Origin of the sequence: Erwinia sp. PPS120 (assembly GCF_047918655.1) — a bacterium.
GTDB classification, from domain to species: Bacteria; Pseudomonadota; Gammaproteobacteria; order Enterobacterales; family Enterobacteriaceae; genus Erwinia; species Erwinia tasmaniensis_A.
On the sequence record NZ_JBLREF010000001.1, the window covers coordinates 57,672 to 113,210 of the forward strand.

The 55,539-nt window shown below is 54.6% G+C and carries 58 protein-coding genes and 2 tRNA genes (1 of these 60 cut by a window edge); 35 read left to right on the forward strand and 25 right to left on the reverse strand.

All coding sequences use genetic code 11. The features are described 5' to 3' along the window. The 3 genes in view from kdsC to ACLRGG_RS00270 are tightly spaced (at most 17 nt apart) and all read right to left on the reverse strand, a layout consistent with a single transcriptional unit that may run on beyond the window. Positions 1–396: the 5' portion of a 3-deoxy-manno-octulosonate-8-phosphatase KdsC gene (gene kdsC, locus ACLRGG_RS00260; protein ID WP_416247876.1), read on the reverse strand. 171 nt of this gene lie to the left of the window's left edge; only the first 396 of its 567 coding nucleotides appear in the window; the start codon lies at positions 394–396; the stop codon falls past the left edge of the window. 17 nt (positions 397–413) lie between these two features. Further along, positions 414–1,400 (reverse strand): arabinose-5-phosphate isomerase KdsD, encoded by a 987-nt coding sequence (gene kdsD, locus ACLRGG_RS00265; protein WP_416247877.1) that lies wholly within the window; start codon positions 1,398–1,400, stop codon positions 414–416. A 14-nt stretch (positions 1,401–1,414) separates the two neighbouring features. After that, positions 1,415–2,395, reverse strand: coding sequence for a calcium/sodium antiporter (locus ACLRGG_RS00270; RefSeq protein ID WP_416247878.1), 981 nt, complete (start codon positions 2,393–2,395; stop codon positions 1,415–1,417). A 229-nt stretch (positions 2,396–2,624) separates the two neighbouring features. Between ACLRGG_RS00270 and mlaF the strand changes: the two genes are divergently transcribed. The 7 genes from mlaF (at position 2,625) to murA (ending at position 7,455) form a co-directional block, all read left to right on the forward strand. Further along, on the forward strand, positions 2,625–3,437 hold the full coding sequence (gene mlaF, locus ACLRGG_RS00275; RefSeq protein ID WP_416247879.1) for a phospholipid ABC transporter ATP-binding protein MlaF: 813 nt from the start codon (positions 2,625–2,627) through the stop codon (positions 3,435–3,437). Between the two features lie 7 nt (positions 3,438–3,444). Beyond that, a complete protein-coding gene (gene mlaE / locus ACLRGG_RS00280; RefSeq protein ID WP_345831629.1) occupies positions 3,445–4,227 on the forward strand; it encodes a lipid asymmetry maintenance ABC transporter permease subunit MlaE in 783 nt (260 codons plus the stop codon). A 4-nt stretch (positions 4,228–4,231) separates the two neighbouring features. After that, a complete protein-coding gene (gene mlaD / locus ACLRGG_RS00285) occupies positions 4,232–4,798 on the forward strand; it encodes an outer membrane lipid asymmetry maintenance protein MlaD (protein WP_416247880.1) in 567 nt (188 codons plus the stop codon). Next, entirely contained in the window at positions 4,798–5,436 is a 639-nt protein-coding gene (mlaC, locus tag ACLRGG_RS00290; protein ID WP_416247881.1) for a phospholipid-binding protein MlaC, read from the forward strand. The genes mlaD and mlaC overlap by 1 nt, the downstream gene beginning before the upstream one ends. Then, the gene (gene mlaB, locus ACLRGG_RS00295) at positions 5,436–5,732 is read left to right on the forward strand and encodes a lipid asymmetry maintenance protein MlaB (RefSeq protein ID WP_416247882.1); all 297 of its coding nucleotides are present in this window, start codon (positions 5,436–5,438) and stop codon (positions 5,730–5,732) included. The genes mlaC and mlaB overlap by 1 nt, the downstream gene beginning before the upstream one ends. Positions 5,733–5,857: 125 nt before the next feature. Then, positions 5,858–6,112 carry a BolA family iron metabolism protein IbaG gene (ibaG, locus tag ACLRGG_RS00300; RefSeq protein ID WP_345829152.1) on the forward strand — a complete coding sequence of 85 codons (255 nt, stop codon included), beginning with the start codon at positions 5,858–5,860 and terminating at the stop codon, positions 6,110–6,112. A gap of 77 nt (positions 6,113–6,189) precedes the next feature. Further along, positions 6,190–7,455 carry a UDP-N-acetylglucosamine 1-carboxyvinyltransferase gene (gene murA, locus ACLRGG_RS00305; RefSeq protein WP_416247883.1) on the forward strand — a complete coding sequence of 422 codons (1,266 nt, stop codon included), beginning with the start codon at positions 6,190–6,192 and terminating at the stop codon, positions 7,453–7,455. A gap of 49 nt (positions 7,456–7,504) precedes the next feature. Here murA and ACLRGG_RS00310 read toward each other — a convergent pair whose 3' ends face one another. Together ACLRGG_RS00310 and ispB are read right to left on the reverse strand one after the other, a co-directional pair. Continuing rightward, on the reverse strand, positions 7,505–7,765 hold the full coding sequence (locus ACLRGG_RS00310) for a helix-turn-helix domain-containing protein (RefSeq protein ID WP_416247884.1): 261 nt from the start codon (positions 7,763–7,765) through the stop codon (positions 7,505–7,507). A 319-nt stretch (positions 7,766–8,084) separates the two neighbouring features. Beyond that, the gene (gene ispB / locus ACLRGG_RS00315; protein ID WP_416247885.1) at positions 8,085–9,056 is read right to left on the reverse strand and encodes an octaprenyl diphosphate synthase; all 972 of its coding nucleotides are present in this window, start codon (positions 9,054–9,056) and stop codon (positions 8,085–8,087) included. Positions 9,057–9,311: 255 nt separating this feature from the next. On the opposite strand from ispB, the gene rplU reads away from it, so the two are divergent. The 3 genes from rplU to cgtA all read left to right on the forward strand — a co-directional run bounded on the left by rplU (position 9,312) and on the right by cgtA (position 11,387). After that, positions 9,312–9,623: a 50S ribosomal protein L21 gene (gene rplU / locus ACLRGG_RS00320; RefSeq protein WP_034890465.1), complete on the forward strand. Its 312-nt coding sequence runs from the start codon at positions 9,312–9,314 to the stop codon at positions 9,621–9,623. A gap of 15 nt (positions 9,624–9,638) precedes the next feature. Continuing rightward, the gene (rpmA, locus tag ACLRGG_RS00325) at positions 9,639–9,896 is read left to right on the forward strand and encodes a 50S ribosomal protein L27 (protein ID WP_067705989.1); all 258 of its coding nucleotides are present in this window, start codon (positions 9,639–9,641) and stop codon (positions 9,894–9,896) included. A gap of 327 nt (positions 9,897–10,223) precedes the next feature. Then, positions 10,224–11,387 carry an Obg family GTPase CgtA gene (cgtA, locus tag ACLRGG_RS00330; protein WP_416247886.1) on the forward strand — a complete coding sequence of 388 codons (1,164 nt, stop codon included), beginning with the start codon at positions 10,224–10,226 and terminating at the stop codon, positions 11,385–11,387. Between the two features lie 52 nt (positions 11,388–11,439). On the opposite strand, the gene pmrB is transcribed toward cgtA, so the two are convergent. The 3 genes from pmrB to dacB are packed head-to-tail and all read right to left on the reverse strand — an operon-like array spanning position 11,440 to position 14,593. Then, positions 11,440–12,495 (reverse strand): two-component system sensor histidine kinase PmrB, encoded by a 1,056-nt coding sequence (gene pmrB / locus ACLRGG_RS00335; RefSeq protein WP_416247887.1) that lies wholly within the window; start codon positions 12,493–12,495, stop codon positions 11,440–11,442. Further along, entirely contained in the window at positions 12,492–13,154 is a 663-nt protein-coding gene (gene pmrA, locus ACLRGG_RS00340; protein ID WP_416247888.1) for a two-component system response regulator PmrA, read from the reverse strand. The genes pmrB and pmrA overlap by 4 nt, the downstream gene beginning before the upstream one ends. A gap of 5 nt (positions 13,155–13,159) precedes the next feature. Continuing rightward, the gene (dacB, locus tag ACLRGG_RS00345) at positions 13,160–14,593 is read right to left on the reverse strand and encodes a serine-type D-Ala-D-Ala carboxypeptidase (protein ID WP_416247889.1); all 1,434 of its coding nucleotides are present in this window, start codon (positions 14,591–14,593) and stop codon (positions 13,160–13,162) included. 249 nt (positions 14,594–14,842) lie between these two features. On the opposite strand from dacB, the gene greA reads away from it, so the two are divergent. After that, positions 14,843–15,319, forward strand: coding sequence for a transcription elongation factor GreA (gene greA, locus ACLRGG_RS00350; protein ID WP_416247890.1), 477 nt, complete (start codon positions 14,843–14,845; stop codon positions 15,317–15,319). Between the two features lie 124 nt (positions 15,320–15,443). Here greA and yhbY read toward each other — a convergent pair whose 3' ends face one another. Beyond that, positions 15,444–15,737 carry a ribosome assembly RNA-binding protein YhbY gene (yhbY, locus tag ACLRGG_RS00355; RefSeq protein WP_416247891.1) on the reverse strand — a complete coding sequence of 98 codons (294 nt, stop codon included), beginning with the start codon at positions 15,735–15,737 and terminating at the stop codon, positions 15,444–15,446. A gap of 127 nt (positions 15,738–15,864) precedes the next feature. On the opposite strand from yhbY, the gene rlmE reads away from it, so the two are divergent. The 17 genes from rlmE (at position 15,865) to ACLRGG_RS00440 (ending at position 34,133) form a co-directional block, all read left to right on the forward strand. Beyond that, positions 15,865–16,494: a 23S rRNA (uridine(2552)-2'-O)-methyltransferase RlmE gene (gene rlmE / locus ACLRGG_RS00360; RefSeq protein WP_067706007.1), complete on the forward strand. Its 630-nt coding sequence runs from the start codon at positions 15,865–15,867 to the stop codon at positions 16,492–16,494. 176 nt (positions 16,495–16,670) lie between these two features. After that, positions 16,671–18,581, forward strand: a complete 1,911-nt coding sequence (gene ftsH / locus ACLRGG_RS00365) for an ATP-dependent zinc metalloprotease FtsH (protein WP_067706010.1) — start codon at positions 16,671–16,673, stop codon at positions 18,579–18,581. A gap of 140 nt (positions 18,582–18,721) precedes the next feature. After that, positions 18,722–19,558: a dihydropteroate synthase gene (gene folP / locus ACLRGG_RS00370; RefSeq protein ID WP_416247892.1), complete on the forward strand. Its 837-nt coding sequence runs from the start codon at positions 18,722–18,724 to the stop codon at positions 19,556–19,558. Positions 19,559–19,561: 3 nt separating this feature from the next. Then, positions 19,562–20,896, forward strand: a complete 1,335-nt coding sequence (gene glmM, locus ACLRGG_RS00375; protein WP_416247893.1) for a phosphoglucosamine mutase — start codon at positions 19,562–19,564, stop codon at positions 20,894–20,896. A 273-nt stretch (positions 20,897–21,169) separates the two neighbouring features. Beyond that, positions 21,170–21,502 (forward strand): preprotein translocase subunit SecG, encoded by a 333-nt coding sequence (secG, locus tag ACLRGG_RS00380; protein WP_067706015.1) that lies wholly within the window; start codon positions 21,170–21,172, stop codon positions 21,500–21,502. 57 nt (positions 21,503–21,559) lie between these two features. Then, positions 21,560–21,646 (forward strand) — tRNA-Leu (locus ACLRGG_RS00385). 59 nt (positions 21,647–21,705) lie between these two features. After that, a tRNA-Met gene (locus tag ACLRGG_RS00390) sits at positions 21,706–21,782 on the forward strand. A 215-nt stretch (positions 21,783–21,997) separates the two neighbouring features. After that, positions 21,998–22,450 carry a ribosome maturation factor RimP gene (rimP, locus tag ACLRGG_RS00395; RefSeq protein WP_067706295.1) on the forward strand — a complete coding sequence of 151 codons (453 nt, stop codon included), beginning with the start codon at positions 21,998–22,000 and terminating at the stop codon, positions 22,448–22,450. Positions 22,451–22,474: 24 nt separating this feature from the next. Continuing rightward, positions 22,475–23,962, forward strand: a complete 1,488-nt coding sequence (gene nusA / locus ACLRGG_RS00400) for a transcription termination factor NusA (RefSeq protein WP_067706016.1) — start codon at positions 22,475–22,477, stop codon at positions 23,960–23,962. A 25-nt stretch (positions 23,963–23,987) separates the two neighbouring features. After that, positions 23,988–26,669 (forward strand): translation initiation factor IF-2, encoded by a 2,682-nt coding sequence (gene infB / locus ACLRGG_RS00405; RefSeq protein ID WP_416247894.1) that lies wholly within the window; start codon positions 23,988–23,990, stop codon positions 26,667–26,669. Between the two features lie 202 nt (positions 26,670–26,871). Then, positions 26,872–27,273 carry a 30S ribosome-binding factor RbfA gene (gene rbfA, locus ACLRGG_RS00410; protein WP_345829138.1) on the forward strand — a complete coding sequence of 134 codons (402 nt, stop codon included), beginning with the start codon at positions 26,872–26,874 and terminating at the stop codon, positions 27,271–27,273. Next, on the forward strand, positions 27,273–28,247 hold the full coding sequence (gene truB / locus ACLRGG_RS00415) for a tRNA pseudouridine(55) synthase TruB (protein WP_416247895.1): 975 nt from the start codon (positions 27,273–27,275) through the stop codon (positions 28,245–28,247). Before rbfA ends, truB begins: the two co-directional genes overlap by 1 nt. A 76-nt stretch (positions 28,248–28,323) precedes the next feature. Next, positions 28,324–28,593 (forward strand): 30S ribosomal protein S15, encoded by a 270-nt coding sequence (gene rpsO / locus ACLRGG_RS00420; protein ID WP_024966694.1) that lies wholly within the window; start codon positions 28,324–28,326, stop codon positions 28,591–28,593. 309 nt (positions 28,594–28,902) lie between these two features. Further along, positions 28,903–31,041, forward strand: coding sequence for a polyribonucleotide nucleotidyltransferase (gene pnp / locus ACLRGG_RS00425; RefSeq protein ID WP_416247896.1), 2,139 nt, complete (start codon positions 28,903–28,905; stop codon positions 31,039–31,041). Positions 31,042–31,170: 129 nt separating this feature from the next. Then, the gene (gene nlpI, locus ACLRGG_RS00430) at positions 31,171–32,055 is read left to right on the forward strand and encodes a lipoprotein NlpI (protein ID WP_416247897.1); all 885 of its coding nucleotides are present in this window, start codon (positions 31,171–31,173) and stop codon (positions 32,053–32,055) included. A gap of 103 nt (positions 32,056–32,158) precedes the next feature. Then, complete coding sequence (gene yrbN / locus ACLRGG_RS00435) at positions 32,159–32,215, forward strand: protein YrbN (protein ID WP_152540238.1); 57 nt, start codon at positions 32,159–32,161, stop codon at positions 32,213–32,215. A 16-nt stretch (positions 32,216–32,231) separates the two neighbouring features. Continuing rightward, a complete protein-coding gene (locus tag ACLRGG_RS00440; RefSeq protein ID WP_416247898.1) occupies positions 32,232–34,133 on the forward strand; it encodes a DEAD/DEAH family ATP-dependent RNA helicase in 1,902 nt (633 codons plus the stop codon). 130 nt (positions 34,134–34,263) lie between these two features. Here ACLRGG_RS00440 and ACLRGG_RS00445 read toward each other — a convergent pair whose 3' ends face one another. The 3 genes from ACLRGG_RS00445 to ubiU form a co-directional block, all read right to left on the reverse strand. Further along, entirely contained in the window at positions 34,264–35,271 is a 1,008-nt protein-coding gene (locus ACLRGG_RS00445; RefSeq protein ID WP_416247899.1) for a luciferase-like monooxygenase, read from the reverse strand. 352 nt (positions 35,272–35,623) lie between these two features. After that, positions 35,624–36,502 (reverse strand): U32 family peptidase, encoded by an 879-nt coding sequence (locus ACLRGG_RS00450; protein WP_416247900.1) that lies wholly within the window; start codon positions 36,500–36,502, stop codon positions 35,624–35,626. Positions 36,503–36,510: 8 nt separating this feature from the next. Further along, the gene (gene ubiU, locus ACLRGG_RS00455) at positions 36,511–37,506 is read right to left on the reverse strand and encodes a ubiquinone anaerobic biosynthesis protein UbiU (RefSeq protein ID WP_416247901.1); all 996 of its coding nucleotides are present in this window, start codon (positions 37,504–37,506) and stop codon (positions 36,511–36,513) included. 205 nt (positions 37,507–37,711) lie between these two features. Here ubiU and ubiT point away from each other — a divergent pair, with 205 nt between their 5' ends. Then, positions 37,712–38,239 (forward strand): ubiquinone anaerobic biosynthesis accessory factor UbiT, encoded by a 528-nt coding sequence (gene ubiT / locus ACLRGG_RS00460; RefSeq protein WP_416247902.1) that lies wholly within the window; start codon positions 37,712–37,714, stop codon positions 38,237–38,239. Beyond that, the gene (locus tag ACLRGG_RS00465) at positions 38,233–38,733 is read left to right on the forward strand and encodes a GNAT family N-acetyltransferase (protein WP_416247903.1); all 501 of its coding nucleotides are present in this window, start codon (positions 38,233–38,235) and stop codon (positions 38,731–38,733) included. Before ubiT ends, ACLRGG_RS00465 begins: the two co-directional genes overlap by 7 nt. A 56-nt stretch (positions 38,734–38,789) precedes the next feature. On the opposite strand, the gene ACLRGG_RS00470 is transcribed toward ACLRGG_RS00465, so the two are convergent. After that, positions 38,790–39,095 carry a GIY-YIG nuclease family protein gene (locus ACLRGG_RS00470; protein WP_416247904.1) on the reverse strand — a complete coding sequence of 102 codons (306 nt, stop codon included), beginning with the start codon at positions 39,093–39,095 and terminating at the stop codon, positions 38,790–38,792. A gap of 149 nt (positions 39,096–39,244) precedes the next feature. On the opposite strand from ACLRGG_RS00470, the gene ACLRGG_RS00475 reads away from it, so the two are divergent. Next, on the forward strand, positions 39,245–39,682 hold the full coding sequence (locus tag ACLRGG_RS00475; RefSeq protein WP_416247905.1) for a YhbP family protein: 438 nt from the start codon (positions 39,245–39,247) through the stop codon (positions 39,680–39,682). 117 nt (positions 39,683–39,799) lie between these two features. Here the strand turns inward: ACLRGG_RS00475 and ACLRGG_RS00480 are convergent, their stop codons facing one another. The 3 genes from ACLRGG_RS00480 to nrdD form a co-directional block, all read right to left on the reverse strand. Then, positions 39,800–40,321, reverse strand: coding sequence for a type 1 glutamine amidotransferase domain-containing protein (locus tag ACLRGG_RS00480; protein WP_416247906.1), 522 nt, complete (start codon positions 40,319–40,321; stop codon positions 39,800–39,802). Between the two features lie 61 nt (positions 40,322–40,382). Next, positions 40,383–40,907 (reverse strand): anaerobic ribonucleoside-triphosphate reductase-activating protein, encoded by a 525-nt coding sequence (gene nrdG, locus ACLRGG_RS00485; protein ID WP_416247907.1) that lies wholly within the window; start codon positions 40,905–40,907, stop codon positions 40,383–40,385. Next, positions 40,904–43,042 carry an anaerobic ribonucleoside-triphosphate reductase gene (nrdD, locus tag ACLRGG_RS00490; protein WP_416247908.1) on the reverse strand — a complete coding sequence of 713 codons (2,139 nt, stop codon included), beginning with the start codon at positions 43,040–43,042 and terminating at the stop codon, positions 40,904–40,906. Before nrdD ends, nrdG begins: the two co-directional genes overlap by 4 nt. A 324-nt stretch (positions 43,043–43,366) precedes the next feature. Between nrdD and ACLRGG_RS00495 the strand changes: the two genes are divergently transcribed. Continuing rightward, positions 43,367–45,940 carry a DEAD/DEAH box helicase gene (locus ACLRGG_RS00495; protein ID WP_416247909.1) on the forward strand — a complete coding sequence of 858 codons (2,574 nt, stop codon included), beginning with the start codon at positions 43,367–43,369 and terminating at the stop codon, positions 45,938–45,940. A 200-nt stretch (positions 45,941–46,140) separates the two neighbouring features. Here the strand turns inward: ACLRGG_RS00495 and treC are convergent, their stop codons facing one another. Then, positions 46,141–47,847 carry an alpha,alpha-phosphotrehalase gene (treC, locus tag ACLRGG_RS00500; protein ID WP_416247910.1) on the reverse strand — a complete coding sequence of 569 codons (1,707 nt, stop codon included), beginning with the start codon at positions 47,845–47,847 and terminating at the stop codon, positions 46,141–46,143. Positions 47,848–48,449: 602 nt separating this feature from the next. Here treC and ACLRGG_RS00505 point away from each other — a divergent pair. Continuing rightward, positions 48,450–49,829: a hypothetical protein gene (locus tag ACLRGG_RS00505; RefSeq protein ID WP_416247911.1), complete on the forward strand. Its 1,380-nt coding sequence runs from the start codon at positions 48,450–48,452 to the stop codon at positions 49,827–49,829. 248 nt (positions 49,830–50,077) lie between these two features. Here ACLRGG_RS00505 and ridA read toward each other — a convergent pair whose 3' ends face one another. The 8 genes from ridA to argF all read right to left on the reverse strand — a co-directional run bounded on the left by ridA (position 50,078) and on the right by argF (position 54,171). After that, positions 50,078–50,464 carry a 2-iminobutanoate/2-iminopropanoate deaminase gene (gene ridA / locus ACLRGG_RS00510; protein ID WP_067706054.1) on the reverse strand — a complete coding sequence of 129 codons (387 nt, stop codon included), beginning with the start codon at positions 50,462–50,464 and terminating at the stop codon, positions 50,078–50,080. Between the two features lie 69 nt (positions 50,465–50,533). Further along, complete coding sequence (pyrI, locus tag ACLRGG_RS00515) at positions 50,534–50,998, reverse strand: aspartate carbamoyltransferase regulatory subunit (protein ID WP_416248023.1); 465 nt, start codon at positions 50,996–50,998, stop codon at positions 50,534–50,536. Between the two features lie 12 nt (positions 50,999–51,010). Then, the gene (pyrB, locus tag ACLRGG_RS00520; RefSeq protein WP_416247912.1) at positions 51,011–51,946 is read right to left on the reverse strand and encodes an aspartate carbamoyltransferase; all 936 of its coding nucleotides are present in this window, start codon (positions 51,944–51,946) and stop codon (positions 51,011–51,013) included. A gap of 11 nt (positions 51,947–51,957) precedes the next feature. Then, positions 51,958–52,110, reverse strand: a complete 153-nt coding sequence (locus ACLRGG_RS00525; RefSeq protein WP_416247913.1) for a hypothetical protein — start codon at positions 52,108–52,110, stop codon at positions 51,958–51,960. A gap of 72 nt (positions 52,111–52,182) precedes the next feature. After that, a complete protein-coding gene (locus tag ACLRGG_RS00530) occupies positions 52,183–52,416 on the reverse strand; it encodes an arginine repressor (RefSeq protein WP_416247914.1) in 234 nt (77 codons plus the stop codon). A 111-nt stretch (positions 52,417–52,527) separates the two neighbouring features. Then, positions 52,528–52,767, reverse strand: a complete 240-nt coding sequence (locus ACLRGG_RS00535; protein WP_416248024.1) for an arginine deiminase family protein — start codon at positions 52,765–52,767, stop codon at positions 52,528–52,530. Next, on the reverse strand, positions 52,763–52,945 hold the full coding sequence (locus ACLRGG_RS00540; RefSeq protein WP_416247915.1) for a hypothetical protein: 183 nt from the start codon (positions 52,943–52,945) through the stop codon (positions 52,763–52,765). Before ACLRGG_RS00540 ends, ACLRGG_RS00535 begins: the two co-directional genes overlap by 5 nt. A 215-nt stretch (positions 52,946–53,160) precedes the next feature. Then, complete coding sequence (gene argF / locus ACLRGG_RS00545) at positions 53,161–54,171, reverse strand: ornithine carbamoyltransferase (RefSeq protein WP_416247916.1); 1,011 nt, start codon at positions 54,169–54,171, stop codon at positions 53,161–53,163. Between the two features lie 159 nt (positions 54,172–54,330). Here argF and rraB point away from each other — a divergent pair, with 159 nt between their 5' ends. Then, positions 54,331–54,750, forward strand: a complete 420-nt coding sequence (gene rraB / locus ACLRGG_RS00550) for a ribonuclease E inhibitor RraB (RefSeq protein WP_416247917.1) — start codon at positions 54,331–54,333, stop codon at positions 54,748–54,750. Continuing rightward, a complete protein-coding gene (miaE, locus tag ACLRGG_RS00555; RefSeq protein WP_416247919.1) occupies positions 54,734–55,510 on the forward strand; it encodes a tRNA isopentenyl-2-thiomethyl-A-37 hydroxylase MiaE in 777 nt (258 codons plus the stop codon). The genes rraB and miaE overlap by 17 nt, the downstream gene beginning before the upstream one ends. The last annotated feature ends 29 nt before the right edge of the window (positions 55,511–55,539 follow it).

Here is a 55,539-nt window from a genome sequence, read left to right on the forward strand (position 1 = left end):
TACCGGCCAGTCGATCAGGTCGTCGCCAATATAAGCTACCCTATCCGGCGTTAACGACAGTTTATCCAGAAGTTCCCGGAAGGCCAGAAGCTTATCAGACTGACCCTGGTAAAGATGTGTAATGCCGAGCGTGGCACAGCGGTCTTCCAGCAGCTTTGCTTTGCGGCCGGTAATAATAGCCACTTCCACGTCAGAGGTCAGCAGGCAGCGAATACCGTAGCCGTCGCGCACGTTAAACGCTTTCAGCTCCTCGCCATTATTGCCCTGATAAATGACGCCATCGGACATAACGCCGTCCACGTCGCAAATCAGTAGCGCAATCGCCCGGGCGCGCGACATAACGTCTGCGCTTACCGTGCCGTAACAGGTCTCAACCCAGCCTGCGGATGTACTCATTATGTTCAGATTCCTTGTCAGACTACGCCGGCACGCAGCATGTCATGCATATGGACAACCCCGAGCAAATGGTCGCCATCGGCCACCATCACTACGGTAATATTACGGCTCTGCATCAGGTTGAGCGCCTCCACGGCCAGCGTATTGGGGCGGACCCGAATGCCGCCTGAGGTCATTACGCTGGCAATGCTGGCGTGTTGAATATCAATGCCCATATCAAAGACCCGCCGCAGGTCACCATCGGTAAAGATGCCCTCAATCTTCATCAGATCGTTACAGATGACCGTCATACCCATATTTTTGCGCGTTATCTCCAGCAGCGCATCGCGCAGGGAGGCATCGCGGCTGACGTGAGGGATCTCATCGCCCGCGTGCATAATATCATTAACGGTTAACAGCAGCTTACGCCCCAGGGTGCCGCCGGGGTGGGAGAGCGCAAAATCTTCTGCGGTGAAGCCACGTGCTTTTAGCAGGGCGACGGCCAGGGCGTCTCCCATCACCAGCGTCGCCGTGGTGCTGGTGGTCGGCGCCAGGCCCAGCGGACAGGCTTCTTTAGGTACTTTAACACAGAGATGGATATCGGCAGCACGGCCCATTGCGCTCTCTGGTCTGCTGGTGATGCAGATAAGTGAAACGTGCAGACGTTTCAGTACCGGGATCAGCGCAAGGATCTCGGAGGATTCGCCTGAATTGGAGATGGCAATGACGGCGTCACCTGCGCTGACCATGCCGAGATCGCCGTGGCTGGCTTCGGCCGGATGAACAAAAAAGGCCGGCGTTCCGGTACTGGCGAAGGTCGCGGCCATCTTTTTACCAATGTGACCCGACTTACCCATGCCCATTATCACCACTTTACCCCGGCAGCTGAAGATCCGCTTGCAGGCTTCGGTAAAGTCTTCGTTAATGTACAGATCAAGCTGTTCCAGCCCCTGACGTTCAATGTTCAGAACGTCCCTGCCAGCCTGTTGAAAATCAAAGCCCGGATCGAGCATTCGAGGTGCCATAGTTTACAATCCTTTTACCAGAAGGTAGCGCCAGGCTGCCAGTAAAGCACGGCGACCCAGGCAACAAAGCCGCAGAGCAGCAGCGAACCTGCGACTCTTCCAATGCAGCGGCTACGCTGTAGACACAAAAGTGTAAAAAGGGCGCTGACGCCCAGCATAACCCAATAATCCCGCGCAAAAGCCTGGGTATCAACTGCTCCAGGGTGGATCAGCGCGGGCACGCCCAGAACGATGGCAATATTGTAGATATTCGACCCAATCAGATTGCCTATCGCAATGTCATCTTCGCCTTTGAGCGCACCGGCAAGCACCGTCGCCAGCTCAGGGAGGCTGGTGCCGACAGAAATTATCGTCAGGCCGATAACCAGTTCGCTGATGCCGAAGTAGTTCGCGATTACGGTCGCATTATCAATCACCATGCTGGTTGACATAGGCAGGATAATTAACGCTACTGCCAGCCAGAGAAATGCGACCGTGTTGCCCGCATCGTCGCGTGGCAGTTCGGCGATTTGCTCGCGCGTGAGGGAGTCACTGTTATCCCGTTCGGCGCGGCGGGCAATTTTGATAATAAACAGCAGCCAGGCGGCGGCCAGCGCCAGCAGAAGCACGCCGTCGCCCCGGCTCAGCGCGTTATCGCACAGCAGCACGCCGCATAAAAGCGTGACTAACAGCATCAGGGGAAGCTCGCGGCGCACCAGCTTAGAGTGAACGGTAAGCGGGTGGATCAGGGCAGCGCCGCCCAGGATCAGCAGAATATTGGTAATGTTCGAGCCGAGCGCCGTGCCGACGGCAATATCCATCTGTCCGTGCGTAGAGGCGGAGAAGGCCACAATCAGTTCGGGAAGGGAAGTGCCTATCCCCACTACGGTCATCCCGATAATCAGAGGGGGAACGCCCAATGCACGACAGAGAATCGCGGCGCTAAAAACCAGACGATCTGCACCATATACCAGCAGGACTAAACCGATAAACAATAGTGCGGTAGCTACGAGCATGAAATGTCCTTTGATCGGGTATAATCGTCGGCTGCCTTGCGTGACAGAGGAAAATGAAGGCGTTGTCAGTCAATGCGGTGATTTTGACGGTCTGAAGGCAAAAAGTAAAACGTATGCCAGTTTTAGCCACGTCTTCGCCGTAAGTTTCTGTAAAAGTGTCCTGCCTGGTAGGTTATACGCTACCATCGGAGGTTAACATGTGCCTGGATTGAGAGGATAAGAGGTAACTATGAGCCAGACGGAGACGAATTTGGTGGATGTCCGGGGCGTGAGCTTCGCCCGCGGAGACAGGCCGGTGTTCGATAACATCTCGCTTACTGTGCCCAAAGGGAAAGTTACTGCCATTATGGGTCCCTCAGGCATTGGTAAAACAACGCTGCTGCGTTTAATTGGCGGGCAACTGCGGCCCGATAGCGGTGAAATCTGGTTCAACGGTGAGAACATACCCAGCCTCTCCCGCTCACGCCTTTATGAGGCGCGCAAGAAAATGAGTATGCTGTTTCAGTCGGGCGCACTGTTCACCGATTTGACGGTATTTGATAATGTGGCCTGGCCGCTACGTGAGCATACTCAGCTCCCCCCCCAGCTATTGCACAGTACGGTGATGATGAAGCTGGAAGCCGTAGGGCTACGCGGTGCGGCATGGCTCAAGCCTTCCGAGCTGTCAGGCGGAATGGCCAGGCGTGCGGCGCTGGCGCGGGCAATTGCGCTTGAGCCTGAGCTGATTATGTTTGATGAGCCTTTTGTCGGTCAGGACCCCATTACCATGGGCGTGTTGGTAAAGCTGATCGATGAGCTTAACCACTCGCTGGGTATGACCTGCATTGTCGTTTCGCACGACGTGCCTGAAGTCCTGAGCATCGCCGACTATGCTTATATCATCGCCGGTCAAAAAGTGATTGCACAGGGAACGGCCAGCGCGCTGCATGAGAATCAGGATCCTCGCGTGCGCCAGTTTATTGATGGCATCGCAGATGGTCCGGTGCCGTTTCGCTTCCCGGCAGGGGATTACCTGCAAGATTTAACCGGCTCAGGGAGTTAATACATTAATGTTATTACGTGCACTGGCGTCAACAGGACGTAAGGGGATCAACACCTGCGCCTCGTTTGGACGCGCCGGGCTGATGCTCTTCCATGCGCTGGTGGGGATCCCCCGCTTTCGCAAACATGCTCCGCTGTTAGTCAAACAACTTTACAGCATCGGTGTACTTTCGCTGCTGATTATTGTGGTGTCGGGACTGTTTATCGGCATGGTTCTGGGTCTCCAGGGCTATCTGGTATTGAACACTTATGGTGCCGAAAGCAGTCTGGGTATGCTGGTGTCGCTTTCGCTACTGCGTGAACTGGGGCCGGTAGTCACCGCGCTGCTGTTCGCGGGGCGGGCAGGGTCCGCGCTGACGGCTGAGATTGGCCTGATGAAAGCAACGGAGCAGCTCTCCAGTATGGAAATGATGGCCGTCGATCCGCTACGCAGAATCATCTCTCCTCGTTTCTGGGCAGGCTTTATCAGTATGCCGCTGTTAACGCTGATATTTGTGGCGGTCGGTATCATGGGCGGCGCCATCGTCGGCGTGAGCTGGAAGGGGATTGATAGCGGGTTTTTCTGGTCAGCGATGCATAACGCCGTTGATGTGCGCACTGATATTGTCAATTGCGTCATTAAAAGCGCCGTGTTTGCCTTTACGGTGACGTGGATTGCGCTGTTCAACGGTTACGACGCGATCCCGACCTCAGAAGGGATCAGTCGGGCAACGACGCGTACTGTGGTACATGCCTCACTGGCAGTACTCGGTTTGGATTTTGTGCTTACGGCACTGATGTTTGGGAACTGATTCGATGCAAACGAAAAAAAGCGAAATTTGGGTAGGGGCGTTCCTGCTGCTGGCGCTCTGTGCGGCGCTGTTTCTGTACCTGCGTGTGGCCGATTTGAAATCTCTCGGCAACGAACCAACCTGGCGCCTCTATGCCACCTTCGATAATATCGGCGGCCTGAAAACCGGCTCCCCGGTTAAAATTGGTGGGGTGGTCATTGGCCGCGTGTCGGATATCTCACTCGACGATAAAACGCTGTCGCCCCGCGTGACCATGGACATTGAAGATAAATATAATCAGCTGCCGGATACCAGCTCGCTGGCCATCAGAACCTCTGGCCTGCTGGGTGAACAGTTCCTGGCGCTGAACGTCGGCTTTGACGACCCGGATATGGGAACGACTATACTTAAGGATGGCAGTACCATTCAGGATACGAAGTCAGCTATGGTACTGGAAGATCTCATTGGTCAGTTCTTGTATAAGAGCGGCAACGGTAACGACAAGAAAGATGCATCACCGGCGGCTGCGGGTGCGGGTGCTGCTGCGCAACCTGCGCCTGCCGCCACGACTCAACCTCAAGAGGATAAGTAATGTTTAAACGTTTCCTGATGGTAGCCATGCTGGTTATTGCCCCCGGTATCGCCAGCGCGGCTACTGCTGACCAGACCAATCCCTACGAGCAAATGAATGAGGCGGCGGCAAAAACCTTTACGCGTCTCAAAACCGAGCAGCCGAAAATTAAGCAGGATCCTAACTACCTGCGTCAAATCGTGCGTGAAGAGCTTCTGCCTTACGTACAGATTAAATATGCAGGTGCATTAGTCCTGGGCCGTTATTACAAAGAAGCCACGCCAGCCCAGCGTGAAGCCTACTTCAAAGCTTTTGGTGATTATCTGGCGCAGGCATACGGTCAGGCGCTCGCGCTTTATCATGGACAGACCTACCAGATCGCTCCTCCTCAGTCTTATGCCGACGCCAATATCATCGCTATTCGCGTGACGATCATCGATCCCAATGGCCGCCCACCGGTTCGCCTTGATTTCCAGTGGCGTAAAAACAGCCGCACCGGCGACTGGCAGGCGTACGACATGATTGCTGAAGGGGTAAGCATGATAACCACCAAACAGAACGAGTGGAGCGATACGCTGCGTCAGAAAGGGGTTGATGGTCTGACCGCACTGCTTAATTCCGCGGCAAAACAGCCTATCACTCTGGATAAGCAGCAGTAATGCGTGAGCCATTAAGCTGGCAAATTACCGAGCGGCAGCTGCATCTGTCCGGGGAGCTGGAGCGAGAAACGCTGTTGGCGCTCTGGGCAGAGCGAGAGACGGTAATGAAACAGGTTGATATCATTGATGTCTCAGCACTGGACCGCGTGGATTCTGCCGGGCTGGCGCTGCTGGTTCACCTGCGGCAGATTGCCCTGGGGCAGGGCAATGCCCTGCACTTTGCTGGTATCACCGATAAACTTCTTTCGCTGATTGCCCTCTACAATTTGCAGCAGATCATTGTTTCATCTGCCTGAAAAGCCCCTTCAGGTCTGCCATCCAAAGCCCCTTGCTCCTGAGGGGCTTTTTTGCTTGTTTAAGATAGCGTCGCTTTCCACTAAGATAGTGCCCTGTTTCTCAAATATCGAATATAAGAAGTCTTATGGAAAATAGCGAAATCCAGGCCGTGCTGATGAGCGCGCTGCCGCTTCAGGAAGTCCACGTTACCGGTGAGGGCAGCCACTTTCAGGTTATCGCCGTCGGTGATCTGTTCGGCGAACTCAGCCGGGTAAAAAAACAGCAGACGGTTTATGCGCCGCTGATGGAGTTTATTGCCGACAACCGTATCCATGCGGTATCGATAAAAACCTATACCCCTGAAGAGTGGGCGCGTGACCGTAAGTTAAACGGTTTTTAAGCTGACTCCCTGTTGTAATCGCGCAGGGTCGCGATGAGGCGGGTAGTACTGAATGTCTGACAAAGAGAGCAGGTGTAATGGATAAATTTCGTGTACAGGGTCCCACCCGTTTAAGCGGGGAAGTCACAATCTCCGGCGCTAAAAATGCGGCGCTGCCGATCCTGTTCGCCGCTCTGCTGGCTGAAGAGCCGGTAGAGATTCAGAATGTCCCGAAACTGAAGGACATTGATACTACCATGCAGCTCCTCAGCCAGCTTGGGGTGAGGGTTGAACGCAACGGGTCGGTGCATCTGGATGCCAGTGAAGTCAATATTTACTGTGCACCCTATGATCTCGTGAAAACCATGCGTGCGTCCATCTGGGCGCTTGGCCCGCTGGTGGCCCGCTTTGGTCAGGGACAGGTTTCCCTGCCCGGCGGCTGTGCTATTGGTGCCCGTCCGGTCGATCTGCACATTACGGGTCTGGAACAGCTGGGCGCTGAAATCAAACTTGAAGAAGGCTACGTTAAAGCTTCGGTAGAGGGACGGTTGAAAGGCGCGCACATCGTAATGGATAAGGTCAGCGTAGGCGCGACCGTCACCATTATGAGCGCGGCAACGCTGGCAACGGGCACCACGATTATTGAGAATGCGGCTCGTGAGCCGGAAATCGTCGATACGGCCAACTTCCTCAATACGCTGGGTGCTAAAATCAGCGGTGCGGGTAGCGATCGCATTACCATCGAGGGCGTTGAGCGCCTCGGCGGCGGCGTCTATCGCGTTCTGCCTGACCGTATTGAAACCGGGACCTTTCTGGTCGCTGCGGCCATCTCCGGCGGCAAGGTGGTGTGTCGCAATGCCCAGCCTGATACGCTGGATGCTGTGACGTTTAAGCTACGTGAGGCAGGGGCTGATATTGAGGTGGGTTCAGACTGGATTAGCCTGGATATGCACGGTCAGCGGCCAAAAGCCGTGACCTTCCGTACCGCGCCGCATCCGGGCTTTCCGACCGATATGCAGGCCCAGTTCAGCTTACTCAACCTGGTTGCTGAAGGCACAGGGGTGATTACTGAAACCATCTTTGAAAACCGTTTCATGCATATCCCTGAGCTTATTCGCATGGGCGCGCACGCTGAAATCGAAAGCAATACGTTGATCTGCCACGGCGTGGAAACCCTTTCCGGCGCACAGGTCATGGCAACCGATCTTCGGGCTTCTGCGAGTCTGGTGCTGGCGGGCTGTATCGCGAACGGAACGACAATAGTGGATCGTATTTATCATATCGATCGCGGGTATGAGCATATTGAAGACAAGCTCTCATGCCTTGGCGCTAACATCGAGCGCATTAGCGGCAGTAGTGAATAATTGCCCAACGCTGTAACGTTAATAGGGGGCCAACATCGGCCCCCTCTGTTTAATTTCTAAGACGTTTTTTACGATCGATGAGATTTTGGCTGGCGGGGTCATAGTATCGACTTGGCCAGATTTCGCAGGGGTGGACTTCCAGCGCATCCGCTATCAGCCATTCCCCCTTTGGCCAGGGGCGAAACAGTGCATTCGCAAGCGTTGATGAGCTCAATCCTGCCTCACGCGAAAGCTTTGCCAGCGTAGTTCCCCTTTTACGTAAGCCCGCAATGATGTCTGCATTGTGCCAGTCTTTCTTATCTTTAAGCATTGCTATCCTCCGTGTACGCAAAGTTCTCCAGTATTATTTGTGCTCAAAGTCACCACTTTGCTCCTCATTGTCGACGCTTTCCTACTGAATCCGACAGGACAAAGGATGAAAAAGCAGAGGTATTTTACAGTAATTTTAAGTCTCTTATTTCCAGTTTCTTCCGGATTTTTTAGTACTGTGAATCATGACGCACGTTCATGCAAACAAAAGAGATGATTTACACGCAGTTAACCCCTGAAAAGGAACCGGGGAAAAAGCAAAAGGGGGGGATATTTAAGGGAAGATCGTATGAAAAACGCGGCGTACCGCGCTTATTAGATTAAAACTCGCGCTGAACTGACATATGGGCCAGCGCCTCAAGCGCACTACGCCACGGAGATTCAGGCAACGCTTCAAGCGACGCAATGGCCTTATCGGCTTCCTGCTCGGCCGCCTGCCGGGTCCACTCCAGCGAACCACACTGACGCATAGTTTCCAATACTGGTTCCAGTAAATGCCGACCGTTACCCTGCTCAATAGCCTCACGAATCATCGTGGCCTGCTCAGGTGTGCCATTACGCATGGCGTGCAGCAGAGGCAGTGTAGGTTTCCCTTCGCTAAGGTCATCTCCCACGTTTTTGCCCAGCGTCTGCCCGTCAGCACTGTAATCAAGCAGATCGTCTATCAGCTGAAAAGCGGTTCCGATAAACCGTCCATAATCCTGTAGCGCCTTTTCCTGAGCAGGGGTCGCATCGGCCAGAATTGCAGAGGATTGGGATGCCGCTTCAAAAAGACGGGCGGTTTTGCTGTAAATCACCCGCATATAGCTCTCTTCGGTGATATCGGGGTCATTACAGTTCATCAACTGTAACACTTCGCCCTCGGCAATCACGTTTACGGCTTCTGACATGAGCGCCAGAACCCGCAGAGAGCCGAGGCTGGTCATCATCTGGAAGGCGCGGGTGTAGATAAAGTCCCCTACCAGAACGCTGGCCGCATTGCCAAAGGCGGCATTGGCCGTGGCTTTGCCCCGGCGCATATCTGATTCATCGACCACATCATCATGTAACAGCGTGGCCGTATGAATGAATTCAATCAGGGCAGCGACTGTAATATGCTGTTTATCCGTGTAATTCAGCGCACGGGCGGACAGAACGGCGATCATCGGCCTGATGCGCTTACCGCCACCGCTAATGATGTAATAACCCAGCTGATTAATGAGGGAGACCTCAGAGTTCAACTGCTCAAGTATGATTGCATTGACGTCCGCCATGTCCTGCGCGGTGAGTTCGTTTATCTGTTCTAAGTTCATCAGTGTGTTCGGCTATTGCTCAGTATGCTGCTATGATAGGCGTCTTTACCGGTGTCTGCGGCATGTAATGTATAACAGATTGTACTTGAAAATGACCGGGGTGAAACGTTTGCATTCGCTTTGCGTTTTTTTTCTGCAATACCCTGCAACAGGCACTTGTCTTCGCTGCCGAAGTTGCGTAGAATTCGCGCCCTATTGTGAATATTTATAGCGCAGCCTGAAACTAAGACGGCGAGCGCATGAGCGGAGTTTTATATGTACGCGGTTTTCCAAAGTGGTGGTAAACAACACCGAGTAAGCGAAGGTCAGACCGTTCGCCTGGAAAAGCTGGACATCGCAACCGGCGAAACAATTGAGTTCGACCAGGTTCTGATGATCGCTAATGGCGAAGACGTGACTATCGGTGCGCCGTTAGTTTCAGGTGGCGTGATCAAAGCAGAAATCGTTGCTCACGGTCGTGGCGAGAAAATTAAGATTGTTAAATTTCGCCGTCGTAAGCACTACCGTAAGCAGCAGGGTCACCGTCAGTGGTTTACTGATGTGAAGATCACTGGCATCAGCGCCTAAGAGGAGATCTGACAAATGGCACACAAAAAGGCTGGCGGCTCCACTCGAAATGGCCGCGATTCCAACGCAAAACGTCTGGGCGTTAAGCGCTTCGGCGGCGAAGCGGTTCTGGCAGGTAGCATCATCGTTCGTCAGCGTGGCACTAAGTTCCACGCGGGCGTTAACGTAGGCTGCGGCCGTGACCATACTCTGTTTGCAACTGCAGACGGCAAGGTCAAATTCGAAGTTAAAGGCCCGAACAACCGTAAGTACATCAGCATCGTTGCTGAGTAAGGTTCTTCGAGTCCGAAAGGGGTATCTGATACCTTTTTCAGCAGCGAATTTAAAAGCCCCGCTATGATTGCGGGGCTTTTTACATTCTGTATTTTAATCCACAGCCCAGCGCGTTGCGCCTGTGGATCCACAGTACCTTATTTTGCTGTACACTTTATATTCAGCTGCACAATGTCTTATGGCGGATCCCTGAACAGGTAACCACGCAAAGACGCATTCTGCGGCGGAGTTACCCTGTTCTGTCACGCGACATCGCTGTTGGCCGCGACGGATCACCCCCGGCACCTCTATTCCCCGGTCCGGGCGAATGATTTACGGAGAAGTAAAATGAAGTTTGTTGATGAAGCGACGATTCTCGTTGCTGCGGGCGATGGTGGCAACGGCTGCGTCAGCTTCCGCCGTGAAAAGTATATCCCTAAAGGCGGCCCGGACGGCGGTGACGGCGGTGACGGCGGCGACGTCTATATGCAGGCCGACGAAAACCTCAATACCCTGATCGATTATCGCTTTGAGAAATCCTTCCGCGCCGAACGGGGTCAGAATGGCCAGAGCCGTGACTGTACCGGTAAACGCGGCAAGGACATCATCATTAAAGTCCCGGTTGGGACGCGTATTATCGACCAGGGCACCGGCGAAACCCTGGGTGATATGACTCACCATGGTCAGGTGCAGATGGTTGCTAAAGGCGGCTGGCACGGCCTGGGCAACGCCCGTTTCAAATCCTCCGTTAACCGTTCTCCCCGGCAGAAAACGATGGGTACCCCGGGTGAAAACCGCGATATCCAGCTGGAACTGATGCTGCTGGCTGACGTCGGTATGCTGGGGCTGCCTAACGCCGGTAAATCCACCTTTATCCGTGCCGTTTCAGCCGCGAAGCCAAAAGTGGCGGATTATCCTTTCACTACCCTGGTGCCGAGCCTGGGCGTGGTACGTATGGACCATGAAAAAAGCTTCGTGCTGGCAGATATTCCTGGCCTGATTGAAGGTGCCTCCGACGGCGCCGGCCTGGGCATCCGCTTCCTCAAGCATCTGGAGCGCTGTCGTGTGCTGCTACACACTATCGATCTGGCACCGATTGACGAATCCGATCCGGTAGAAAATGCACGCATTATTCTGGCTGAGCTGGAAAAATATAGTGATAAGCTGTTTAACAAGCCGCGCTGGCTGGTTTTCAACAAAGTTGACCTGCTGGATGAGGCAGAGGCAGAAGCGCGCGCTAAATCGATTGCAGACGCGTTGGGCTGGACCGACAAATACTATCTGATCTCCGCCGCCAACCGCACGGGGGTGAAAGAGCTCTGCTGGGATGTGATGTCATTTATTATAGCTAACCCGAAAGAAGCGGAGCTTGAGGCTAAACAGCCTGAGAAAGTCGAGTTTATGTGGGATGATTATCACCGTCAGCAGCTTGAAGAAGCGGAAGCAGAAGAAGACGATGATGACTGGGACGATGAGGATGACGAAGGGGTCGAAATCATCTACCAGCACTAGCCACCTTAAGGGACACAGAGCGTGTCCCTTTTTCATTTAGCAATTTTACGTGCTAATTGAGCGTGTGCGGCAGCCAGCAAACGGCATCCAGCCCGCTGCGGTCATTACGGTTGATCAGCCGTAGCTCACCGTGATGAATCTGAGTGATGCGCTGGACAATATTCAGCCCAAGCCCACTGCCGCCGTAGCGCTGATCCATGCGCCGAAACGCCTGGGTCAAATCCTGCGCTGACTCAGCCTCAATCCCTGGCCCCTCGTCACGTACGGTAACGCGTGTACCGCTATTTTCGGGCTGTACGATCAGAGATATAAGGCTGCCCGGCGGGCTGTAGCGGGAGGCATTCTCCAGCAGGTTCCGCAGCATCAGCCGTAGCAGCACGGCGTCGCCCTGGACTTCGAGGTGGGTATCCCCTGAGCGCGCCAGCCTCTGCTGGCGCTGAGCCAGCATTTCTGTCATCTCCTGCTCCAGGGGGTCAAAAATGGCTCCCCAGCTCACCACGTGGTAATGGCCGCTTGCCAGCGCCTGTCCGGCGCGCGACAGCATCAGCAGCTGCTCAATAACGTGCATCAGCTGATCGATGCGCTCAACCAGCATAGGCCCCTGCCTGACACCCTGCTGCTCCAGCAGCTCCAGATGCAGCCGCAGACCAGCGAGCGGCGTACGCAGCTCATGTGCGGCATCAGCAGTAAACAGGCGCTCCTGCTGGAGCGTATGGTCCAGCCTGCCCAGCAGCTGGTTCAGGGCCGTGGTGACGGCAACGATTTCATCCATGTCGGAAAACAGCGGCAGCGGCGTGAGATTGTCAGCCGACCGCTCGCTGAGGCTGGTTTGCAGCGAACGCAGGGGGCGAATAATCCAGCTTATTGCCCAGAATGAGAGCAGCAGGGTGAAGCCCACCATGACCACCGAGGGCAGCAGCAGCGAGGCGATCGCTTCACGAATTTCCCGCTCGACGTGCTCATTACGAGAGTGCGCGGACAACGTCTCATTTACCAGAAAGCCTATCTGCTCACGGCTTTCGTGCCACAGCCAGGCCGCGCTCATAAGCTGGCAGCTCAGCAGAATAAGGGCCAGCATGATCAGCAAGCGCCGACGCATACTGTTCATGCGCGTTCTTCCAGCCGGTAACCTACGCCGCGTACCGTTTTAATCCGATCCTTACCCAGCTTGCGTCGCAGGTTATGAATATGCACCTCAAGCGTATTTGAACCGGTATCATCCTGCCAGCTGTAGAGATCCTGCTGGAGGGTTTCCCGATGTACCGTCTGACCAATGCGCATCAGCATCCTGGTCAGCAGTGCGAACTCTTTCGGGGTAATTTCTACCGGCTGGGTCTCAATAAATACCTGCTGTGAAGAGAGATTGAGTGAGATATCGCCGTGCTGCAAAAGATTATCGCTGCGACCCTGATAGCGTCGAATCAGCGCCCGAACGCGCGCCTTAAGCTCAACCAGAGCGAAAGGCTTAACCAGATAATCATCCGCGCCGGCGTCCAGACCGCCCACGCGATCTTCAAGTGCATCCCGGGCGGTGAGGATTAGCACCGGCAGGTCGATATGCTCTTTACGCCACTTACGCAGCAGATCGCCTCCGTCGCGATCCGGCAGGCCCAGATCCAGAACGATCAGGCTGTACTGACCGCTTTGTAGCAGGGAGCAGGCCTGGGAGCCGGTGACGGCTGAATCGACGGCATAACCCTCAGAGGTTAATGCCTGAACCAGTCCCGCCAGGAGTAACGCATCATCTTCAACTATCAGTAGCTTCATTGTCGTCAGTTATTCTGATAAACATCCTTATAAAGCCGGCTTTCAAAGCGAACCAGCGGAATGCGACGCTGGCGCTGGTCCTCCGGCGGAACGGCATAGCCCGAGAGATACTGGACAAATGCCACGCGTTGCCCGCTGGCGGTGGTCATAAACCCTGCAAGGTTATAAACGCCCTGAAGCGATCCGGTTTTGGCTGAAACCTTGCCGTCAACGCCAGCTTCATGAAGACCACCGCGATAGCGCAAGGTTCCGTCATAACCTGCGAGCGGCAGCATAGAGATGAAATTCAGCTGTTGATCGTTTTGTGCGATGTACTGTAATACCTGCATCATCGTCGCAGGGGATATCAGGTCGTGACGGGACAGACCTGAGCCATCAACCTGTATACTGTTGCCCAGATCGACATTGGCCTTCTGGCGCAGGATCTGACGTACCGCATCCGAACCCGCTCGCCAGGTGCCAGGTACGCCGAAACGCTCATGACCGATGGTGCGAAACACCGTATCAGCAATCATGTTGTCGGACTTCTTAAGCATAATCCTTAGCAGGTCGTGCAGCGGGGCTGACTGCTTTTCAACCAGAACGCTAGCCGGAGGCGTGGCCTGGGTCTGACGGAGTAAATGGCCGGAATAGTCAATTCCCGCCTGCTGTAGCTCGGCCTTAAGCAACGCGCCGGCATAGCTGGCACCGTCCTGAATGGCGAATGCGAGGGGAAGCGGTTCCGCCCGCTGCATCATGCAGCCGGTGAGGGTAAAACGGTTAAGCTCGCCAGGCACGACGTCCAGCTCGCAGTACTGCGCCTCCGATGAGCCTTTGGCGAGCGTACGGACCTGGCTGAACATGTTCACCGGATAATAGGACGCAACGCGAATAAAGGCGTTATCGCCCGCCCGGGGAGCGCTGTAAAGCGAGACCGAAAAGCAGTTGCGATCGACAATAGCCGCTGCGGGGGGCGCACTGAAGCACTGGGTCAAATCGTTCCACGGCCAGCCTGGAGCTTTATCATGGCTGGCAAACACGGACGTATCAATTACCAGGTTGCCCTGAATATGCTGGACACCCTGCTTTTTAAGCGCCGTAACCATGTTTCGCAGGTCCTGTCGCGTCAGGGTGGGATCGCCGCCGAATCGCGCGACCAGATCGCCGCGCAGCGTGCCGCCGCTGAGGGTGCCTTTACTCTCCAGCTGAGTATGAAAACGGAAATCCGGTCCCAGCTGCAATAGCGCAGCCAGCGCGGTTATCACCTTCATCGTACTGGCGGGCAGGGCCATCTGCTTACTGTGATAGTCAATTGAGGGCGAGGATGCGCCGATCTTCTGTACAATCAGCGCCAGGTTCGCGCCGTCGGGTAAATACTGGGTATAGCTCTCGACCGGGGCTGCGTGGGCATTCAGCATAAATGCGCAGGCCAGGCCGGTTACAATTCGTGAAAATCGCATAATCTCGCGTTAACTGGCAGGTGATGCGCATCATACTACGGTGCATCAAGGTGGAAAGTAAACGATGACCCATAAGGAACTCTGGGGTAAAATACGTATCAAAATGCAAAACCTGCCGGGCCCAGAGCATACTCCGGGTCAGGTTTCTTTCGTTTGTAATTCAGTGGCCCGCGCCGCAGAACGCTTTTTCTGCATCAACCTGTCAGGATGACGAAATTTTGCACAGGACAGAGTTTACGAGGTATTGAGATGAATCAGATTCCGATGACGTTAAGGGGCGCAGAAAAACTGCGTGAAGAGCTTGAAGAGCTGAAAACCATTAAACGCCCCAGAATTATTGCCTCAATTGCTGACGCCCGCGAGCATGGCGATTTGAAAGAGAACGCGGAATACCATGCTGCGCGCGAAGAGCAGGGTTTTTGTGAAGGCCGAATCCAGGAAATTGAAGCAAAGCTGTCTAACGCACAGGTCATTGATGTCACTAAAATGAACGCCAATGGCCGGGTTATCTTCGGTTCTACCGTGAGCGTGCTCAACCTGGATAACGATGAAGAGTCAACGTATCGCATTGTTGGCGACGACGAAGCGAACTTTAAGGAGAATCTGATTTCTGTCAATTCGCCAATGGCTCGCGGTCTGATCGGCAAAGAAGTGGATGATGTTGCTGTTATCAAAACGCCAGGCGGCGACGTTGAGTATGAAATCCTTAAGATAAGCTATCTGTGATTTCTGCTACGCTGGATAAACCCGGCGGAATGTAAAAACAGGTAAAAGGCCGCGTCGCGGCCTTTTATCAACATGACGAGCGTGGCACTTTCTGCACCTCCGCGATAAGGCTTAACGAATGGCCTCAGCGTGGAATGGTGATTTTACGCTCTTTCGTTGGACGGTACAGCACCAGCGTCTTGCCGATAACCTGTACGTTAGCTGCACGGGTTTCACGCACGATCGCTTCAACCATAAGGGTCTTGGTCTCACGGTCTTCCGTGGCGATTTTCACCTTGATGAGCTCGTGGTGCTCCAGTGCCTGTTCGATTTCGGCCAGCACTCCTTCGGTCAGACCATTGTTGCCTAACATGACAACGGGCTTCAGTGGATGGGCCAGTCCTTTCAGGTGCTGTTTTTGTTTGGTACTCAGATTCATCGTATTTTTTACTTACATTGGGATTGAAAACGGGTCATTCTACCGCCATCTCGGGTGTATCACCAAATCGGCGTGCTGATTTGCGCGGTTTATTTATCGCATACGTTGAATCATAGTTGGAAATTGTATGACTGGTAAAAAGCGTTCGGCCAGTTCCAGCCGCTGGCTACAGGAACACTTTAGCGATAAATATGTGCTTCAGGCGCAGAAAAAAGGGTTGCGTTCGCGCGCCTGGTTTAAACTTGATGAAATACAGCAGGGTGACAAGCTGTTCAAACCGGGTATGACCGTGGTTGATTTAGGCGCGGCGCCTGGGGGATGGTCCCAATATGTGGTAACGCAGATTGGGTCAAAAGGCAGCGTCATCGCCTGTGATATCCTACCGATGGATCCTATCGTTGGCGTCGATTTCCTTCAGGGCGATTTTCGTGATGAACTGGTGCTGAAAGCCCTGCTGGAACGCGTTGGCGACAAAAAGGTTCAGGTTGTAATGTCGGATATGGCACCCAACATGACCGGTACGCCAGAAGTCGATATTCCCCGGTCGATGTATTTAGTTGAGCTTGCACTGGAAATGTGTCGAGATGTACTGGCACCCAACGGCAGTTTTTTAGTGAAAGTGTTTCAGGGAGATGGCTTTGAAGATTACCTCCGGGAAATTCGCTCCCTGTTTACGAAAGTGAAAATTCGTAAGCCGGACGCCTCGCGCTCTCGTTCGCGTGAGGTGTACATTGTAGCGACAGGGCGCAAACTATAGCCAAAATAGCTGGATGCGCAGCAGGGTGAGAGGGGAGCGACTCCAGGCTTACATTAGTAAGTTGTTGAAGTTAGCGATACCGCTCATCACCGCGGTGATTCCAGATATGATGAATATATAGTACCCTACGCTGTCTGTTAACACAGTTGTAATAAGAGGTTAATCCCTTGAGTGACATGGCGAAAAACCTGATTCTTTGGTTAGTCATCGCAGTCGTGCTGATGTCTGTTTTCCAGAGCTTTGGGCCCAGCGAGTCGAATAGCCGCAGGGTTGATTACTCAACCTTCCTGTCCGAAGTTAATCAGGATCAGGTTCGCGAGGCTCGTATTAACGGGCGTGAAATCAACGTTACCAAAAAAGACAGTAACCGATACACGACCTACATTCCCGTCAACGATCCTAAGTTACTCGATAACCTGTTGACTAAAAATGTAAAAGTGGTTGGCGAACCGCCAGAAGAACCGAGCCTGCTGGCATCGATCTTTATCTCCTGGTTCCCCATGCTGTTACTTATTGGCGTCTGGATCTTCTTCATGCGTCAGATGCAGGGCGGCGGCGGAAAGGGCGCGATGTCCTTTGGCAAGAGCAAAGCTCGCATGCTGACGGAAGATCAGATCAAAACCACCTTTGCCGATGTCGCGGGTTGTGACGAAGCGAAAGAAGAAGTGAGCGAGCTGGTTGAATACCTGCGCGAGCCCAGCCGCTTCCAGAAACTCGGCGGTAAAATCCCGAAAGGCGTGCTGATGGTTGGCCCGCCGGGTACCGGTAAAACGCTGCTGGCGAAAGCCATTGCGGGCGAAGCGAAAGTGCCGTTTTTTACCATTTCCGGTTCTGACTTTGTTGAAATGTTCGTTGGTGTGGGTGCGTCCCGCGTCCGCGACATGTTCGAACAGGCTAAGAAAGCGGCACCCTGCATTATTTTTATCGATGAGATCGATGCGGTAGGGCGGCAGCGTGGCGCAGGTCTGGGCGGTGGTCACGATGAGCGTGAGCAAACGCTGAACCAGATGCTGGTAGAGATGGACGGGTTTGAAGGCAATGAAGGTATTATCGTCATTGCGGCAACTAACCGCCCGGACGTACTTGACCCTGCGCTGCTGCGTCCAGGCCGCTTTGACCGTCAGGTCGTGGTCGGATTGCCGGACGTGCGTGGACGTGAGCAAATTCTGAAAGTGCATATGCGCCGTGTTCCTCTATCGCCGGATATTGATGCTTCAGTGATTGCACGCGGTACTCCAGGCTTCTCTGGTGCGGATCTGGCGAACCTTGTTAACGAGGCGGCGCTGTTTGCAGCCCGTGGTAACAAGCGTGTTGTTTCGATGGTTGAGTTCGAAAAAGCGAAAGACAAAATCATGATGGGTGCGGAACGTCGCTCTATGGTGATGACCGAATCGCAAAAAGAGTCAACGGCATATCACGAAGCAGGCCACGCCATCATTGGTCGGCTGGTGCCTGAGCATGACCCGGTACATAAAGTGACGATTATTCCTCGCGGTCGTGCACTCGGCGTGACGTTCTTCCTGCCTGAGGGAGACGCCATCAGCGCCAGCCGTCAGAAGCTGGAAAGCCAGATTTCGACCCTGTACGGCGGCCGTCTGGCCGAAGAGATCATCTACGGCGTTGAGCATGTTTCTACCGGTGCCTCTAATGACATCAAGGTAGCGACCTCAATTGCACGTAACATGGTTACGCAATGGGGCTTCTCAGAGAAGCTTGGCCCACTGCTGTACGCAGAGGAAGAAGGTGAAGTCTTCCTGGGTCGTTCAGTAGCAAAAGCGAAGCATATGTCTGATGAAACCGCGCGTATTATCGATCAGGAAGTGAAGCTGCTGGTTGAAGGCAATTACCAGCGCGCACGCCGTATTCTGAATGAAAACATGGACATTCTTCACTCAATGAAAGACGCGTTGATGAAGTATGAAACCATTGATGCTCCGCAGATTGACGACCTGATGGCCCGACGTGAAGTGCGTCCGCCAGCGGGTTGGGAAGATCCGGGCACCAACAATTCTGACAGCAACGGTACGCCTAAGGCGCCACGTCCGGTAGACGAACCGCGTACGCCGAATCCAGGCAACACCATGTAAGCAGAGGCGAGCGACAAAGAAATTCTGTCCAGTCTCGAAAAAAGCGAAACCCCGGCACAGTCCGGGGTTTTTTTATGTCCTCGCAGTCACTAAGCTATTGGCCAACCGATATCATACCCCGTTTGGAGAATTCCCCCGCTATGAAGCTTTACGCCCAGGATTCCGTGCTTGACCTGTCGCATCCCCACGTTATGGGTATTTTAAATGTGACGCCTGATTCATTCTCAGACGGCGGCAAGCATAATGAGCTTATCCAGGCGCTGATTCATGCCAATGAAATGATTAATGCCGGCGCGACGATTATTGATATCGGCGGAGAGTCAACGCGCCCGGGGGCCGATGAGGTCAGCGTAGAAGAGGAGCTGGCGCGCGTTATTCCGGTGGTTGAAGCCATCTCGCAGCGCTTTGAAGTCTGGATCTCGGTCGATACCTCAAAGCCTGAGGTGATCAGAGCGTCAGCGCGCGCCGGAGCGCATATTATCAATGATATCCGTTCGCTCAGGGAGCCGGGTGCGCTGGAAGCCGCCTCTGAGACAGGGTTACCGGTATGCCTGATGCATATGCAGGGTGAGCCGCGTACCATGCAGCAGGCGCCAAAATATAGCGATCTGCTTCAGGACGTTGACGCATTCTTTGTTCAGCAGATTGCACGCTGTGAAGCGGCAGGGATTAAAAAAGAACAGCTGCTGCTCGACCCGGGATTCGGTTTCGGTAAGAATCTCTCCCATAATTATCAGCTTTTGGCGCACCTGGCTGATTTCCACCACTTCGGGCTTCCGCTGCTGGTCGGTATGTCGCGGAAAAGCATGATAGGGCAGCTGCTAAACGTTGGGCCATCGCAGCGCCTGACCGGCAGCCTGGCCTGTGCGGTCATCGCCGCCATGCAGGGGGCGCAGATCCTGCGCGTCCATGATGTCAAAGAAACCGTTGAAGCGATGCGGGTCGTCGAAGCAACACTGTCAGCGAAGGAAGACTAAGTTATGAGCAAGCGTAAGTATTTTGGTACCGACGGCATCCGCGGCAAAGTAGGTGAGCCGCCTATCACTCCGGACTTCGTGCTGAAACTGGGTTGGGCAGCCGGGAAGGTGCTGGCAAGAAACGGTTCAAAAAAAATCATCATCGGTAAAGATACGCGTATTTCCGGTTATATGCTGGAATCTGCCCTTGAAGCCGGGCTGGCGGCGGCCGGTCTGTCTGCGGCCTTTACCGGCCCGATGCCGACGCCTGCCATCGCCTACCTGACCCGAACATTCCGGGCCGAAGCGGGCATTGTAATTTCCGCGTCGCATAATCCATTTGATGATAATGGTATTAAGTTCTTTTCCATCGAAGGAACGAAGCTTCCCGATGATGTTGAAGAGGCCATAGAGGCGGAAATGGAAAAACCAATCACCTGCGTCGAATCTGCCGAACTGGGCCGCGCAAGCCGCATCGTTGATGCCGCCGGGCGCTATATTGAGTTTTGCAAGGGCACCTTTCCCAGCGAGCTGAATCTGAACGGCTTGAAAGTCGTGGTGGACTGCGCCAACGGCGCTACCTATCACATAGCGCCTAACGTGCTGCGCGAGCTGGGCGCCACGGTGATATCAATCGGCGTTCAGCCGGATGGCATGAATATCAACAAAGAGTGTGGCGCGACGGACGTGCGCAAGCTGCAGGAACGCGTCCTGGCTGAAAAAGCGGATATTGGCCTGGCCTACGACGGGGATGGCGATCGCATCATGATGGTGGACCACCTTGGCCATAAGGTCGATGGCGATCAGATACTCTATATCATCGCGCGCGAAGGATTACGCCAGGGCCAGCTGCGCGGGGGGGTAGTGGGTACCCTGATGAGCAACATGGGGCTGGAGCTGGCATTGAAACAGCTGGGCATTCCCTTCGCGCGGGCAAAAGTTGGCGATCGCTACGTATTGGAGAAGCTACAGGAAAAGGGCTGGCGCCTGGGGGCAGAGAACTCCGGCCACGTTATCCTGCTCGACAAAACCACCACCGGAGATGGCATTGTGGCGGGTCTACAGGTGCTCACTGCGATGGTACGTAATCATATGAGCCTGCATGATTTGTGTAGCGGTATGAAGCTGCTACCGCAGATACTGGTCAATGTCCGCTTCAGTGGCAGCAACGATCCACTGGCCGACGAACGGGTCACTGCGGCAACCGCCGCCGCAGAAGCCGAGCTGAACGGACGCGGTCGCGTGTTGCTGCGCAAGTCCGGGACCGAACCGCTTATCCGCGTCATGGTGGAAGGTGAGGATGAAGCACAGGTTAACGCGCTTGCACACCGGATCGCCGATGCGGTTAAAGCCGTTTAAAGGCAGAGTACGCGACGCGTAATAAACCGGAATGGGCTGATAAGCCGATATTTCTTCTACCTGGTGGCCGGCCTTTTCCGTTTACTTATTGCGCACTCAACAGCCTTTTGTCGTTTTTTTCTGCAAACGATCGCACGACTGTAAATTGCCCTTGCGTAGGGTGCGCGCTTTGGTTAGTATTCACACCCGCTTCTGATGGGTAGTGGCAACGCTATCTCTCTAAATGGTTTGAAGCTTTTGATGTGCGGTAACCGCGCAAGGAACAGGTTGAATATGTACGAAGCTCTTTTGGTAGTTTTCCTTATTGTGGCGATCGGCCTTGTAGGTTTGATTATGCTGCAGCAAGGTAAAGGCGCTGATATGGGCGCGTCGTTTGGTGCAGGATCTTCCGCAACGCTCTTTGGTTCTAACGGCTCAGGCAACTTTATGACCCGTATGACCGCAGTGCTGGCGGCATTGTTCTTCATCATCAGCTTGATTCTGGGTAACCTCAATAGCAACAAAACTCAGAAAGGAAGCGAGTGGGAAAATCTGACTCAGCCCGCACAGTCGCAGCAGAGCCAGCCAGCTAAGCCGGCAGCGCCGGGTAGCGACATCCCACAGTAAGCAGTAAAAGCAGTAACCATTTCGACGCGACAGAAATAAAAAAGTCGCCTCTTTAGTGCCGTGGTGGTGGAATTGGTAGACACGCTACCTTGAGGTGGTAGTGCCCGCATGGGCTTACGGGTTCAAGTCCCGTCCTCGGTACCAAATCTCAGTATTGCTTGCATTTCGTGCAAGTTTGGCGTAGTATTTGCCACGTTTTCGGACGCGGGATGGAGCAGCCTGGTAGCTCGTCGGGCTCATAACCCGAAGGTCGTCGGTTCAAATCCGGCTCCCGCAACCACTTTCTCTTAGAGTTCTTTTTCAAATATACTGTTTGCACTGATTACTGGCGCATCAATAGCAGTTTTTTGAAAAAAATTCTTTTGGATTGTGCCGAACCGCCAGTGATGGCGTACAGGGTCCAGTCGCAAAAAGCCCCGAATTTTCGGGGTTTTTTGTTATCAGGAAACAGCATACTGGGCTATTAAGCCCTTTTTTTATGTCTTGGGGGTGGGCTTGTCCACATTAGAGCAAAAATTAACAGCGCTGATTTCAGCACCGGTAGAAGCGCTAGGCTACGAACTGGTTGGTATTGAGTTTGTACGCGGTCGCACATCCACGTTGCGCATCTATATTGATAGTGAAGATGGCATCACTGTTGACGATTGTGCCGATGTAAGCCACCAGGTAAGCGCCGTGTTTGACGTTGAAGATCCGATTACCGTCGCTTATACCCTTGAAGTCTCTTCACCAGGCCTGGAGCGTCCTCTCTTCACCGCTAAGCATTATACGCAATTCATCGGTGACGAAGTGAGCCTGGTACTGCGTATGGCCGTACAGAACCGCCGCAAGTGGCAGGGAATCATTAAAGCTGTAGAAGGTGAAATGGTGACTGTTGCCGTTGAGGGTAACGATGAAGTGTTCGCGCTGAGTAACATTCAGAAAGCGAACCTGGTTCCCCACTTTTAAAAGTCCGGATTGAGGCATACCAGGATGAATAAAGAAATCTTAGCTGTTGTTGAGGCCGTATCTAACGAGAAATCCCTTCCTCGCGAGAAGATTTTCGAAGCGCTGGAGAGCGCACTGGCAACGGCAACAAAGAAAAAATACGAGCAAGAAATTGACGTTCGCGTCAGCATCGATCGCAAAAGCGGCGATTTTGACACCTTCCGCCGCTGGGTTATTGTTAATGAAGTGACCCAGCCGACGCGTGAAATCACGCTCGATGCCGCACGTTTTGAAGACGAGTCCCTGGACGTCGGCGGATTTGTTGAGGATCAGATTGAATCTGTCACCTTTGACCGTATCACTACCCAGACCGCCAAACAGGTTATCGTGCAAAAAGTGCGCGAAGCCGAGCGTGCGATGGTTGTGGACCAGTTCCGCGAGCAGGAAGGTGAAATCATCACCGGCGTGGTAAAAAAGGTCAATCGCGACAATATCTCTCTGGATCTGGGCAACAATGCGGAAGCGGTCATTATCCGTGAGGATATGCTGCCGCGCGAAAACTTCCGTCCGGGCGACCGTATTCGTGGTGTTCTGTACGCAGTTCGCCCCGAAGCCCGTGGTGCCCAGCTTTTCGTCAGCCGTTCAAAACCTGAAATGCTGATCGAACTCTTCCGTATCGAAGTGCCGGAAATCGGCGAGGAAGTGATTGAAATTAAAGCCGCCGCGCGCGATCCCGGCTCTCGTGCCAAGATTGCCGTGAAAACCAACGACAAGCGTATCGATCCTATCGGTGCCTGCGTCGGTATGCGTGGTGCGCGTGTTCAGGCAGTGTCCAGCGAGCTGGCCGGTGAGCGTATTGATATCGTGCTGTGGGATGATAATCCCGCGCAGTTCGTGATCAACGCCATGGCGCCTGCGGATGTTGCCTCTATCGTGGTGGATGAAGATAATCACACCATGGACATCGCCGTAGAAGCCGGAAATCTGGCTCAGGCGATAGGCCGTAATGGCCAAAACGTGCGTCTGGCTTCACAGCTGAGTGGCTGGGAGCTGAACGTGATGACGGTCGACGATCTTCAGGCTAAGCATCAGGCTGAAGCCCACGCTGCTATCGATGTCTTTACCAAATATCTTGATATTGATGAAGATTTCGCCACCATGCTGGTTGAAGAGGGCTTCTCCTCACTTGAAGAGCTCGCGTATGTTCCCATCAATGAACTGTTGGAAATCGACGGGATGGATGAAGATACGGTAGAAGCGCTGCGCGATCGGGCAAAAAATGCGTTAACGACCCTGGCGCTGGCAAAAGAAGAGAGCCTGGGTGAAAACCAGCCGGCAGAAGATTTGCTGAATCTGGAAGGTCTGGATCGTGAACTGGCATTTAAGCTGGCGGCGATTGGCGTATGCACGCTGGAAGATCTTGCCGAGCAGGGTGTTGACGATCTGTCAGATATTGAGGGCCTGAGCGATGAACGGGCCGGTGAGCTGATTATGGCTGCACGTAATATCTGCTGGTTCGGCGACGACGCGTAATAAACTGTAAGCAGGAAGGAACAGCATGACAGATGTAACCGTAAAATCGCTGGCCGCAGAGATTCAGACCCCGGTAGAACGCCTGGTACAGCAATTTGCTGATGCAGGGATCCGCAAGTCTGAGACAGATTCTGTGACCCAGCAGGAAAAAGAGACGCTCCTTAGCCATCTGAACCGCGACCATAACGGCGGTTCTGGTAAACTTACTCTGCAGCGCAAAACGCGCAGCACCCTGAACGTGCCGGGCACCGGCGGTAAAAGCAAAGCGGTGCAGATTGAAGTCCGCAAAAAGCGCACCTATGTAAAAGGCGATCCTGCAGAAGCTGCTCAGGCAGAAGCAGAAGAGCAGGCACAGCGTGAAGCGGAAGAACTGGCTCGTCGTGAGGCTGAAGAGAAAGCCGCGCACGAAGCTCAAGAGAAAGCGAAGCGTGAAGCCGAGGAGCAGGCTAAGCGTGAGGCAGCTGATAAAGCCAAACGTGAAGCAGCGGAAAAAGAAAAAGTGAGCAATCAACATACCGACGAAACAACCCGGGCGGCCCAGTCAGACAAAGCCCGCCGCGAAGCTGAAGCCGCAGAGCTGAAGCGTAAAGCTGAAGAAGAAGCGCGTCGCAAAATCGAAGAAGACGCGAAGCGCGTAGCGGAAGAGGCCCGTAAAATGGCGGAAGAAAAAGGCTCAGAGTGGGCTGAAGCGGAAAAAGAAGTCGAAGACACTTCTGACTATCATGTCACCACGTCCACCCACGCGCGTGCCGCGGAAGACGAAAACGATGCCAAGGTAGAAGGCGATCGTCGTACGCGTCCAGCGAAAGCGCCTCGCCAGAAGAAGGGCAACAAGCATTCTGAAGCGAAAACCGACCGTGAAGAAGCGCGCGCGCAGTTCCGCGGTGGTAAAGGCGGCAAGCGCAAGCCAAGCACGCTGCAGCAGGGCTTTAACAAGCCTGCTCAGGCTGTTAACCGCGACGTTGTCATCGGTGAGACTATCACCGTGGCCGAGCTGGCTAACAAAATGGCGGTGAAGGGTTCTCAGGTCATCAAAGCGATGATGAAGCTGGGTGCCATGGCGACCATTAATCAGGTTATCGATCAGGAAACTGCCCAGCTGGTTGCGGAAGAAATGGGTCACAAAGTGACGCTGCGCCGCGAGAATGAGCTGGAAGAAGCGGTGATGAGCGATCGTGACACTCAGGCTGAACGTGAGTCTCGTGCGCCAGTCGTGACCATCATGGGCCACGTTGACCACGGTAAAACGTCTCTGCTCGACTATATCCGTTCGACCAAAGTCGCCTCTGGCGAAGCGGGCGGCATTACCCAGCATATCGGTGCTTACCACGTTGAAACTGACAGCGGTATGATCACCTTCCTGGACACGCCGGGACACGCCGCGTTTACCGCAATGCGTGCTCGTGGTGCCCAGGCGACAGATATCGTCATCCTGGTTGTTGCAGCGGACGATGGCGTTATGCCACAGACGGTTGAAGCTATCCAGCATGCGAAAGCGGCGAACGTGCCGGTTGTTGTCGCGGTGAACAAGTGCGACAAACCTGAAGCTGACCCTGATCGTGTTAAAAACGAACTCACTCAGTACGGGATCATTCCGGAAGTGTGGGGCGGTGAGAACATGTTCGTCAACGTTTCTGCGAAAGCGGGTACCGGTATCGACGACCTGCTGAACATCATCCTGCTGCAGGCTGAAGTTCTGGAGCTGACCGCAGTCCGTCAGGGTATGGCGAGCGGCGTAGTCGTTGAATCCTTCCTGGATAAAGGTCGTGGCCCGGTTGCTACCGTACTGGTGCGTGAAGGTACATTGAACAAAGGCGATATCGTCCTTTGTGGTTTTGAATATGGCCGCGTGCGTGCGATGCGTGATGAGTTAGGGCGTGAAGTCCTGACCGCAGGTCCTTCTATCCCGGTTGAAATCCTGGGGCTGTCGGGCGTTCCGGCGGCAGGTGATGAAGCGACAGTCGTACGCGACGAGAAAAAAGCGCGTGAAGTGGCACTGTATCGTCAGGGCAAATTCCGTGAAGTGAAGCTGGCGCGTCAGCAGAAATCTAAGCTGGAAAACATGTTTGCTAACATGACCGAAGGCGAAGTATCTGAACTGAACATCGTGCTGAAAGCCGACGTACAGGGTTCTGTCGAAGCTATCTCCGACTCCCTGATGAAACTTTCGACTGATGAAGTGAAAGTTAAAATCGTGGGTTCTGGTGTGGGCGGTATCACTGAGACCGACGCCACACTGGCTGCAGCGTCTAACGCTATCCTGGTTGGCTTTAATGTCCGTGCTGATGCCTCTGCGCGCCGCGTCATTGATACTGAAAGCCTGGATCTGCGCTACTACTCCGTCATCTATAATCTGATTGACGAAGTTAAAGCAGCGATGAGCGGTATGCTTGCACCTGAGTACAAACAGCAGATCATCGGTCTGGCTGCGGTACGGGACGTGTTCAAATCACCGAAATTTGGTGCTATCGCCGGTTGTATGGTGACCGAAGGTAACATCAAGCGTCACAATCCTATCCGCGTACTGCGCGACAACGTGGTTATCTATGAAGGCGAGCTGGAATCCCTGCGCCGCTTCAAAGATGACGTCAACGAAGTTCGCAACGGCATGGAGTGTGGTATCGGCGTGAAGAATTACAACGATGTGCGCGTTGGCGATATGATCGAAGTATTCGAAATTATCGAGATCCAGCGTACAATCGATTAATGGTCTCTTGAAAAAGTGACGTATCCGGGAGGCCCAGTGGGCCTCCCGTAGGCTGTGTCCCACCACTAGCTCGCGTCCTGCGTTGTCAGGTTTGAACATAGTCTGCTATGCCCTTCATCTTCCACCTTGATCATGAACTATTGGTATTCCGACGGTCTCAGGATCCAGGGTCGGACACAGCCTTAATCTGGAGAGTTCTAATATGGCGAAAGAATTTGGTCGCCCACAGCGCGTTTCTCAGGAATTGCAGAAAGAGATCGCGATGATTTTACAGCGTGAGATTAAAGATCCCCGTCTGGGCATGATGGTAACCGTGTCAGGCGTCGAAGTTTCACGCGACCTGGCCTATGCCAAAGTGTTTGTCACCTTTCTGAACGATAAAGACGAAGACGCTATCAAAGGTGGCCTGCGGGCGCTTGGCGACGCATCCGGCTATATCCGTTCGCTGCTGGGTAAAGCCATGCGCCTGCGTATCGTGCCTGAGCTAACCTGGTTCTATGACAATTCACTGGTTGAAGGCATGCGCATGTCTAACCTTGTCACTAACGTAGTGAGAAACGACGCCGAGCGTCGTGGCCCTGCGGAAGAAGACAAGGAGGACTGATGAGTCGTCCACGTCGTCGCGGTCGCGACGTCCATGGTGTGCTGCTGCTGGATAAGCCTGGCGGTCTGTCCAGTAATGATGCACTGCAAAAAGTAAAGCGCCTCTTCTCGGCAAACCGCGCGGGTCATACCGGTGCACTGGATCCTCTGGCTACCGGCATGCTGCCAGTTTGCCTGGGCGAAGCCACGAAATTTTCACAGTACCTGCTTGACTCGGATAAGCGCTATCGCGTTATTGCAAAACTGGGACAGCGTACCGATACCTCTGACGCAGAGGGTACCGTCATCAGCGAACGTCCGGTGACGTTTACCGAGCAACAGCTGCTTGAGGCGCTCGACGGCTTCCGTGGGGAAACCCAACAGGTCCCGTCGATGTACTCCGCGCTGAAGTATCAGGGGCGAAAGCTCTATGAGTACGCCCGCGAAGGTATTGAAGTGCCGCGCGAGGCGCGCAGTATCACCGTCTATGATCTGCAGCTTATCCGCTGGGAAGGCGATGAGCTGGAGCTGGAAATCCACTGCTCTAAGGGAACCTACATTCGTACGATTACGGATGACCTGGGAGAACTGCTCGGCTGTGGCGCCCATGTAGCCTATTTACGTCGGCTACAGGTTGCGACCTACCCGGTTGCCAGCATGGTTACGCTTGAGCAGCTGTCGGCGCTGAGTGAAGAAGCGTACGTCAGTGGTAAAACGCCTGCTGATCTGCTGGACCCGCTGCTGATGCCGATGGACAGCCCGGCCGCCGCGTACCCGGAGGTAAACCTCCTGAGTTCGGTTGCCGCTTACTTCAGGCAGGGGCAACCGGTGCAGGCGGGTCATGTTCCTGCTACGGGGCTGGTCCGCGTAACCGAAGGCGAAACGCGCAAATTTATTGGCATGGCAGAAATCGCTGCGGATGGCCGTGTTGCGCCCCGACGGCTGGTCGTGGAATATTCCGACGCGCCATTTGCGAAAGTATCAGGCGCAGAGTAGAATAGCGCGGCTTTACATTGGGTCGCTGAATTAGAGATCGGCACCTGTACATTTATCTTAAATTTGGAGTTGTATCATGTCTCTAAGTGTTGAAACTAAAGCACAGATCGTTGCCGATTACGGTCGCGATGCTAACGACAGTGGTTCTACCGAAGTTCAGGTTGCTCTGCTGACTGCTCAGATTAACCATCTGCAGGGTCACTTCTCTGAGCACAAAAAAGATCACCACAGCCGTCGCGGTCTGCTGCGTATGGTTTCCCAGCGTCGTAAGCTGCTGGATTACCTGAAGCGTAAAGATGTTGCACGTTATACCAGCCTGATCGAGCGTCTGGGTCTGCGTCGCTAAATCTTAGAATCTGCCTTGCCCGGTGCGTTTCAGCGCAATCTGATACGAGAAATGGCTTAAAGGCAGATTTGTGCGAGTTTTGCTAAAAAGGGGCCTCTATGGCCCCTTTTTTCCGCTAAGCGGCAGCATTTTTCGCCAAACTATTGTATTGTTGACACGTGCGATCTTCAGTTGCAGCGTTTCGCGCGGCTAATGAGAGGCTTTGTCCCCGGGGTGGGATTAAGGGTTGTCATTAGTCGCGAGGATGCAAATGAAGATTAAAATTTTTCGGCAGGGTCAGCGCCCTGTCAGAACGTTAAGGATTTAATTTTGCTGAACCCGATCGTAAGAAAATTCCAATATGGTCAGCATACCGTCACTCTGGAGACCGGTATGATGGCTCGCCAGGCCACGGCAGCTGTAATGGTAAGCATGGATGACACTGCGGTATTCGTTACCGTTGTTGGCCAGAAAAAAGCCAAGCCGGGCCAGGGCTTTTTCCCGCTGACCGTAAACTATCAGGAGCGTACCTACGCTGCTGGCCGCATTCCCGGCAGCTTCTTCCGTCGTGAAGGCCGCCCGAGCGAAGGTGAAACCCTGACCTCACGCCTCATTGACCGCCCGGTGCGCCCCCTGTTCCCGGAAGGTTTCGTTAACGAAGTTCAGGTAATCGCGACCGTGGTTTCCGTAAACCCACAGGTCAATCCTGACATCGTGGCGATGATCGGTGCTTCTGCGGCGCTGAGCCTGTCCGGTCTGCCCTTTAATGGTCCTATCGGTGCTGCGCGCGTAGGTTACATTAACAATCAGTATGTGCTAAACCCAACCACCGACGAGCTGAAAGAGAGCAAACTGGACCTGGTTGTTGCTGGTACTCAGGGTGCCGTGCTGATGGTTGAGTCTGAAGCCGAAGTGCTGAGCGAAGATCAGATGCTGGGTGCGGTGGTTTACGGTCACGAGCAGCAGCAGATAGTTATCGACCAGATCAACTCTCTGGTTGCCGAAGCCGGTAAACCACGCTGGGACTGGCAGCCAGAGGCCGTAAACGAATCTCTGACCAGCCGTATTGCCGCGCTGGCTGAATCTCGCCTGAGCGATGCTTATCGCATCACCGAGAAGCAGGAGCGTTACGATCGCGTTGGCGTTATCAAGAGCGAAGTGACCGCTGCGCTGCTGGCTGAAGACGAAAGCCTGAACGAAGGTGAAATCAGCGATATTCTGCACGGTCTGGAAAAAGACGTCGTACGTAGCCGCATTCTTCGTGGCGAACCGCGCATTGACGGCCGTGAAAAAGATATGATCCGTGGTCTGGACGTGCGCACTGGCGTACTGCCGCGCACTCACGGTTCTGCGCTCTTCACCCGTGGTGAGACGCAGGCGCTGGTTACCGCTACCCTGGGTACCGCACGTGACGCACAGAACCTCGATGAGCTGATGGGCGAGCGTACCGACAACTTCCTGTTCCACTACAACTTCCCTCCGTACTCCGTCGGTGAGACCGGTATGGTAGGTTCACCTAAGCGTCGCGAGATCGGCCACGGCCGTCTTGCCAAGCGCGGCGTACTGGCCGTGATGCCGAAGGGTGATGCGTTCCCTTACACAGTACGTGTGGTGTCTGAAATCACTGAATCAAACGGCTCATCGTCAATGGCGTCCGTGTGTGGTGCTTCTCTGGCGCTGATGGATGCCGGCGTGCCAATTAAGGCCGCAGTTGCAGGTATCGCCATGGGCCTGGTGAAAGAGGGTGAAAACTTCGTCGTTCTCTCCGATATCCTGGGCGACGAAGATCACCTGGGTGACATGGACTTTAAAGTGGCCGGTAGCCGTGAAGGTATCACCGCGCTGCAGATGGACATCAAAATTGAGGGCATCACCCGCGAAATCATGCAGGTGGCGTTGAACCAGGCTAAAGGTGCGCGTCTGCACATCCTGGGCGTGATGGAGCAGGCGATCAGTACCCCGCGCGGCGACATCTCTCAGTTTGCTCCGCGTATCCATACCATCAAGATCAGCCCGGACAAAATCAAAGACGTCATCGGTAAAGGCGGCTCGGTTATTCGTGCGCTGACCGAAGAAACCGGCACCACCATCGAGATCGAAGATGACGGTACGGTGAAAATTGCTGCAACCGACGGCGATAAAGCGAAATTCGCTATCCGTCGTATCGAAGAGATCACGGCAGAAATCGAAGTGGGCCGTATCTACAACGGTAAAGTGACCCGCATCGTTGACTTTGGTGCCTTCGTCGCCATCGGTGGTGGTAAAGAAGGTCTGGTGCACATTTCTCAAATCGCTGACAAGCGCGTAGAGAAAGTAACCGACTATCTGCAGATGGGTCAGGAAGTGCCGGTGAAAGTGCTGGAAGTTGATCGCCAGGGCCGCGTACGCCTGAGCATCAAAGAAGCGACCGAGCAGTCTGAACCAGAAGCGGTAACCCCTGCTGTTGCCCCGGCACCAGAAGCGGAATAAAGTCATACTATTAAGCTCTCCGTGTGCGTCACGGAGAGCTGTTTCATCGCGAGGGCAGGACGCGTCACCTTGTGCATGGCAAGCGGATGAACGGACTACCATCCTATTGTTTGTATTCGGGAGTGGGAAATGAAGCCTTTTTTGCGCTGGTGTTTCGTTGCGACAGCTTTAACGCTGGCAGGATGCAGCAACTCTGATTGGCGTAAGAACGAGGTCCTGGCCGTACCTTTGCAGCCCACGCTGCAGCAGGAAGTCATTCTGGCGCGCATGGAACAGATACTTGCCAGTCGTGCCCTTACCGATGATGAACGCGCACAGCTGTTATATGAGCGCGGAGTGTTGTATGATAGTTTAGGTTTGAGGGCACTGGCGCGAAATGATTTTTCACAAGCGCTATCTGTCAGACCGGATATGCCTGAAGTATTCAATTACTTAGGCATATATTTAACGCAGGCAGGCAACTACGATGCTGCCTATGAAGCGTTTGATTCTGTACTTGAGCTTGATCCAACTTACAATTACGCACATTTAAACCGCGGTATCGCCCTGTACTACGGCGGAAGGTTTAAATTGTCGCAAGATGATCTGCTGGCGTTTTATCAAGACGATCCTAACGATCCTTTCCGTAGCCTGTGGCTCTATCTCGACGAAAAAGAGATAAATGCCGACAAGGCCAAAGTTGCGCTACAACAGCGTTACGACAAAGCGGTCAGAGATCAATGGGGATGGAATATTGTCGAGTTCTACCTGGGCAACATCAGCGAAAGTACGCTGATGGAACGTCTCAAGGCAGATGCAACGGATAACACCTCGCTCGCTGAACATCTCAGTGAAACCAACTTCTATTTAGGTAAACACTACCTAAGTCTGGGGGAGAAGGACAACGCAGAAGCGTTGTTCAAGCTGACGGTCGCTAACAACGTACATAACTTCGTTGAGCACCGATATGCATTGTTGGAGCTGGCCTTACTCGGCCAGACACAAGACGATTTATCAGAATCTGACCAGCAATAGCTGACGAACTAATATTGCCTTTTTTTCGAAAAGTCATCATCTTAGCGGATGAGGGCCTTTTTGTTCGTCGAGACCACTAATTTGAGCCGGTTCACACTTTTTGATGAAAATGACTAAATGTTTTCACGACGAGTTATGTAGACTGGCCGCCGCAATCTAAGAGGCACGTGTACTACATGACTGATATTGAAACCACTTTTGCTGACCTTGGCCTGAACGCTGAACTCCTTGAATCACTGAACGGTATGGGCTACGTAAAGCCTTCTCCAATCCAGGCTGAGTGTATTCCTCACCTGCTGGCTGGCCGTGATGTGTTGGGTATGGCGCAGACCGGGAGCGGTAAAACCGCAGCGTTCTCGCTGCCACTGCTTCACAATATTGATAGCAACCTGAAAGCACCGCAGATCCTGGTGCTGGCACCAACGCGTGAGTTGGCGGTTCAGGTTGCAGAAGCCGTAACTGATTTCTCCAAGCATATGCGCGGTCTTAACGTGGTGGCCCTTTACGGCGGCCAGCGTTACGACGTACAGCTGCGCGCCCTGCGCCAGGGACCACAGGTTGTGGTGGGTACGCCTGGACGCCTGCTTGACCACCTGAAACGCGGCACGTTAGATCTGTCTAACCTGCGCGGCCTGGTGCTGGACGAAGCTGATGAAATGCTGCGTATGGGCTTCATCGAAGACGTTGAAACCATCATGTCCCAGATGCCAGCGAATCATCAGACCGCGCTGTTCTCGGCCACCATGCCAGAAGCGATTCGTCGTATCACTAAACGCTTTATGAAAGATCCTCAGGAAGTGCGCATTCAGTCAAGTCTGACTACGCGTCCTGATATCAGCCAGAGCTACTGGACGGCTTACGGTCGTAAAACTGACGCCCTGGTGCGCTTCCTTGAAGCCGAAGACTTTGATGCGGCCATCATCTTTGTGCGTACCAAAAACGCGACCCTGGAAGTGGCTGAAGCCCTGGAACGTAGCGGCTATAACAGTGCAGCACTGAACGGCGATATGAACCAGGCTCTGCGCGAGCAGACGCTGGAGCGCCTGAAGGATGGTCGTCTGGATATTCTGATCGCGACTGACGTTGCAGCCCGTGGTCTGGACGTTGAGCGTATCAGCCTGGTGGTTAACTTTGATATCCCAATGGATGCGGAGTCATACGTTCACCGTATCGGCCGTACCGGTCGTGCAGGTCGTGCTGGCCGTGCGCTGCTGTTCGTTGAGAACCGTGAGCGTCGTCTGCTGCGTAATATCGAACGCACCATGAAGCTGACGATCCCAGAAGTTGAACTGCCGAATGCAGACCTGCTGGGCGAGCGCCGTCTGGCTAAATTTGCCGCTAAAGTTCAGCTACAGCTGGAAAGCAGCGACCTGGACCTGTACCGTGCTCTGCTGGCTAAAATGCAGCCGGAAGAAGACCTGGATATGGAAACGCTGGCCGCCGCTCTGCTGAAAATGGCTCAGGGTGAACGTCCGCTGATCGTGCCTGCCGATCCGGCACCGCGTCCGCGTCGTGAGTTCAAAGAGCGTGACGACCGCCGTGGCGACCGTCCCGATCGTGGTCCACGTGAAAACCGTGAAGGTGGCGATCGTCCACGTCGTGAACGTCGTGACGTTGGCGATATGGAAGTTTACCGTATTGAAGTGGGTCGCGATGACGGCGTGGAAGTTCGCCACATCGTCGGTGCGATTGCGAATGAAGGTGACATCAGCAGCCGTTACATCGGTAACATCAAGCTGTTTGGTACTCACTCAACCATCGAGCTGCCGAAGGGTATGCCCGGTGACATTCTGACGCATTTCACCCGCACGCGTATTCTGAACAAGCCGATGAATATGCAGCTGATTGGTGATGCACAGCCACGCAGCAACGAACGTGGCGGTGAGCGTCGCGGTTCCGGTGCTCCATCACGCGGCGGCTTCGGTGCCCGTGACGGTGCCCCTCGTGGCGATCGTCCTGAAGGCGCACGTCGCTTCAGCGACCGTAATGGCGGCGGTGAGCGTCGTGGCGGCGGTGCAGGCCGTGGTCCACGCCGTGAAGAGGGTGGCGCAGCGCCAACCCGTCGTCGCGACGCATAATCGCATCAGGGTTTAACAACCCTTAATGCTAAAAACCGGTCACACTGTGTGGCCGGTTTTTTTTTGCTCCGATAACGTCGCGCTTTGCCATCCTCTCCTCTCATCCAGTAATGCGGAAGGATTGCTGCTGTCAGATCGACTGCCAGGCTTCCATCGCCAGCGCAAAGGAGTGCAGTCGCGCCTGCTGGTCAAAAATCTGCCCATTAATCATGATTTCATCGGCCTCCGTCTCACGCAGCAGTGATACCAGACCCTGGCGCACTTTATCCCTGTCACCCACCACCGACATACTCAGCGCCTGCTGCACACCATACTGTTCTGATGGCGACCACAGATTATCCATATTTTCCACCGGCGCCGGCAGTGGGCCAGGCCGACCACGGCGCAGATTGATAAACTGCTGCTGCATGGAGGTAAACAGGAATCGGGCGTCTCGCTCACTGTCGGCGGCGATAACGTTAACGCAAATCATCGCATGAGGCTTTTGCAGCCGTGCGGATGGCGTAAAGTCTTCCCGATAGAGGTGAAGCGCCTGGAAAAGCAGGTCTGGCGCAAAGTGTGAAGCAAAAGCAAACGGCAGTCCCAGCTTAGCCGCAAGCTGAGCGCTGTAGAGGCTGGAACCAAGAAGCCAGACCGGGATCTTCAGTCCCAGACCCGGCACCGGCTGTACGGCCGGACGCTCATCCCCGGCGGCATCAAACCAGCTAATCATCTCCTGCACGTCAGCGGGGAAATTATCAACATGACCGCCCATATGCCGACGCAGCGCCATCATGGTGCGCTGATCGGAACCCGGCGCGCGGCCCAGCCCTAAATCAATACGGCCCGGATAGAGAGACTCCAGCGTGCCGAACTGCTCAGCAATGACCAGAGGGGCATGATTAGGCAGCATCACACCGCCTGAGCCAAGCCGTAGCGTCTGCGTATTCGCCGCAAGAAAGCCAATCAGCACCGAGGTGGCGGCACTGGCGATACCGGACATATTGTGATGTTCGGCCAGCCAGTAGCGATTGTAACCCAGCTTTTCGGCCTGCTGTGCCAGTGTAAGAGAGGTCCTGAACGCATCAGAGGCGGCTGCACCCTGCGGAATAGGCGCCAGATCGAGGATCGACAGGGGGACGTTTTTTATATCGGACATAGTCGCTCACTTTTTTTGAAGGGCCGGAAATAACCCTCATCCTTCAAATTGCAGGTATGCTGGCTGTTATCTTGCCGGTCGCCACGCTTTTCAGTAAGGGGCGGTACTTTGGCGTCCGCCCCATGCAATTCGATAACCGAAGGTTACGTACAGGTGCAAGCAGATAGCCTGGACGATTTTTTGATAAAAGGATTGGCAGTTTGCAGCACTTTACCTTTTACCAGCCAGTCCTGGCGCACAATCTGCCCTGATAAGGCGTGACCCGGGCTATGCGTGAGTATGACTTATCATTCGCCCGGGTAAAACCGCATTTATTGTTAGCGGGGATGAGCAGACGACAACCCGCCCGGTTTTAGCTGACAAGCTCCAGTCCGGCGACCTGGCGCCAGTAGCCATTACACTGCCTGTGAGATTGCAGCGATAAGGGATGCTTACCCGTTTCGTTGGCGCGAAATGCATCCACCATCGTCAGCGTCTCTGTCCCCTGGGGAGATAAGCGGACAATATCCACCCGCCCCTGCATCGAAATCAGCTCATTGCCCAGGTTATAGCAATAACCACTCATCGTCTGAATACCATTAAGCACAAATACCAGCTGATCTTCCTGCGAATAAAGTTTTCGCCCAAGCGGGTGCTCACTACAGCAGGTCTGACAGTCGTCTTTGCCGCGGTTCTCCGCCCTGGCGGTAAAGCAGCGGGCAGAATAAGCCAGCGGTAGATGGCCATAACCCAAAACTTCCACCTCAAACCGGTTGCGTATGCCCAGCGTCTCGCACTGCGTCAGCAAGTTGTCCAGCCAGTCGCGGGACAGCTCAACCGGCATACACCAGCGCACCATACCCATTTTTAACAGCAGACGCAGCGTAACGGCGTTGTAGCAGTTCAGCGCATGGCCGGCGACGAAGGGCAGACCCGCTTCCGCGACCATATTGACCGTTCCCATATCGTTAGCTTCGAGAAGGAATTCGCCGTTATCCACATAGCGTTTCAGCTCAACCAGTTCTGAAGGGGACTGAACCAGCGCCAGGCTGGTCAGTACCACCTGCTTGCCCGCCGCAGCCAGCGCTTTCGCCATCGCCATCCAGTCTGCCATTTTGGTTGCCCGACGTTTGCTGCATACGGCTTCACCCAGATAGACGATCTCTGCACTGCTGCTGGCAGCGGCCTGATAAAAATCCTGTAGCGTCTCAGTTGGCCAGTACCAGAGTACCGGGCCTAATGCGTATTTCATGGGGTATCCTACTGCCATTGACGATGGTAGGCGCCCAGCGTGGTCTGTGTTCCTTCGCTGAGTGCGCTGAGCGTATTCATCCAGTTCTGCTGAGCGGTAAAACCGGCGGGATCGGCCCTGCATCGATCGATAGCCTGACGCCAGACGCGCGTAACCTGTTCCACGTAGGCCGGGCTACGCTGGCGGCCCTCAATTTTTACCGAGGCGATATTAGCGGCCAGCAGTTCCGGGAGTAGCGCAAGAGTATTCAGGCTGGTTGGCTCTTCCAGCGCGTGATAGCGTGCCCCGTCTAAACGATAGCGGCCCTTACACAGCGTTGGGTAACCTGCATTTTCCGTGGCGTCATAGCGATCGATTAGCACCTCATTCAGCCGCGACTCCAGCCCGCCGGGCGTCTGCTGCCAGCGAACATAGCGGGCGGGCGAGCAGGCGCCGACGGTATTGGGGGATTCACCGGTCAGCCATGAAGAGAGGAAACAGCGTCCTTCTGCCATGATGCACAGGCTGCCAAAGGCGAAGACCTCCAGCGGAACGGGGGTGACGCGCGCCAGCTGGCGCACCTGATGCATAGAGAGCACCCGGGGCAGGACGACCCGGGCGACATCGAAATTGCGCTGATAGAATTTGATTGCCTCGACGTTGGTCGCCGAGGCCTGAACCGAAACGTGCCGCTCAATATGCGGATAGCGTTCAGCGGCGTACTCCAGCATGGCGATATCTGCCAGGATCAGCGCATCCACGCCGACGCTCGCGGCCATATCCACCGCATACTGCCAGCGCTCATAGCCGCTGGGATGCGCAAAGGTGTTGATTGCGACATGTAGCTTGCGTCGGTGCTGATGAATGTACCCGGCCGCCTCCTTCAGCCGCTTCCCGGTGAAATTCAGGCCCGCGAAGTGACGGGCGTTGGTGTCATCCTTCAGGCCAACATAAACGGCGTCTGCTCCGTTTTCGACCGCAGCCTTTAGTGCGGGCAAATTTCCCGCAGGGCAAAGCAGTTCCATATTACGCTTCCGTACAAACGATAGAATCCGTGAGTGTAAACAGGGAAACGATGAGAACTTTTGATTTAAGGCAGCTAATGGCGTAATGATGGGCAATGGATTTAATGCCAAAATTCTGTAGAGTTCGCACACTTTACTGATCCATTCGTCAGATTCGTTTTGCCAGTGTGGCAAAATAGTCAAAACTCATACGTAAGGAGTAATAATGGTGTTGAACCCATTATGTGCAAAAATTGTCCGCAAGGGGCCACAATTTTTGCGCATTCCGCTGCAGCTGGCCCCTTCAGCACTCAAAAAACAGTGCCTGCAACAGCTGTTGAGCTGGCAGTTTCAACATGCTCTGGCCGAAGGTGATCTAGACTTTCTTGAGGGGCGTGGGTTAGGCATTGAGATCCGCGATCTGGGCCTGAGCTGGGTCACCACTCTTGAGCAGGGGAAATTGCAGGTTGTCGAACGGGAAGAGGCCGACGTCTGGTTCCGCGGTGAGGCTAACGATCTGCTGCTGGTGACTGCCCGCCGGCAGGACCCCGATACGCTGTTCTTCCAACGTCGTCTGGTGATTGAGGGCGACACTGACCTGGGACTCGAAGTGAAGAATCTGATGGATGCGATGGAACCTGAACATATGCCCGCGCCGCTGCGTTTCGGACTGATGCAGCTGGCCAGGCTGATTGAGGCGGGACTCACTGAGGACGCGACTTCCCCTGCGGATCGCGCAGGTGCGCCATGTTGATTCGTACTGAAATCGGGATAGACGCCGCCCGGATCGACGCGCTGCTACGGCGCTGTTTTGCGACAGCCAGAGAGGCGGAGCTGGTTCAGCAGCTGCGTGAGGATGGGCTGCTGACGCTTGGCGTGGTGGCGACCGATGATGAAGGCCAGGTGCTGGGCTACGCGGCATTCAGCCCGGTCACCCTTAATGGCGAGGATCATCAATGGGTCGCCCTTGCGCCGCTGGCGGTGGAAGAGAGCAGCCGCGGTGACGGGCTGGCTAAACAGCTTATTTATGAAGGGCTGGATACGCTTAATGAATTTGGCTATGCCGCCGTCGTCGTGATGGGCAACCCGGGTTTTTATGGTCACCTGGGCTTTGAACCGGCAGCCCGCCATCAGCTCCACTGCCGCCTGCGCGGCGCGGAAGCGCTCCAGGTCTACAAACTGGCCGACGAGGCGCTTGTTCAGGCAGAGGGTCTTATTGAGTACGCCGCTCCCTTCGCTGAGGCCTGAGACGCTGCCGCCTGGAACGAGCGCGTTCGGCGGCATCCTGCCCTGTGAGCACAGGTTCAGCCGCCCCGGAGATCCTCCAGCCAGGCGGTGAGAGAGTCAGGCTGGTGCACCACCAGCCTGACTTTGTCGCTTTTCCTGAGCTGCTTAACCTGGTACTCCAGTTTTGACGCACTTGAGCGATCGCCCGCTTCGCAGTGGAACAGCAGTTCCAGAGGGCCTTTACCCCGTAATGCCCTTGCACCTTTACCCGACTGATGCTGCAAAAAACGCCGCACGACGTCAGTGGTGATCCCGGTGTACAGCGCTCCGCTGCGGGTCCGTAAAATGTAGAGTCGCCATGGCGCGGCTTCGCTGCTGTTCATCACGTCCTTCTGTTCTGTTTATCCCCGTATCTGAGGGGTGATAAGGGGGATTCTAGCAGCTTCCTGCCCGAGGAGAAGTCTTACCCGGCGCTGTGGCTGGCTATGCAGGGGGCGCGTGTGGCAAAGTGGGCTTTTTCAGGGAGACTACTATGTCCGATACCGCAATGCCCGCCGCCATCAGCCGTTTTCTAAAAAAACAGCATGTACTGTCCTTATGTTCAGGGGCGCCCGTCTGGTGCGCTAACTGTTTTTACGTCTTCGACTCCGAGAGCGGTGTGTTCTGGCTGATGACCGAAAAGCACACGCGGCACGGGGCGCAAATGCTACGTGACCCCCGGGTGGCCGGCACGATTAACGGGCAGCCTAAATCGGTATTGCTAATCAAAGGCGTACAGTACGCCGGACGTATCACGCTGCTGGAAGGCGATAAGGAAAAGGCAGCACGCAGCGCCTATGTGAAGCGTTTTCCGGTGGCGATAAAAGCGTCAGCTCCGCTGTGGGAAATCAGGCTTGATGAAGTGAAAATGACCGATAACGCGCTGGGGTTCGGCAAAAAACTCAGCTGGATACGGCAGGAAACGGAGTAAAAAACCGGGCGTACCCGGTTTTAATACGGACTGGGAATTCCGGTATTAAGGCCGCTCGGAAATTCCGGTGTGAATGGAGCAGGAATTTCAGAGCCGATCGGGAAAATTCAGTGCGGCTCAGGAGATTTCAAGAATACGCAGAGCTTCCTGATTAAACGCGGGTAAATCGTCCGGCGTACGGCTGGTCACCAGCCTGTCGTTGTCGACGATAACCTCTTTATCGTGGAAGTCTGCACCGGCATTTTTCAAATCAATGGCGATGGCTTTTACCGAGGTCATTTTGCGGCCGCGCACCGCGTTGGCACTGATTAACAGCTGTGGCCCGTGGCAGATAGCGAATACCGGCTTGCCCAGCGCGACAAAATCTTTAGTGAAGTTCACAAAGCGATCGTCGCCGCGCAGGCTGTCAGGGGAGTGACCACCCGGTAGCAGCAGTGCATCAAACTCAGCGGCATGAACCTCATCAATGCTCTTATCGATTTTTACCTTAGCCTGGCCCTGTTTACCGGTAACAGTTTTTCCGGCCTGCTTTTCAATGGTGACAACCTGGTGTCCCGCTTTGGTATAGGCTTCAGCAGGGGACGTGAATTCTGAATCTTCGAACTCATCTGTAATTAATACCGCGATCTTCTTACTCATCGTTTCCTCCGGTGTTTTAACGCTGACAATGCCCTTAAGTGTGGTTGGTCATTCTGAAAAATCAAGTCGGAGGGGTAGGTTTGCTCTGCAATTTGCTGATTTCATCCTGATAATCTGCGGTCCGGGTTAAGTAGTGAATCACCTGATTGCTGCTACCTCGCCACAGCAGCGCCGGATCCTTCAGCGCCTCGACAAATTTGCCGTCAATCAGCACGTCAATCAGCCGCACCACCTCCCGCTGGGCGTCGCTCAGGTCGGCGAGACGGTAGCCGGTCCACAGCCAGATATCTTTCCCGCTACACTCGCGACGTATGCGTTTCACCAGCCTGAGTATGTCGGCAACGTTGGCGGGATGCAGCGGATCGCCGCCGGAAAGCGACAGACCCTGACGCGGAATGCGGCTGTCATTAAGATCGGCGATCAGGCGTTCTTCATGCAAAAGCGTGAAGGGAACGCCGGAGTTCACCCGCCAGGTGCATTTGTTGTAGCACCCGGCGCAGCGGTGTTCGCAGCCTGCTACAAACAGCGTACAGCGCGTTCCCGGCCCGTTAACGATATCTACCGGAAAATACTGATGAATATTCATCCCAGCTGGCCGGTGTCCATATGCTTAACGCGACGCCTGACCTCTTCCTGCTTGCCCGCGTTAAACGGACGCGCATCCGGGCTGCCGAGATAGCCACAGACCCGCCGGGTAACCGAAACGCGGGAGGCATCGTGATTACCGCACTTCGGGCAGGTAAAGCCTTTACTGGTACAGGAAAATTCGCCGGTGAAGCCACAGTCATAGCATTCGTCGATAGGCGTATTGGTGCCGTAGTAGGGAATGCGGCTGTAGCTGTAATCCCATACGTCCTCCAGCGCCTTCAGGTTGTGCTGAATATTGGGATATTCGCCGTAGCAAATAAAACCCCCGTTCGCTAACGGCGGGTAGGCCGCTTCAAAATCAATTTTATCGTAGGGGTTAACCTTCTTCTCCACATCCAGATGGAAGCTATTGGTGTAGTAGCCTTTATCGGTTACCCCGGCAATAATGCCGAACTCGGCGGCATCCAGGCGGCAGAAGCGATCGCACAGATTTTCGCTTGGCGTACTGTACAGGCTAAAGCCATAGCCGGTTTCTGCTTTCCATGCATCCACGGCGTTACGCATATGGCTGACGATCGCCACGGCTTTTTCGCGCAGCAGCGGATCGTCAAAGAGGTGGGTTTTACCGCCGCTAAGGGCGTTGATGGCCTCGTGAATGCCAATGTAGCCGAGAGAAATAGAGGCTCTGCCATGTTTGAAGATATCGGCGACGTTATCATCTGCCTGTAGCCGCACGCCGCAGGCGCCCTCCATATACAAAATAGGGGCAACGCGCGCTTTAACGTTCTCCAGCCGGGCAATACGGGTAAGCAGCGCTTTTTTCGCCAATAGCAGCCGCTTATCCAGCAGCGTCCAGAATGCCGTCTCATTCCCTTTCGCTTCCAGGGCTATACGCGGCAGATTCAGACTGATCACCCCGATATTGTTCCGGCCTTCATGAACCTGGCGGCCATCCTCTTCCCATACCCCTAAAAAGCTCCGACAGCCCATCGGCGTTTTGAACGATCCGGTGACTTCCACCACCCGATCGTAATTGAGAATATCCGGGTACATACGCTTGCTGGCGCACTCCAGCGCCAGCTGTTTAATGTCGTAATTCGGATCCTGCGGCGAGCGGTTCACACCTTCTCTGATGGCAAACACCAGCTTGGGAAATACTGCCGTTTTGTGATTTTTCCCGAGCCCGGCGAGCCGGTTGCGCAGGATGCACTGCTGTACCAGCCTGGCCGCCCGGCAGGTTCCCAGGCCAAAACCAAAGGTGACAAAAGGCGTCTGGCCATTGGCCGTGTGCAGGGTGTTCACCTCGTACTCCAGCGACTGAAAAGCATCGAAGCACTCTTTTTCGGTGCGGTTTTGCGCGTAGCCTTCGACATCGGCAATCTGCCATTCCCGCGCCGTGGCGCGGTGTTTCTCCAGGCTGGCTTCGACAAAGGGCGCCAGCACCTCGTCAATGCGGTTAATAGTGGTGCCGCCATATATATGGCTGGCGACCTGAGCGATAATTTGCGCGGTGACAGCGGTCGCGGTCGATATGGATTTAGGCGGTTCTATCTCGGCATTGCCCATCTTAAATCCCTGCGTCAGCATGCCTTTCAGATCGATTAACATACAGTTAAACATCGGGAAAAAGGGCGAATAATCGAGATCGTGATAGTGGATCTCACCGCGCTCATGGGCCAGCACGACGTCGCGTGGCAAGATATGATCGGTGGCGTAGTGTCTGGCGACAATTCCCGCCAGCAGATCGCGCTGGGTAGGTATGACTTTACTGTCTTTATTGGCATTCTCGTTCAGCAGGGCGGGATTGGACTGTTCGATCAGGCCGCGGATGGCGCTATTCAGTTTGCCGCGCAGTTCGCGAGCGATATCACGGTCGTGGCGATACTCAATATAGGCGCGGGCCAGTTCCGGGTAAGGCCCGGTCATAAGCTGATTTTCTACCGTCTGCTGGATATCGTGAATATCTACGCTGTGCTGTCGCTGCAGCTGCTGGCTTATCTGGCTGGCGACTGTAATGCAGTAACGCTTATCATCAATATCTGCCGCCTGAGCCGCGCAGAGAATGGCATCGCGAATGCGTGTTTCATCAAACGCCACCTTACAGCCATCCCGTTTTATTACCCTGGATAACATGCCGTGCTCCCAACCCTGATATCTATATATAGAATGAGAGTGGCATATTAAACGCAACATGTAGGGTTTTGCTTAATATAACTGCGGTTTTATTGACCTGAAACAAAGATAATTGATCGCGGTATTTTCGCTAACCCTTCGTGCCCGACGGGAGGATATCTCCCGCCGTCACGGCGATGCTGCCAGGGCCTTTGCCGCTGTTCCGCGCATTTTTTCGCTGGCAAATCGCGTAACACGGTTGCATTACAGGGGCCGGGATCCATATTATTGCCTGTTATGCTGAGCAGCTATGCCCCTGCTCGGGTCATTCCGGGATACTGTCTGATGCCGTCTGTAACATATAACGAAAACCAGGTTAGCCGATGGATCGGTGCGCGCACCGTTGCCAGAGCGAAAGGCCTGGTGGAAAAAGCGCAGAATATCCAGTGGCAAAGCGATCTGTTGACTGGCGAGGTGCCCGGACGCACCGTCGAACCCTTCCAGGTGATGGTGCACTTCAGCCTGCCGCAGGGAAAGCTGCATGCCAGCGGGGAATGTACCTGCCCGGTTAAAAATAACTGCCGCCATGTGGCGGCGGTGATGCTGGCGAACCTGCGTCAGCGGCGAGCGGCGGCGGGCGATCTTCCCTCCGATCTCCTCTCTGCTGAACCGGTGCCCGTGCTCCGGCTGGAATCACGTTCAAAATTCATCAGTGGATTTGGCCGCTACGGTCATCGTCAAAAACGTCTGGATTTTGCCGCTGTCTCCTTTGATTACGCCGGGGTTCAGGTCACAGCGGGCAGCCCCGAAAGGCGCTTTGCTGATGCCAGGGGTAAACTCTTTAACGTTCAGCGTCGGGCTGAGTCCGAACAGGCGTGGCTGCAACAGATTAGCGAAGCAGGGCTGGAGGCTATCCCCGGCGCGCATATCTATACGCCAATCGGCGCGCCGCTGCCGCCGACCCTTTTTGCGCCAGCCTCCCCGGCCGGATGGCGCACGTTAATCGACGTGACGCTGCCAGCACTGCGCCGACGAGGCTGGAAGGTGACGGTTGATGACGACTTCACCTGGAACTTCACCGCCATCAGCGCGATCAATGGTCGGGCAGAGCAGGGTAGCGATGGCTGGTTTACTCTGCACCTGGAGGCCCAGGCAGGACGCAGAAAGCAAAACTTACAGCCACTGCTCGCCTCACTCTTTCAACAGGATCGCCGCTGGTTTGCCGGCAATCTCGCCTTAATCCCCGACGATGAAGCCATTGAACTGCGTGGTGACCGGAATGCGCGCTGGCAGCTCACGGCCGGCCAGCTTAAACCGGTAGTGGGTAACCTGATCGACCTCTTCACTCAGGGGGCAGATACCCCGCTGCGGCTGCCGCCCTATGAAGCGGGCAGATTAGCCGCACTGAGCGATACGGGGCGCTGGCAGTATCATGGCGATAGCGGCGTCCGGCAGCTTGCTGAGCGTCTGCGCAGCGGAGAGGGCATTCAGCCCGTCGCCCCGCCTGTGGGCCTTGAAGCCCAGCTGCGTGACTATCAGCAGCAGGGGCTGAACTGGATGCAGTTCCTGCGGCAGCAGGATCTTAGCGGCGTGCTGGCCGATGATATGGGGCTGGGCAAAACCATTCAGACGCTGGCGCATCTGCTGCTGGAGAAAGAGGCCGGGCGGCTGGACAGACCCGCGCTTATCGTGGTGCCCACGACGCTGGTGTATAACTGGACCCAGGAGGCCAGCCGTTTTACTCCTGACCTGAGGGTGCTGGCGCTGACCGGCCCGCAGCGCAAAGAGTTCTATGACCGTATCGAACAGTATGATGTGGTGCTGACCACCTATTCGCTACTCTGGCGCGACCAGCCTCAGCTGCTGGGCTTCAGCTATCATCTGCTGATCCTCGATGAAGCACAGTACGTAAAGAACAGCGCCTCGCGCGCCGCCTCGGTGATCCGATCGCTTAAATCCCGTCATCGTCTCTGCCTGACCGGGACGCCGCTGGAAAATCACCTCGGCGAGCTGTGGTCGCAGTTTGATTTTCTGCTGCCCGGCTTTCTGGGCAGCGAAAAGCAGTTTACCCAGGAGTGGCGCATTCCCGTTGAGCGCAATGGCGACAGGGTACGACGGGAACTGCTGGCCCGGCGCATCCGGCCTTTTATGCTGCGGCGGCGTAAGCAGGAGGTGGCGAAGGAGCTGCCGCCGAAAAACACCATCGTGCGCTCGGTGGAGCTGGTGGGCGCACAGCGCGACCTGTACGAATCGGTGCGCAGCGCGATGCAGGATCGCGTCAGGCAGGCGGTTGAGCAGCAGGGGGCGGGAAGGAGCCATCTGCTGGTGCTGGATGCGCTGCTTAAACTGCGGCAAATCTGCTGCGATCCGCGCCTGCTCGGCAAGGCGGGTGAGGCGGGCGTGAAACAGTCGGCCAAGCTGGCGCTGCTGCGGGAGATGCTCAGCGAACTGCTGGCGGAAGATCGTCGGATCCTGATCTTCTCTCAGTTCACCACCATGCTTACGCTTATCGCCGATGAGCTGCAAAAGGCGCGCATCCCCTATGTGATGCTGACGGGCAGCACCCGCGATCGCACCGAGCCGGTACGGCGTTTCCAGCAGGGCGAGGTGCCGGTCTTTTTGATCAGTCTGAAAGCGGGCGGCGTCGGGCTTAACCTGACGGCGGCGGATACGGTGATCCACTACGATCCCTGGTGGAACCCGGCCGCAGAAAATCAGGCTACGGATCGCGCCTACCGGCTGGGCCAGGATAAGACGGTCTTTGTGTATAAGCTGATCGTGGCGGGCAGCATCGAGGAAAAAATCGTCGCGCTTCAGCAGCAAAAGGCCGAGCTGGCCGGCGGTATTCTTGAAGAGGGGCTTAACGAGCCGGGCCTGTGGACCAGCGACGATTTGGCCGCGCTGTTCGACCCCCTCTGAAAGGGAAGAAAGGTTTGCCAGCCGGGGTATGCTTGTGACGCTCTGGCCGCGCTGTCCGACCCCTCTTAAAAAGAGGGGAAGGTTTGCCAGCCGGTGAGTGCTTATATCCCTGGATTAACGCCTGTCGGGTTTTGCGCTAATCCGCGGGGCGGTCTCTCGCTCGCTGACGGCATCATGCGCGGCGCTGTCAGCCTGAGAGCTTAATTCGTACCGGATGCGGCGCTTTGCTGGCGAAGCGATGCGCTGCTTCCGCGCTTCTGATACCACCATACCGCTTCCCAGGGCCGCAGCATCACCTCGCCGGGCGTAACGTGCGTATCCGGATAGTTACTGATCAGCACGTCCCACTGGCCGCTATAGGCCGGGGGATGCCAGACCTGAGTATCGCCGCTGAAGTTGGCGGCCACCACCAGCGTCTCCCTGCCGTAACGACGGCAGTAGCACCACAGGTGCGGATGCTCGGGCAGTAAATCCAGGTAGTCACCCCATGTCAGAATGGCGTACTCCTTACGCAGCCTGATCAGCTTCTGGTAAGCGTAGAAGACCGAGTTTTCGTCGGCCAGCGCGGCCTCCGCATTGATGGTCTCCCTGTTGTCGCACATGCCGATCCACGGCGTACCGCTGGTAAAACCGCCGTTCTCCCCAGCGTTCCAGGGAATGGGGGTGCGCCCATTATCACGGGATTTACTGGCGAGGATCGCCAGTAAATTATCGCTGTCGCGGCCCTGCGAGCGCAGCTCGGCATACATATTGTGGCTTTCTATATCGCGATAATCGAGGATGCGGGTAAAGTGTGGATTAGTCATACCCAGCTCTTCCCCCTGGAAAATGTAGGGGGTACCCTGCATTCCGTGTAACACCAGCGCCAGCATCCACGCCGACTGAACGCGGTATTGCCCTTCATCGCCCCAGCGTGATACCACCCGGGGCTGATCGTGATTACACCAGAAAAGCGCATTCCAGGCTTTGTTATGCATCCCCTGTTGCCAGTGGGTGAAAATGGCCTTTTGCGCCACCAGGTCCAGCGGCGTCAGCGTCCATTTCTGGCCGTTATAAAAGTCGACTTCCACATGGTCGAAGCTGAAAACCATCGACAGCTCTTCACCATCCAGCGAACCATAGCGCTGGCAGTGCTCCAGAGTGGCGGAAGACATCTCCCCGACGGTCATCAACTCGCGCGGACGAAAAACGTCGCGGCTCATCTCCTGCATATATTCATGGATGCGCGGCCCGTCGGTGTAGAGGCGCAGGCCATCGCCGTTTGGGTCGTCAGGAAAGTCCTGATGCTTGGAGACCAGATTTACTACGTCCAGCCGCAGCCCGTCAATCCCCCGGTCGGCCCAGAAGTTAACGATCTGCTTTAGCTCGGCGCGCAGATTATCGTTTTCCCAGTTAAGTTCCGCCTGTTCCGGCGCCCACAGGTGCATATAGTACTGCCCGCTCTCCGGATGCCAGCGCCACGCGCTGCCGCCAAACTTCGACTGCCAGTTATTGGGCGGCTCGGTGGGGGTGCCATCCCGCCAGATATAGTAGGAACGGTAGGGGCTGTCCGGGTCCAGCGCGTCATGGAACCAGTGATGCTGTGTCGAACTGTGGTTGAACACCATATCAAGGATCAGCCGCATCCCGCGCCGGTGAGTCTCTTCCACCAGGTTATCGAAGTCAGTCATGGTGCCAAAAATCGGATCGATGGCGGTGTAATTCGCCACATCGTAGCCGTTGTCGACCTGCGGCGAGATATAAAAGGGCGTCAGCCAGATAGCGTCAACGCCCAGCGTCTTGAGATAGTCCAGCCGCTGGATGATCCCCGCGATATCGCCCGTACCGCTGCCCGTTGTGTCCTGAAAGCTTTTGGGATAAATTTGATAGATAACGCCGTTCTGCCACCATGGTGGATTTTTATTCATCGCTCAATCCCATATTCTGGGTGAAAAGGTCCACCCGTATGTATAAAGACATTCTCACTTTTTGTTCTTCAATAAGGTTAGCCATTAACTGCCATGGTGAGACCGTCCGGACGCCGTGAAAAGCAAATAATTTTCCATGAGCGGCCGCGAGGCCCGTTAAATCCGCATCAGTCGGCGCTCGCATGGCCAATACGATGACAAAAAAGTGAGAATTATCTGGCGATAAGCGCGGTAGAAAAGGCCACAATTGATGCTAAGGGATCAAGTTGTAACCTGATATGTTAGTTAATTTTTTGATGAGCGCAAGAGTAGAAAGAACCTATAACAGGGGCTCAACTATGTCCAGTCTGAGGCGTAGTATTGTCAACTAATCAAGTAGTTTCCCAGGTATGAGTCAGTGCAAGAGATTATATATCCGGCAATCCTGCGGACAACGTAAATGGAATATGCCGATAGAGAAACAGCGACTGTAAATGTGCCACCTTATTATTAAGTCGGCGAATCTCTAACGTTACGCTTGCATTGATACAGAATTATTATTAGATTAAAATGGCAGTTTAAGTTGTATTTTATTCTCGAGATTTCTACAGGGATGATTCATTATGCCTTTTAATGGAATAAGAAAGGAATTAACTTCCGCAACTAATGGGGCGTGGGGTGAGAAAGACAAAGCGGCCATGTTAAAAGAAACGATCTCACCCACCGGGTTATTATCGTCCGCAACTCTTCATGAAAAAAAGTTTGCTTCGAATATTAACATGGTTTCAAACTCCATTATGAACCTTGCTGTTAATAAAGATGCTGCCATGAATAATTCTGAAGTAATGACAGGTAAGAGAATCTTTATTATTCGTGACTTCCATAACCCCAGGGGGAGGACCCCCTGTGAATATCCGGATGGAAAGCTTCCCCGAAGCACCGCCGAATCCTACATTCCATGGGCTATCACTTCCGATTCAGAAGTTGTTTATGCAAAATATGGGGAGCATAGAGGGTTTAACAAATCTGGCAGTCAGGAAGTTTTAAAACGGTACGCTACCGAAGTTAGCCAGGAAAGGCGTCGTTTATGTCAGTCCGCGCTGGGGGCCTTAGTCCTGGGTAACATGAAGTACACTGCTGAAGCGGTCGGAATTATCTCACAAGGGGTAAAAGATTATCTTTATGAAAATTATAGAAAAAACCCTGAAAAAACGTTAAGCATAGTCGTAAAAAATATAGGCCATTACTTTTTTAGCGGCGGGCGACAAAATTTTGGTCGTATCTCTGAAGAAAATGCATCAATTTACACCAGTAAATATATTTGGGATAAAATTATACTGGCGTTAGAGACCGGTACTTTAGAGCAAAAAATGGCCATACACGATGCGGTAGGTCGTAAAGTTCTCCCTGTCCTAAAAGGGGCACCATTAGCTGCTTATGTAACGTCAGGAAAAGAAGTCAGACAGGAATGGTTTGATAAAAAGGAGGTACGAGGCCGTGTGAAGCGAACCTCAAAAGCACGCGCGACAATGACGGCAGGGATTGCTAAAGAAAGTGATGTAAGCCTGACAGGCACCGTCACGCAAGCAAGGATCAGAGGTGTGGATATTTTTGAACGGAATGAAAATCGCAAAAGTCACCCAGAAGCAGATGATTTTTATGGCGATCTCGATACAAGGAACTTGTTATTTGGTGGAGGCATTTCTGGTACGAGCGGAACCCTTCTTCAGGCTGCTGAGGCATTCGGACCCCTTGACAATATAGAACATAAAAAACAATATATGTTGGCAATTGTCGGTTATTTGGTAGGCGGCGGCATGCACTCTTACCACGAATGTATGATAACAGGAAAAAGAATGGGCATTCCCTATTCTCACGGTTCATATCTCGAATCTTTACCGGAATCATTTAAAAGTAGTGACGATTTTCAGCAATGGAATCATAACTACTATGATATAAGCACGTTAGGCGGCATTCACTGGATTTTTAATAAAGTTAAATAACCTTCACATTTAAGCATAAATTAAGGTTTATATTCCTGACAAGGCCCGGTTTCAAAAACTGCGTCGGCGATTCTGGACTTTTCTAACGACCTGGCAAAAATGTCGCTGCTGCTGGACAGTGCAGCGGTAACGCAGGATGAGGTGGTGATTGCGCTGATCCAGCCGGTTGAGACACTGCTGAGGGCGGTAAAATAGCGGGTGGGAAACAGGCGAAAGCGCCCCGCCCGTTAAAAGGCGAGGCGATAGCATTAGCGACGAACGGCGATCGCTTCGATTTCGATTTTCACATCTTTTGGCAGCCGCGCCACTTCCACGCAGGAGCGGGCCGGGAAGCGGGCATTGTGTGCGGTGAAAAAGGCTTCATAGGCGGCGTTAACGGTAGCGAAGTCATTCAGATCCTTCACGAACACCGTCGTTTTGACAATGTCGCCGACGGTCAGTCCGGCGGCTTCTACGATAGCGCGCACGTTCTCCAGCGACTGATGTGCCTGTGCGGCAACGTCATCGGCCACGGTGCCGGTTTCGGGATCGACCGGGATCTGACCGGAGGTGATGATCATGCTGCCAAGATCGACGCCCTGCACATAGGGGCCGATCGCGGCGGGTGCGTTTTCAGTACTGATTTCGCGAGACATACGTTCTCCCTGATAAATAAGGACGTGATTTTGTCCGGTGTCGGCTCATTATAGGCGGCTGACGATTGATTACCAGTTCGCCAGCACTACGTGATGAGCGAAGGCTTTTTCACAGTATTTACAGGTTAACTGCACGTTACCGTTACGTTTTTTTACGGCAAAGCTGGAGTTCACCGGCTCGCTGCGGCTGATGCAGTTGCTGTTAGGGCAGGTGAGCACGCGATCAATGGTATCCGGCAGCGTCGGCGCGATTTTCCCCACCACCTCATATTCATCAATGCGGTTAACCGTGGCGTGGGGCGCATAGACCGCCAGCTGGTTGATCTGATCGTCGGTCAAAAACGTGTTCTCGATTTTGATCAGATCCTTACGTCCCAGCTCACCGGAGGGCAGGTTAAGGCCGATGGTAATGCGCTGATCGGTTTCCGTCAGGCGGAACAGCGAAAGCAGCTTAAAGCCAATTTGCGCCGGAATGTGGTCGATTACCGTGCCGCGTTTGATCGCTTCGACCTGCAATTTATTATCGTGTGTCATCATCAATACCTCTTACAGATCCAGTTCGCGATTCAGTACCCGCGCCAGCAGAGCCTGGCGCGCATAAATGCCGTTTCCGGCCTGCTGGAAATACCAGGCGTACGGCGTTTTATCGACATCTGTGCTGATCTCGTCAATACGCGGCAGCGGGTGCAGCACCTTCATATTGTCGCGAGCGCCAGCCAGGTCGGCGGCGCGCAGAACAAACTGCGCCTTAACGTTGGCGTATTCCGACGGATCCAGGCGCTCTTTCTGCACGCGGGTCATATAGAGAATATCCACCTGAGGCACCACTTCTTCAATGCTGTCGTGACGGCTCCAGGCAATGCCTTTTTCGTCAAGCATATCGGTGATATAGGCAGGCATCCCCAGCGCATCCGGGGCGATAAACCAGAAGCGGTTACCCTCAAACTTAGCCAGCGCCTGCGCCAGAGAGTGCACCGTGCGGCCATACTTGAGGTCACCCACCATGGCGACGTCAAGATTGCTGAGGCGGCCCTGCGTTTCCTGAATGGTAAACAGATCCAGCAGTGTCTGGGTGGGATGCTGATTAGCCCCGTCTCCGGCGTTCAGAACGGGAATGCCGCCGGAAAACCCGGTCGCCAGGCGCGCGGCGCCCTCCTGAGGATGGCGCATGACAATGGCATCAACATAGGTGCTAATCACTGAGATAGTATCGGCCAGGGTCTCACCCTTTTTGCCGAGCGAGGTATTGCCACCGTCGGCAAATCCCACCACGGAAGCGCCCAAACGGTGAATGGCGGTTTCAAATGAGAGCCGCGTGCGGGTAGAGGCTTCAAAGAAGCAGCTGGCCACCACGCTGTGCTTCAGCAGCTCCGGCTGTGGATTCGCCTTCAGGCTGGCGGCGGTATGCAGCACCAGCTCAAGCTCTTCACGGTTGAGATCGTTGATAGAAATAATATGTCTGTGATACAGCGGATTGGCCATCTTCACACCCCTTATACCTGCCGGTTAGCTGAAAAACGGGCAAAAAAAAGCCCCTCATGGAGGGGCTTTTTTTTATGAATAGTGATGCCGGAGTGGGAAAAACGGTGCTGCCCGCCCGTGGTCAGACGCGACAGTGCAGCTGTATTAACGGTACGCAGTTTCATACATCCTCCAGGCAAACGAGGGGCATTATACGCAGATGCTGGCGGTGTTCAAGATATCATCAGCGCTTTCTTTCACCGGATTTGTACAGTAAGCGTGATGGGGCTGCAGCACTTCCCGGATATGCAGGTGGAGACGCCGAATGGAGTATGTGGTACGCGCGGTGCTATCCAGATACAGTTATTCGTGACGGCCCCGCCCAGGATCCCCTCCAGCTTCCAGTGTTCAATCACGCGTGCCACGGCGCGCGCGAAGCCAGCCGCAACGTGAACGACAATAAATTTTCTCTTGTAATCGACGCTGACCACCAGCACATCCAGCGGCCAGAGCGCGTTGGCATCGTTCCACTGTTCACCCCCGGCTTAGAAGCGGTCGCCGCCGGGGTGAGCAAACGAACCTGGTCAATACTCAGCGCCTGTTCAATGGCATGCATAACGGTTTATCTCCTCCCTGCGGGACAGTCCGCCGTGACCATCGCTGGTCAGGGCCCAGCTGCGGGTTTGCCGGGTGATAACGTCCGGGTAAATGGAGAAGGTATTCAGATCAGGCTGGGTTATTAGGGTATCAGGATGCATACAGGCGCGATGTTTGGGCAGTTCGACGACAATAACCTTGCTGGCCTGATGGTGTTGAAACAGCGAGCGGGCGAGGAACTCAATACCGCAGGGGGCGCCCGGACATGCCGATCATGACCGTGCCGTTTCCCGGCACCAGCACGTCGTCGAACAGGAGTTCCTGACAGTCAGAAGGGGTAAGGCGCTTGAGGCTTAAATGAGGGCGGTGAAGCATCACGGATCGAAGCCGTCCTGCCTCCGATCCAACTTGGTGTTTTTTCATATTCAGTTCCGTTTGTTCGGGGAATAGCAGAACCGAATGAATATATCCGTTCATTCGCGTTCGGCTTATTACCATCAGGGAGGTGCATCATTATTTTCAGGCATCTTCGTAAATACGCTCTAATCAGAAATAATTATATTCCAGGCGTAGAAACGAGGGGGGACCAGCGAGGAAAACCGGCGAGTCAACAGCAAATGACCCGCCGGCTGGGGAAATTAATGCGTAGCAGACAGCGTTGCAACCATTACCGCTTTGATGGTATGAAGACGGTTCTCTGCCTGATCGAACACCACGCTGTGGGGGGATTCAAACACCTCGTCCGTGACTTCCATGCCGCCATGCAGATCGTACTGCTGCGCCATCTGCTGGCCAAGAGTGGTCTGGTTGTCGTGGAAAGCGGGCAGGCAGTGCAGGAACTTCACCTGCGGATTGCCGGTCAGCGCCAGCATGGCGCTATTAACCTGATAGGGGCGCAGCAGCGAAATCCGCTCCTGCCAGACCTCTTTCGGTTCGCCCATGGAGACCCAGACGTCGGTATAGATAAAATCAGCGCCCCTGACGCCTTCAGCAACATTCTCGGTCAGGGTAATTTTACCGCCTGTTTTAGCCGCCGCCGCCCGGCACTCGGCTACCAGCGCCTCGTCCGGCCAGCAGCCTTTTGGCGCCACCAGGCGCAGATCCAGTCCGACCAGCGCGGCGGCCTCCATCATCGTATTGCCCATATTGTTATGCGCATCGCCGACGTAGACAAACACCATTTCGCTGAGGGATTTTTCCGGCAGATGCTCCTGCATGGTCAGCAGATCGGCCAGCAGCTGGGTAGGGTGGAACTCATCGGTCAGGCCGTTCCACACCGGTACGCCCGCGTGTTCGGCCAGCGATTCAACCAGCGCCTGCCCGTAGCCACGGTATTGAATGCCGTGGTACATCCTGCCCAGTACCCGGGCGGTATCCTTGATCGACTCCTTATGGCCAATCTGGCTGCCGCTGGCCCCGAGCCAGGTCACCCTGGCACCCTGATCGTAGGCGGCAACTTCGAAAGAGCATCGCGTACGGGTCGAGTCTTTTTCGAAGATGAGCGCAATGTTTTTACCTTGCAGGTGCTGAACCTCCTCACCGTTTTTCTTATCGGCCTTCAGGGTGGCGGCCAGCGCCAGCAGGGCGTTTATTTCAGCAGGCGTAAAATCGAGCAGCCTGAGAAAGTGACGCTGGTATAAATGACTCATAAAGCACTCCGCGTGGTCTTTATTGAATTAAAATTCAATTTAACCGTATGAATATTCATTTTCAACCCCGACGCGCAGAAACTTTTGTATAAAGGTAGTGGCGCGAAGGGCAGTGTGGGAAAATACTGATAAGAGAAGCCACATACTGAGGAACAGATCATGGCGAACGAAGCTTTATTGGAAGAGCAGCGCGAAGAGACGCGGCTGATAATTGAAGAACTGCTGGATGACGGCAGCGATCCGGATGCGCTCTACACCATTGAGCACCACCTCTCCTGCGACAGCTTTGACGCGCTGGAAAAGGCGGCGGTTGAAGCCTTTAAAATCGGCTATGAAGTGACGGAGCCGGAAGAGCTGGAGCTGGAAGACGGCACCAAAGTGATGTGCTGCGATATTCTGAGCGAGGCGGCGCTGAACGCTGAACTGATCGATGCCCAGGTTGAGCAACTGGTCGATCTGGCTGCCAGGTTCAACGTCGACTACGACGGATGGGGAACCTACTTCGAAGATCCCGATGCCGAAGACGAAGAGGACGATGGCGAAGAGATTGACGACGAAGACAATGGCATTCGTCACTGATCCCCTGCTTGCCCCCGTTCACGCCTTTCTGCAATGCCGCACGCCCCAGGCCTGGATTGACCAGGCCTGTCGGCCAGAGAATCTGCCGCTGCTGCTGACCGACCACCTGGTGTGTGAGCTGAAAGCGGCACAGACCGCCATGTGGCTGATCCGTAAATACGTGGCGGATAAAGAGAGCGGCGATGCGCTGCTGGCATGGCTAAAACCCTGGGAGCAGTTCGTACACAGCGAAAATGCGGATCTGGCCTTCCTGGAACAGCATCGGGCGCTGTCGAAAGCGGTTATCAGCCGCGTCGAAGCGCCCTGGGGCGATGCGCTGGTGGACAAAATGGTGCTGCTGATCAAGGAGGAGCTGCATCATTTCTATCAGGTGCTGGAGATTATGCAGGCGCGCGGCATTCCCTATATCAAAATCACTGCCAGCCGCTATGCCAAAGGGCTGCTGCGTGAGGTCACCACCCATGAACCCCAGACGCTGGTCGATAAGCTGATCTGCGGAGCCTATATTGAAGCGCGCTCCTGCGAACGATTTGCCAGCCTGGCGCCTCATCTGGATAACGAGCTGGCGGCATTTTATGTTTCGCTCCTGCGATCCGAAGCGCGGCACTATCAGGACTATCTGGCGCTGGCCGCTGAAATTTCTGCGACGGACGTCAGTGCGCGGGTAAGACAAATTGGCGTAACCGAAGCAAAGCTGATCCAGTCACCGGACAGCGAACTGCGCTTTCACAGCGGCGTACCGGCATTTGCAACGACCTGAGCCTCGGCGGTGTGGCGATCGTCCGCGCC

Coding starts and splice junctions, on each gene's coding strand:
- rpmA (WP_067705989.1), top strand. CDS start 9,639: ATGGCACACAAAAAGGCTGGCGGCTCCACTCGAAATGGCCGCGATTCC.
- folP (WP_416247892.1), top strand. CDS start 18,722: ATGAAGCTTTACGCCCAGGATTCCGTGCTTGACCTGTCGCATCCCCAC.
- ACLRGG_RS00475 (WP_416247905.1), top strand. CDS start 39,245: ATGTCCGATACCGCAATGCCCGCCGCCATCAGCCGTTTTCTAAAAAAA.
- ACLRGG_RS00470 (WP_416247904.1), bottom strand. CDS start 39,095: ATGAACAGCAGCGAAGCCGCGCCATGGCGACTCTACATTTTACGGACC.
- ibaG (WP_345829152.1), top strand. CDS start 5,858: ATGGAAAATAGCGAAATCCAGGCCGTGCTGATGAGCGCGCTGCCGCTT.
- cgtA (WP_416247886.1), top strand. CDS start 10,224: ATGAAGTTTGTTGATGAAGCGACGATTCTCGTTGCTGCGGGCGATGGT.
- ispB (WP_416247885.1), bottom strand. CDS start 9,056: ATGAACTTAGAACAGATAAACGAACTCACCGCGCAGGACATGGCGGAC.
- mlaF (WP_416247879.1), top strand. CDS start 2,625: ATGAGCCAGACGGAGACGAATTTGGTGGATGTCCGGGGCGTGAGCTTC.
- rpsO (WP_024966694.1), top strand. CDS start 28,324: ATGTCTCTAAGTGTTGAAACTAAAGCACAGATCGTTGCCGATTACGGT.
- murA (WP_416247883.1), top strand. CDS start 6,190: ATGGATAAATTTCGTGTACAGGGTCCCACCCGTTTAAGCGGGGAAGTC.
- ACLRGG_RS00440 (WP_416247898.1), top strand. CDS start 32,232: ATGACTGATATTGAAACCACTTTTGCTGACCTTGGCCTGAACGCTGAA.
- ubiU (WP_416247901.1), bottom strand. CDS start 37,506: ATGGAACTGCTTTGCCCTGCGGGAAATTTGCCCGCACTAAAGGCTGCG.
- ACLRGG_RS00270 (WP_416247878.1), bottom strand. CDS start 2,395: ATGCTCGTAGCTACCGCACTATTGTTTATCGGTTTAGTCCTGCTGGTA.
- mlaE (WP_345831629.1), top strand. CDS start 3,445: ATGTTATTACGTGCACTGGCGTCAACAGGACGTAAGGGGATCAACACC.
- treC (WP_416247910.1), bottom strand. CDS start 47,847: ATGAATAAAAATCCACCATGGTGGCAGAACGGCGTTATCTATCAAATT.
- glmM (WP_416247893.1), top strand. CDS start 19,562: ATGAGCAAGCGTAAGTATTTTGGTACCGACGGCATCCGCGGCAAAGTA.
- secG (WP_067706015.1), top strand. CDS start 21,170: ATGTACGAAGCTCTTTTGGTAGTTTTCCTTATTGTGGCGATCGGCCTT.
- ACLRGG_RS00495 (WP_416247909.1), top strand. CDS start 43,367: ATGCCGTCTGTAACATATAACGAAAACCAGGTTAGCCGATGGATCGGT.
- rraB (WP_416247917.1), top strand. CDS start 54,331: ATGGCGAACGAAGCTTTATTGGAAGAGCAGCGCGAAGAGACGCGGCTG.
- pyrI (WP_416248023.1), bottom strand. CDS start 50,998: ATGACACACGATAATAAATTGCAGGTCGAAGCGATCAAACGCGGCACG.
- mlaB (WP_416247882.1), top strand. CDS start 5,436: ATGCGTGAGCCATTAAGCTGGCAAATTACCGAGCGGCAGCTGCATCTG.
- mlaD (WP_416247880.1), top strand. CDS start 4,232: ATGCAAACGAAAAAAAGCGAAATTTGGGTAGGGGCGTTCCTGCTGCTG.
- ftsH (WP_067706010.1), top strand. CDS start 16,671: ATGGCGAAAAACCTGATTCTTTGGTTAGTCATCGCAGTCGTGCTGATG.
- yhbY (WP_416247891.1), bottom strand. CDS start 15,737: ATGAATCTGAGTACCAAACAAAAACAGCACCTGAAAGGACTGGCCCAT.
- miaE (WP_416247919.1), top strand. CDS start 54,734: ATGGCATTCGTCACTGATCCCCTGCTTGCCCCCGTTCACGCCTTTCTG.
- ACLRGG_RS00445 (WP_416247899.1), bottom strand. CDS start 35,271: ATGTCCGATATAAAAAACGTCCCCCTGTCGATCCTCGATCTGGCGCCT.
- ACLRGG_RS00540 (WP_416247915.1), bottom strand. CDS start 52,945: ATGAAAAAACACCAAGTTGGATCGGAGGCAGGACGGCTTCGATCCGTG.
- ACLRGG_RS00310 (WP_416247884.1), bottom strand. CDS start 7,765: ATGCTTAAAGATAAGAAAGACTGGCACAATGCAGACATCATTGCGGGC.
- greA (WP_416247890.1), top strand. CDS start 14,843: ATGAATCAGATTCCGATGACGTTAAGGGGCGCAGAAAAACTGCGTGAA.
- pmrA (WP_416247888.1), bottom strand. CDS start 13,154: ATGAAGCTACTGATAGTTGAAGATGATGCGTTACTCCTGGCGGGACTG.
- nlpI (WP_416247897.1), top strand. CDS start 31,171: ATGAAGCCTTTTTTGCGCTGGTGTTTCGTTGCGACAGCTTTAACGCTG.
- nrdG (WP_416247907.1), bottom strand. CDS start 40,907: ATGAATATTCATCAGTATTTTCCGGTAGATATCGTTAACGGGCCGGGA.
- ACLRGG_RS00480 (WP_416247906.1), bottom strand. CDS start 40,321: ATGAGTAAGAAGATCGCGGTATTAATTACAGATGAGTTCGAAGATTCA.
- rlmE (WP_067706007.1), top strand. CDS start 15,865: ATGACTGGTAAAAAGCGTTCGGCCAGTTCCAGCCGCTGGCTACAGGAA.
- ridA (WP_067706054.1), bottom strand. CDS start 50,464: ATGTCTCGCGAAATCAGTACTGAAAACGCACCCGCCGCGATCGGCCCC.
- rbfA (WP_345829138.1), top strand. CDS start 26,872: ATGGCGAAAGAATTTGGTCGCCCACAGCGCGTTTCTCAGGAATTGCAG.
- argF (WP_416247916.1), bottom strand. CDS start 54,171: ATGAGTCATTTATACCAGCGTCACTTTCTCAGGCTGCTCGATTTTACG.
- kdsD (WP_416247877.1), bottom strand. CDS start 1,400: ATGGCACCTCGAATGCTCGATCCGGGCTTTGATTTTCAACAGGCTGGC.
- rplU (WP_034890465.1), top strand. CDS start 9,312: ATGTACGCGGTTTTCCAAAGTGGTGGTAAACAACACCGAGTAAGCGAA.
- ACLRGG_RS00525 (WP_416247913.1), bottom strand. CDS start 52,110: ATGAAACTGCGTACCGTTAATACAGCTGCACTGTCGCGTCTGACCACG.
- nrdD (WP_416247908.1), bottom strand. CDS start 43,042: ATGTTATCCAGGGTAATAAAACGGGATGGCTGTAAGGTGGCGTTTGAT.
- ACLRGG_RS00450 (WP_416247900.1), bottom strand. CDS start 36,502: ATGAAATACGCATTAGGCCCGGTACTCTGGTACTGGCCAACTGAGACG.
- ACLRGG_RS00465 (WP_416247903.1), top strand. CDS start 38,233: ATGTTGATTCGTACTGAAATCGGGATAGACGCCGCCCGGATCGACGCG.
- pyrB (WP_416247912.1), bottom strand. CDS start 51,946: ATGGCCAATCCGCTGTATCACAGACATATTATTTCTATCAACGATCTC.
- truB (WP_416247895.1), top strand. CDS start 27,273: ATGAGTCGTCCACGTCGTCGCGGTCGCGACGTCCATGGTGTGCTGCTG.
- ubiT (WP_416247902.1), top strand. CDS start 37,712: ATGGTGTTGAACCCATTATGTGCAAAAATTGTCCGCAAGGGGCCACAA.
- nusA (WP_067706016.1), top strand. CDS start 22,475: ATGAATAAAGAAATCTTAGCTGTTGTTGAGGCCGTATCTAACGAGAAA.
- pmrB (WP_416247887.1), bottom strand. CDS start 12,495: ATGAACAGTATGCGTCGGCGCTTGCTGATCATGCTGGCCCTTATTCTG.
- mlaC (WP_416247881.1), top strand. CDS start 4,798: ATGTTTAAACGTTTCCTGATGGTAGCCATGCTGGTTATTGCCCCCGGT.
- infB (WP_416247894.1), top strand. CDS start 23,988: ATGACAGATGTAACCGTAAAATCGCTGGCCGCAGAGATTCAGACCCCG.
- dacB (WP_416247889.1), bottom strand. CDS start 14,593: ATGCGATTTTCACGAATTGTAACCGGCCTGGCCTGCGCATTTATGCTG.
- ACLRGG_RS00505 (WP_416247911.1), top strand. CDS start 48,450: ATGCCTTTTAATGGAATAAGAAAGGAATTAACTTCCGCAACTAATGGG.